The 47,919-nt window shown below is 74.4% G+C and carries 46 protein-coding genes and 1 pseudogene (1 of these 47 cut by a window edge); 25 read left to right on the forward strand and 22 right to left on the reverse strand.

Annotated elements, in window-relative coordinates; all coding sequences use genetic code 11:
- A protein-coding gene (locus tag NQU55_RS07375; RefSeq protein ID WP_168093176.1) for an amino acid permease crosses the window boundary here: on the reverse strand, window positions 1–1,013 show its 5' portion. 430 nt of this gene lie to the left of the window's left edge; only the first 1,013 of its 1,443 coding nucleotides appear in the window; it begins with the start codon at window positions 1,011–1,013; its stop codon lies beyond the left edge, outside the window.
- Window positions 1,014–1,112: 99 nt separating this feature from the next.
- The gene (locus NQU55_RS07380; protein ID WP_168093175.1) at window positions 1,113–3,440 is read right to left on the reverse strand and encodes a GH92 family glycosyl hydrolase; all 2,328 of its coding nucleotides are present in this window, start codon (window positions 3,438–3,440) and stop codon (window positions 1,113–1,115) included.
- 216 nt (window positions 3,441–3,656) lie between these two features.
- Here NQU55_RS07380 and NQU55_RS36425 point away from each other — a divergent pair, with 216 nt between their 5' ends.
- Entirely contained in the window at window positions 3,657–4,379 is a 723-nt protein-coding gene (locus tag NQU55_RS36425) for a (2Fe-2S)-binding protein (RefSeq protein WP_168093174.1), read from the forward strand.
- Here the strand turns inward: NQU55_RS36425 and NQU55_RS07390 are convergent.
- The gene (locus NQU55_RS07390; RefSeq protein ID WP_505017569.1) at window positions 4,310–5,290 is read right to left on the reverse strand and encodes a PAS domain-containing protein; all 981 of its coding nucleotides are present in this window, start codon (window positions 5,288–5,290) and stop codon (window positions 4,310–4,312) included. The genes NQU55_RS36425 and NQU55_RS07390 overlap by 70 nt on opposite strands.
- A 19-nt stretch (window positions 5,291–5,309) precedes the next feature.
- On the opposite strand from NQU55_RS07390, the gene NQU55_RS07395 reads away from it, so the two are divergent.
- Window positions 5,310–6,635, forward strand: a complete 1,326-nt coding sequence (locus NQU55_RS07395) for an NAD(P)/FAD-dependent oxidoreductase (protein ID WP_256790087.1) — start codon at window positions 5,310–5,312, stop codon at window positions 6,633–6,635.
- A gap of 171 nt (window positions 6,636–6,806) precedes the next feature.
- Here the strand turns inward: NQU55_RS07395 and NQU55_RS07400 are convergent, their stop codons facing one another.
- Window positions 6,807–7,613, reverse strand: coding sequence for a PaaX family transcriptional regulator C-terminal domain-containing protein (locus NQU55_RS07400; RefSeq protein ID WP_168093171.1), 807 nt, complete (start codon window positions 7,611–7,613; stop codon window positions 6,807–6,809).
- Window positions 7,614–7,716: 103 nt separating this feature from the next.
- Between NQU55_RS07400 and NQU55_RS07405 the strand changes: the two genes are divergently transcribed.
- The 4 genes from NQU55_RS07405 (at window position 7,717) to NQU55_RS07420 (ending at window position 11,987) form a co-directional block, all read left to right on the forward strand.
- Complete coding sequence (locus NQU55_RS07405) at window positions 7,717–9,363, forward strand: acyl-CoA dehydrogenase family protein (RefSeq protein WP_168093170.1); 1,647 nt, start codon at window positions 7,717–7,719, stop codon at window positions 9,361–9,363.
- Between the two features lie 11 nt (window positions 9,364–9,374).
- Window positions 9,375–10,169, forward strand: a complete 795-nt coding sequence (locus NQU55_RS07410; RefSeq protein WP_168093181.1) for a crotonase/enoyl-CoA hydratase family protein — start codon at window positions 9,375–9,377, stop codon at window positions 10,167–10,169.
- 178 nt (window positions 10,170–10,347) lie between these two features.
- The gene (locus tag NQU55_RS07415) at window positions 10,348–11,139 is read left to right on the forward strand and encodes a hypothetical protein (RefSeq protein WP_168091175.1); all 792 of its coding nucleotides are present in this window, start codon (window positions 10,348–10,350) and stop codon (window positions 11,137–11,139) included.
- A gap of 92 nt (window positions 11,140–11,231) precedes the next feature.
- Window positions 11,232–11,987: a bestrophin-like domain gene (locus NQU55_RS07420; protein ID WP_168091205.1), complete on the forward strand. Its 756-nt coding sequence runs from the start codon at window positions 11,232–11,234 to the stop codon at window positions 11,985–11,987.
- Here the strand turns inward: NQU55_RS07420 and NQU55_RS07425 are convergent.
- Window positions 11,965–13,266: a cytochrome P450 gene (locus NQU55_RS07425; protein WP_256790099.1), complete on the reverse strand. Its 1,302-nt coding sequence runs from the start codon at window positions 13,264–13,266 to the stop codon at window positions 11,965–11,967. The two genes, NQU55_RS07420 and NQU55_RS07425, sit on opposite strands and share 23 nt — an antisense overlap.
- 95 nt (window positions 13,267–13,361) lie before the next feature.
- Here NQU55_RS07425 and egtA point away from each other — a divergent pair, with 95 nt between their 5' ends.
- From egtA to NQU55_RS07475, 10 genes and pseudogenes are all read left to right on the forward strand, one after another.
- Entirely contained in the window at window positions 13,362–14,732 is a 1,371-nt protein-coding gene (gene egtA, locus NQU55_RS07430; protein ID WP_168091204.1) for an ergothioneine biosynthesis glutamate--cysteine ligase EgtA, read from the forward strand.
- Complete coding sequence (egtB, locus tag NQU55_RS07435; RefSeq protein WP_168091203.1) at window positions 14,729–16,054, forward strand: ergothioneine biosynthesis protein EgtB; 1,326 nt, start codon at window positions 14,729–14,731, stop codon at window positions 16,052–16,054. Before egtA ends, egtB begins: the two co-directional genes overlap by 4 nt.
- Window positions 16,054–16,809, forward strand: a complete 756-nt coding sequence (egtC, locus tag NQU55_RS07440; RefSeq protein WP_168091202.1) for an ergothioneine biosynthesis protein EgtC — start codon at window positions 16,054–16,056, stop codon at window positions 16,807–16,809. Before egtB ends, egtC begins: the two co-directional genes overlap by 1 nt.
- Window positions 16,806–17,774: an L-histidine N(alpha)-methyltransferase gene (gene egtD / locus NQU55_RS07445; protein WP_168091201.1), complete on the forward strand. Its 969-nt coding sequence runs from the start codon at window positions 16,806–16,808 to the stop codon at window positions 17,772–17,774. The genes egtC and egtD overlap by 4 nt, the downstream gene beginning before the upstream one ends.
- Window positions 17,775–17,826: 52 nt before the next feature.
- Window positions 17,827–17,931, forward strand: a pseudogene (locus NQU55_RS07450) (universal stress protein); the annotation flags it as partial.
- Between the two features lie 72 nt (window positions 17,932–18,003).
- On the forward strand, window positions 18,004–18,255 hold the full coding sequence (locus NQU55_RS07455; protein ID WP_168091200.1) for a hypothetical protein: 252 nt from the start codon (window positions 18,004–18,006) through the stop codon (window positions 18,253–18,255).
- Window positions 18,256–18,344: 89 nt separating this feature from the next.
- Complete coding sequence (locus NQU55_RS07460; RefSeq protein WP_168091199.1) at window positions 18,345–18,560, forward strand: dodecin; 216 nt, start codon at window positions 18,345–18,347, stop codon at window positions 18,558–18,560.
- Between the two features lie 185 nt (window positions 18,561–18,745).
- Window positions 18,746–19,444 (forward strand): response regulator, encoded by a 699-nt coding sequence (locus NQU55_RS07465; RefSeq protein WP_168091198.1) that lies wholly within the window; start codon window positions 18,746–18,748, stop codon window positions 19,442–19,444.
- A 32-nt stretch (window positions 19,445–19,476) separates the two neighbouring features.
- Window positions 19,477–20,940, forward strand: a complete 1,464-nt coding sequence (locus tag NQU55_RS07470; protein ID WP_168091208.1) for an ATP-binding protein — start codon at window positions 19,477–19,479, stop codon at window positions 20,938–20,940.
- Window positions 20,937–21,494: a hypothetical protein gene (locus NQU55_RS07475; RefSeq protein WP_168091197.1), complete on the forward strand. Its 558-nt coding sequence runs from the start codon at window positions 20,937–20,939 to the stop codon at window positions 21,492–21,494. The genes NQU55_RS07470 and NQU55_RS07475 overlap by 4 nt, the downstream gene beginning before the upstream one ends.
- Window positions 21,495–21,512: 18 nt before the next feature.
- On the opposite strand, the gene NQU55_RS07480 is transcribed toward NQU55_RS07475, so the two are convergent.
- The 7 genes from NQU55_RS07480 to NQU55_RS07510 all read right to left on the reverse strand — a co-directional run bounded on the left by NQU55_RS07480 (window position 21,513) and on the right by NQU55_RS07510 (window position 30,187).
- On the reverse strand, window positions 21,513–22,262 hold the full coding sequence (locus NQU55_RS07480; protein ID WP_168091196.1) for a polysaccharide deacetylase family protein: 750 nt from the start codon (window positions 22,260–22,262) through the stop codon (window positions 21,513–21,515).
- A 133-nt stretch (window positions 22,263–22,395) separates the two neighbouring features.
- Entirely contained in the window at window positions 22,396–24,663 is a 2,268-nt protein-coding gene (locus tag NQU55_RS07485; protein WP_168091195.1) for a heavy metal translocating P-type ATPase, read from the reverse strand.
- A gap of 156 nt (window positions 24,664–24,819) precedes the next feature.
- Window positions 24,820–25,326 (reverse strand): MarR family winged helix-turn-helix transcriptional regulator, encoded by a 507-nt coding sequence (locus NQU55_RS07490; RefSeq protein ID WP_058042761.1) that lies wholly within the window; start codon window positions 25,324–25,326, stop codon window positions 24,820–24,822.
- Window positions 25,327–25,398: 72 nt separating this feature from the next.
- Window positions 25,399–27,024 (reverse strand): FUSC family protein, encoded by a 1,626-nt coding sequence (locus NQU55_RS07495; RefSeq protein WP_168091194.1) that lies wholly within the window; start codon window positions 27,022–27,024, stop codon window positions 25,399–25,401.
- A 22-nt stretch (window positions 27,025–27,046) separates the two neighbouring features.
- Window positions 27,047–28,069, reverse strand: a complete 1,023-nt coding sequence (locus NQU55_RS07500) for an acyl-CoA dehydrogenase family protein (RefSeq protein WP_168091193.1) — start codon at window positions 28,067–28,069, stop codon at window positions 27,047–27,049.
- Between the two features lie 64 nt (window positions 28,070–28,133).
- A complete protein-coding gene (locus tag NQU55_RS07505) occupies window positions 28,134–29,294 on the reverse strand; it encodes an acyl-CoA dehydrogenase family protein (RefSeq protein ID WP_168091192.1) in 1,161 nt (386 codons plus the stop codon).
- Window positions 29,294–30,187 carry an enoyl-CoA hydratase gene (locus NQU55_RS07510; RefSeq protein ID WP_168091191.1) on the reverse strand — a complete coding sequence of 298 codons (894 nt, stop codon included), beginning with the start codon at window positions 30,185–30,187 and terminating at the stop codon, window positions 29,294–29,296. Before NQU55_RS07510 ends, NQU55_RS07505 begins: the two co-directional genes overlap by 1 nt.
- A gap of 45 nt (window positions 30,188–30,232) precedes the next feature.
- On the opposite strand from NQU55_RS07510, the gene NQU55_RS07515 reads away from it, so the two are divergent.
- Genes NQU55_RS07515 through NQU55_RS07525 form a run of 3 tightly spaced genes read left to right on the forward strand, consistent with a single transcriptional unit; the run spans window position 30,233 to window position 32,856 of the window.
- Window positions 30,233–31,048, forward strand: coding sequence for an SDR family oxidoreductase (locus tag NQU55_RS07515; RefSeq protein ID WP_168091190.1), 816 nt, complete (start codon window positions 30,233–30,235; stop codon window positions 31,046–31,048).
- Between the two features lie 14 nt (window positions 31,049–31,062).
- Complete coding sequence (locus NQU55_RS07520) at window positions 31,063–31,677, forward strand: TetR/AcrR family transcriptional regulator (protein WP_168091189.1); 615 nt, start codon at window positions 31,063–31,065, stop codon at window positions 31,675–31,677.
- 21 nt (window positions 31,678–31,698) lie between these two features.
- Window positions 31,699–32,856, forward strand: coding sequence for an acetyl-CoA C-acetyltransferase (locus NQU55_RS07525; protein WP_168091188.1), 1,158 nt, complete (start codon window positions 31,699–31,701; stop codon window positions 32,854–32,856).
- Between the two features lie 143 nt (window positions 32,857–32,999).
- On the opposite strand, the gene NQU55_RS07530 is transcribed toward NQU55_RS07525, so the two are convergent.
- From NQU55_RS07530 to NQU55_RS07545, 4 genes are read right to left on the reverse strand one after another with little or no spacing between them, the layout of a single operon-like run.
- Window positions 33,000–34,058: an NAD(P)H-dependent flavin oxidoreductase gene (locus tag NQU55_RS07530; protein ID WP_168091187.1), complete on the reverse strand. Its 1,059-nt coding sequence runs from the start codon at window positions 34,056–34,058 to the stop codon at window positions 33,000–33,002.
- Window positions 34,055–34,837, reverse strand: coding sequence for a CoA-transferase subunit beta (locus NQU55_RS07535; protein ID WP_168091186.1), 783 nt, complete (start codon window positions 34,835–34,837; stop codon window positions 34,055–34,057). The genes NQU55_RS07530 and NQU55_RS07535 overlap by 4 nt, the downstream gene beginning before the upstream one ends.
- Complete coding sequence (locus NQU55_RS07540; RefSeq protein WP_168091207.1) at window positions 34,834–35,682, reverse strand: CoA transferase subunit A; 849 nt, start codon at window positions 35,680–35,682, stop codon at window positions 34,834–34,836. Before NQU55_RS07540 ends, NQU55_RS07535 begins: the two co-directional genes overlap by 4 nt.
- A gap of 14 nt (window positions 35,683–35,696) precedes the next feature.
- Window positions 35,697–36,536, reverse strand: a complete 840-nt coding sequence (locus NQU55_RS07545) for an enoyl-CoA hydratase family protein (RefSeq protein WP_168091185.1) — start codon at window positions 36,534–36,536, stop codon at window positions 35,697–35,699.
- A gap of 91 nt (window positions 36,537–36,627) precedes the next feature.
- On the opposite strand from NQU55_RS07545, the gene NQU55_RS07550 reads away from it, so the two are divergent.
- Together NQU55_RS07550 and NQU55_RS07555 are read left to right on the forward strand one after the other, a co-directional pair.
- A complete protein-coding gene (locus NQU55_RS07550; protein WP_168091184.1) occupies window positions 36,628–37,488 on the forward strand; it encodes an SDR family oxidoreductase in 861 nt (286 codons plus the stop codon).
- Complete coding sequence (locus NQU55_RS07555) at window positions 37,485–38,387, forward strand: SDR family oxidoreductase (RefSeq protein WP_168091183.1); 903 nt, start codon at window positions 37,485–37,487, stop codon at window positions 38,385–38,387. The genes NQU55_RS07550 and NQU55_RS07555 overlap by 4 nt, the downstream gene beginning before the upstream one ends.
- A 29-nt stretch (window positions 38,388–38,416) precedes the next feature.
- On the opposite strand, the gene NQU55_RS07560 is transcribed toward NQU55_RS07555, so the two are convergent.
- Window positions 38,417–39,778: a tetratricopeptide repeat protein gene (locus NQU55_RS07560; protein WP_168091182.1), complete on the reverse strand. Its 1,362-nt coding sequence runs from the start codon at window positions 39,776–39,778 to the stop codon at window positions 38,417–38,419.
- Window positions 39,779–40,003: 225 nt separating this feature from the next.
- On the opposite strand from NQU55_RS07560, the gene NQU55_RS07565 reads away from it, so the two are divergent.
- From NQU55_RS07565 to NQU55_RS07575, 3 genes are all read left to right on the forward strand, one after another.
- A complete protein-coding gene (locus tag NQU55_RS07565; RefSeq protein WP_168091181.1) occupies window positions 40,004–40,237 on the forward strand; it encodes a hypothetical protein in 234 nt (77 codons plus the stop codon).
- 330 nt (window positions 40,238–40,567) lie between these two features.
- Window positions 40,568–40,702 (forward strand): hypothetical protein, encoded by a 135-nt coding sequence (locus NQU55_RS07570; protein ID WP_256790105.1) that lies wholly within the window; start codon window positions 40,568–40,570, stop codon window positions 40,700–40,702.
- Window positions 40,703–40,705: 3 nt separating this feature from the next.
- The gene (locus tag NQU55_RS07575; RefSeq protein WP_168091180.1) at window positions 40,706–40,894 is read left to right on the forward strand and encodes a hypothetical protein; all 189 of its coding nucleotides are present in this window, start codon (window positions 40,706–40,708) and stop codon (window positions 40,892–40,894) included.
- A gap of 592 nt (window positions 40,895–41,486) precedes the next feature.
- On the opposite strand, the gene NQU55_RS07580 is transcribed toward NQU55_RS07575, so the two are convergent.
- The 4 genes from NQU55_RS07580 to NQU55_RS07595 form a co-directional block, all read right to left on the reverse strand.
- Entirely contained in the window at window positions 41,487–41,837 is a 351-nt protein-coding gene (locus NQU55_RS07580) for a hypothetical protein (RefSeq protein ID WP_168091179.1), read from the reverse strand.
- A gap of 208 nt (window positions 41,838–42,045) precedes the next feature.
- A complete protein-coding gene (locus NQU55_RS07585) occupies window positions 42,046–42,909 on the reverse strand; it encodes an ABC transporter permease (RefSeq protein ID WP_372504649.1) in 864 nt (287 codons plus the stop codon).
- 5 nt (window positions 42,910–42,914) lie between these two features.
- Window positions 42,915–45,653: an alpha/beta fold hydrolase gene (locus tag NQU55_RS07590; protein WP_168091178.1), complete on the reverse strand. Its 2,739-nt coding sequence runs from the start codon at window positions 45,651–45,653 to the stop codon at window positions 42,915–42,917.
- Between the two features lie 83 nt (window positions 45,654–45,736).
- Window positions 45,737–46,297, reverse strand: coding sequence for a DUF1697 domain-containing protein (locus tag NQU55_RS07595; protein WP_168091177.1), 561 nt, complete (start codon window positions 46,295–46,297; stop codon window positions 45,737–45,739).
- Between the two features lie 49 nt (window positions 46,298–46,346).
- Between NQU55_RS07595 and NQU55_RS07600 the strand changes: the two genes are divergently transcribed.
- Entirely contained in the window at window positions 46,347–47,495 is a 1,149-nt protein-coding gene (locus NQU55_RS07600) for an alpha/beta hydrolase (protein WP_256790111.1), read from the forward strand.
- Here NQU55_RS07600 and NQU55_RS07605 read toward each other — a convergent pair.
- Window positions 47,492–47,919: glycosyl hydrolase-related protein (locus tag NQU55_RS07605; protein ID WP_256790113.1), on the reverse strand; the 428-nt coding region annotated here is incomplete at its 5' end. The two genes, NQU55_RS07600 and NQU55_RS07605, sit on opposite strands and share 4 nt — an antisense overlap.

Here is a 47,919-nt window from a genome sequence, read left to right on the forward strand (position 1 = left end):
CACACCCGGGTCACGCCGAGCATGAAGGTGAACATGACGGTGAGGATGCCGATGATCGCGCCGACCGCGATGACGTCCGCGAGGCCTTCGAGCCCGACGGACTTGAAGGCGGTGGAGAAGCCGCTGGCCTTGTCGATGTCCTCGTAGTGCTGCATGCCGGTGAGGACCAGGCAGGCCAGCACGTACAGCACCATCGAGATCGCCAGCGAGTACAGGATCGCCTTCGGCATGTGCCGCTGGGCGTCCTTGGACTCCTCGGCCGCCGTGGACATCGCGTCGTAGCCGAAGACGGCGAAGAAGACCGTGGCCGCGCCGGTGAAGGCCCCGCTGACCCCGAACGGGAAGAAGGGCGTGTAGTTGCTGCTCTTGACGTGGAAGAAGCCCACGACGACCACCAGCAGCACGACCAGGATCTTCAGGCCGACGACCACGGTCTCGAACCGGGCCGCGTTCTTGATGCCCATGGTCAGCAGCCAGGCGATCAGCAGGCACAGCACCGCGGCGAACAGGTCCACCCGGTGCCCCTCGCCCGTCCCGGGCGCGCCCAGCATCCAGGCGGGCAGCTCGGCGTTCATCTCCCCGAGCAGGAAGTTGATGTAGCCGGAGATGCCGATGGCGACCACCGCGACGATCGCCGTGTACTCCAGCAGCAGGTCCCAGCCGATGAACCAGCCGCCGATCTCGCCGAGCACCGCGTATCCGTAGGTGTAGGCGGAGCCGGCCCGCGGGATCAGGCCCGCGAACTCGGCGTACGAGAAGGCCGCGGCCGCGCTCGCCACGCCCGCGATGAGGAAGGAGACGAGCACGGCCGGCCCGGCGACGCCGTTGGCGATGGTGCCCGCGAGGCTGAAGATGCCCGCGCCGATGATGCCGCCGACGCCGATCGCCGTGAGCTGCCACAGCCCCAGGGTCCTGGTCAGGTGTTCGCCGTGCGCCTCCGTCTCCTCCGCCTCCTCGATCGTCTCGATCGGTTTGCGGCGCAGCACGCCGTGTCCCCTCCGGAGCCCGGCCATGTCGTGTCCTCTCGTCGGCGCTGACGGCGGATCATCGCCGACATCATGGCCCGGCGGGGACGGCGACGGAAGGCGCCGCCCCGCGCCGGCGGGTGGGGTTCAGCCGATGGCGGGCGCCACAGCCCGGGCCTCGGTGCCCCAGCCCGAGGGGGACGAGCCGACCGTGAAGTCCAGCTTCCCGCCCCCGGTGATCTGCCGCGACGTCAGGTACGTGCGCCCGTAGTGGTCGCCGTCGAGGCGCACCGACTGCACGTAGCGCTCCCGGTCGGAGGTCCCCGGGGCGGTCACGGTGAACCGCTCCCCGCCGAGGTTCAGGTCCACCCGGTCGAACACCGGGGTGCTGAGCCCCCACACGTCCGCGCCCGGCTGGACGGGGAAGACGCCGATGGCGGAGAGCACCATCCAGGCCGACATCGTGCCCAGGTCGTCGTTGCCGGTCATCCCCGTCGGCGCGTCCGTGAAGAGGGTGAGCGCGGCGTGCACCACGTCCGTCGTCTTCCAGGGCTGGCCGGTGGACAGGTACGTGTACGGGGCGATGAGGTCGGGCTCGTTCTGCGGGTTGTACTTGTCGGCGTTGTAGTAGTCGTACGGGCCGTGGACCCACACCTCGCGGGCCGTGCGCGCGGGGTCCTTCAGCAGCCGGTCGTAGGCGAAGAAGGAGTCGAGCCGGGAGTTCGCCGCCGCCTTGCCGCCGATCAGGCCGATCATCCCCGGCAGGTCCTGCGGCACCAGCCACTGGTACTGCCACGCGGTGCCCTCGTGGAAGCAGACGCTCTTCGCCGGGTCGGCCGGTCCCATGAAGGCGCCGTCGGCGCCCCGGGCCCGGAAGAAGCCCGTGGCGGGGTCGTGGACGTTGCGGTAGTTCCGGGAGCGGGCCGCGTAGCGGTCGGCGTCCGCGTGGTGGCCCAGGGAGCGGGCCATCTTCGCGAGCATCCCGTCGGCCAGCGCGTACTCCAGCGTCGCCGAGCCGCCCTGGTGGACGTCGGAGTCGCCGGGCTTCTCCTTGGGCTTGCCGGGCACGCAGGGCACGTAACCGTCGCGGATGTAGCGGTCGTTGCCGTCCCGGCCCACGTACGGGGAGTCCTTGGGCGGCACCCCGTCGGCGTTCCTCTTCAGCACCCGGTAGGCCTCCTCCTCGTGGCCCCTGAGCAGCCCGTGCTGATAGGCGTTGGTGAGGAAGGGGGTGACCGGGTCACCGGTCATGATGTTCGTCTCGACCGTGCCGTAGCCCCACTTGGGCAGCCAGCCGCCGTCCGCCTCGACCTGCAGCACCGACAGCGCCATGTCCCGCGACTCGTCCGGCGCCAGCAGCGCGAGCAGCTGCGCCTGGGTGCGGTAGGTGTCCCACAGGGACCAGTTCTGGTAGTAGGTGAAGCCGCGGGCGCGGTGGATCCTGCCGTCCCAGCCGGTGTAGCGGCCGTCGGCGTCGCTGCCGATGGTGGGGGCGAGGAAGGCGCGGTAGAGCGAGGAGTAGAAGGTGCGGCGCAGCGCCGCCGCGCCGCCCTGGACGCGAATGTCGTCCAGGCGCCGCTCCCACGCCTCGCGGGCGGCCCGGGCCGCGCGGTCGAAGCCGTCGTCCTCCGCGCGCAGGTTGCCGGCGGCGCCGGCGGCGTCGACGTAGCTGATGGCGGTGGTGGCCTCCACCGTGCGGTCGCGGGTGGTGTCGAAGCGCACCCAGGCGCCGTTGCGGCCGGCGGAGGTGGAGCTGCGGGTGCCTTCGGTGACCTTGTCGCCGTTCCAGGTGCCGAAGGCGGTGAAGGGCCGGTCGAAGCGGGTGATCGTGTACACCGTGTACGGGCGCGTGTCCTGGCAGAAGCCGCGGCCGGTGACGGCCGAGCGGACGGTGCGGGAGTCGAGGACCTCGACGGTGGTGGAGACCGTGCGGTGCAGCGACTGGCCGGTGTTGAGCAGCACGTTGGCCTTGCCGGTGGCCGGGAAGGTGTAGCGCTGGTGGCCGGTGCGGCGGCCCGCGGTCAGCTCGGCGGTGATGCCGCCGTAGGAGGACATCCCGACCCGGTAGTAGCCGGGGCGGGCGGTCTCGTCGCGGTGGCTGAAGGCGGCGGCGTAGCGGGCGTTGTCGGTGCGGGTGACGTCACCCGTGGTGGGCAGCACGGGCAGGTCGCCGCCGAGGCGGCAGCCCACCCCCGACAGGTGCACGGTGCTGAAGCCGCGGATGTGGTCGTGCTTGTAGTCGTAGCCCGTGCTGTGGCCGGTGTCGGGGGAGAGCTGCACCATGCCGAACGGCACGGCCGCTCCGGGGAAGGTGTTGCCCTCGTTCTGGGAGCCGATGAAGGTGTTGACCAGGCCGGTCAGGCCGTCGGCCGCGGCGGCCGGCCGCGGGGTGGTGAGCGAGACCCCGCCCAGTACCGCCGCGAGTGCGAGTGCGGCCGCGCAGGTGCGCGAGCGCAGGTGTCCGGTCCATCTCATCGTCCACGCCCCTCGGGTGACGCCACGTAGGATGCCGACATCGTTGTCAGCGCCGAGGGTAGCGAGTGCATGACGTGCTGTCATGGTGCCCCGCGCGCCAGATGTGGCGACCCCCACCCCCGGCGGCACCCAGGCCGCCCCGGCACCGTGGCCCCCTTGTCATGCCCCGTGTACGGTGGGCGGCGCCTCAGCCGACCGAACGGAACCGCCCCGCCCATGCGCCTGACCGGGCTCGCATCCGTAGGACCGTTCTTCGCCCTGCGGACCGAAGAGGCGCCCGAGGCGCTCGGAGGAGCCCGCGGGGAGTACCTGCCGCTGGGCGAGGAGGTCGTGCGCGCCCGCGTGGAGACCGTCGCCGGGCGTCTGGGGACGGAGGACCGGCGCGTGGCCGCGTCCGTCGCCTACCAGGGCGTCGCCGGGCGGCTGCTGTCCGTCGCCCTGGGCTCGGCCGTGCTCGACGGCGAGGTCCCCGACCTCGGCCGGCTGCGCTGGCACCCGGCCCGCACCGCGCCGGACGACCTGTGGCTGCCCGGCCCGACCGCCCTGCCGGGCACCGCCGGGGACCCGGCTGCGGCGATCCGCGAGCACGTCCTGCGCGGCCCGCTCCAGGACCTGCACGCCCTCACCCGCACGGTCGTCCCGGTCTCCGGGCGCCTGCTGTGGGGCAACGCGGCGTCATCGCTCGCGGGCTCCCTGCGCGTGCTGCACGCCTGGTGCCGCGACCGGGGCCGCCCGCAGGACGCGGCCCGCGCCCTGGACCTGGCCCGCGCCGTGCTCGCCGACCCGCTCCTGTACGGCACCGGCACCCTCGTCCCGGGCCCCGCGCCGCGCTCCGCGCCGTCCTTCGTGCGCAGCACCTGCTGTCTGTACTACCGGGTGCTGCCCGGCGGGATGTGCGGTGACTGCGTGCTGCGGCACGCGCCGCCGCGGGTGCGCTGAGGCGAGGGCGCGGGCGGCCACTCGCGCGTCGAGAGCACGCCGAGGACGTACGCCTTGGCCACCAGCGCCGTGCGGTTGGGCACGCGCCAGCGGCGCGTGAGCCGGGTCAGGTGGTAGTTGACGCCGTCCACGGTCAGCCCGACCGCCTTGCCGATGGCGGCGGTCGTCGCCCCCGCGGCGGCCAGCGCCAGGATGTGCCCCTCCACCACGCTCACCTCGGCGGCCGGCTCCGCCGGACGCGGAATGGTGTCTCCCGCCCGCACCCGGAGCACCGCCAGCAGCATCGGGCTCGGCGGGAAGCCGTCCCCGACCGGGTCCACGAGCAGCTCCCCCTCCCGTTCGACGCCCCCCGCGCCCGCCAGCCAGCGCACCTCGATCGGGTGACGGGGCCGGCGGCCGAGCCGCAGGGCCTCGATGTGCCGGTCGAGCCGGCCCGGCAGCCGCGGCCGGAACATCTCGTGCAGGTTCCGGCCGCGCAGGCGGACCGGCGACGTGCCCCACTCGGCGGCCATGGCCGGGTTCGCGACCGTGACCTCGCCGTCCGGCCGGCAGACCGCGATCGGCGTCGGGATGCGGTCGAGGAGCAGCAGGAAATGATTGCGCCAACTGATGTATTCGTCGCTCACCACGGTGTTCCCGGCCCCTCGCTCGTCCCGTGCCCGTCCAAGGGCCTGTCCAGTGCTTGCCCGGCGGGCCGCGCCCGGGAGCGTCACGCCACGAACCACTGCACAATCGTGCAGTTCTGTATACGACCGGAATAAGCGACTTGCAGATGTGTCCGGTTCCCGGCCCCGGCCGCTTGTTTGGGCCTCGGCCGGGCCGGTTACGCGGAGGAGTGCCGCGTTCCGCACCCCGCGTTCCGCACCCCGCACCTCCTGCCCCCGCCCCCTCGCCCGTCCTTCCCGGCACACCGGACCACAGGAGCCGTCAGTGAGCAGCAGCCGCGCCCGGATCGTCGTCGTCGGAGCCGGATTCGCCGGCTATCAGGCCGCCCGCGAGCTGTCCCGCACGGCGCGCGGCGCCGCCGAGATCGTGCTCGTCAACCCCCACGACTACTTCCTCTACCTGCCCCTCCTCCCCGAGGTCGCGGCCGGCGTCCTCGAGCCGCGCCGTGTCTCGGTGTCGCTGACCGGGACCCTGCCGCGGGTCCGGCTCGTCCTCGGCCAGGTCGACACGGTCGACCTCGGCGGCCGGCGCATCGGGTACGCCGACCCCGAGGGCAACCGCGGCACCCTGGCCTACGACCGGCTGCTGCTGACCGTGGGCAGCGTCAACAAGCTGCTGCCCGTGCCCGGCGTCGCCGAGCGCGCCCACGGCTTCCGCGGCCTGCCCGAGGCCCTCTACCTGCGCGACCACGTCGTGCGCCAGACCGAGCTGGCCGCCGCCGCGGCCGATGCGGAGGAGCGGACCGCCCGGCTGACCTTCGTGGTCGTCGGAGCGGGGTACACCGGCACCGAAGTGGCCGCCCACGGCGTGCTGTTCACCGACTCGCTGGTGCGCCGCAACAGCGCCCTGCGCGAGGCCGGCGCCCGCCCCCGCTGGGTGCTCCTGGACCTCGCCCCGCGGGTCCTGCCCGAGCTGGACCGGCGCCTGTCGCGCACCGCGGACCGGGTGCTGCGCCGCCGCGGCGTCGAGGTCCGTACGGGCACGTCCGTCAAGGAGGCCACCCGGGACGGAGCGCACCTGGACGACGGGGAGTTCATTCCGACGCGCTCCCTCGTCTGGTGCGTGGGGGTGCGCCCGGACCCGCTGGTCGCCGGGCTCGGCCTGCCCACCGAGCGGGGGCGGCTGTGCGTGGACGAGTACCTGGCCGTCCCCGGGCATCCGGAGGTCTTCGCCTGCGGCGACGCCGCGGCCGTGCCCGACCTCACCCGGCCCGGCGAGTACACCCCGATGACCGCCCAGCACGCCCAGCGCCAGGGCCGGACCGCCGGCCGCAACATCGCCGCCTCCTTCGGGCGCGGCGAGCGCCGCCCCTACCGCCACCGCGACCTGGGCTTCACGGTCGACCTCGGCGGCGTCCAGGCCGCGGCCGACCCGCTGCACATCCCGCTCTCCGGGCCCCTGGCCAGTGCCGTCACCCGCGGCTACCACCTGGCGGCCATGCCCGGCAACCGCATCCGCGTCGCCGCCGACTGGCTCCTCGACGCGCTCCTGCCGCGCCAGGGCGTCCAGCTCGGACTCGTCCGCTCCGGGTCCGTCCCGCTCGACACGGAGACGCCGGAGGTGGCCCGCACGCCGTACGACGGGCCGTGACCCCGGCGGCCGCCCCTGACCGCCTTTCCCCCCGTCCACGGTGCTGCCCCGGGGCCGACCGGAGACCACGGGCCGGGCGGTACGCCTCGGGCGCCGGCCCGGCACAGGCCTCGACCCGGCACAGGCCTCGACCCGGTACAGGCCTCGATCCGACTCGGGCACCGACCCGCCTCAGATGCCGATGTGGCGCCGCAGCAGGGCCCGGAAGTCGCGGTCGAACGCCTCGTAGCGGCGCCGCAGTTCCGCCCCGGGCCAGTCGGCCGGCAGCAGCTCCCGCGGCAGGACCGGGTCCGACAGCAGGTGCCGCAGGACCGCGGCCGAGACCGTGAAGCGTTCCGCGAGGGCCGCCGTGCGGTCGTCGCGGAGGGCGGACTCCAGGAAGCGGGCGCGCGAGGCCCAGCCGTCCAGGTCCCACAAGGCCGCCGCGAGCCGCGCGGGGTCGCCCTCCGGCGCGCCCGTCAGCAGCGTGCACTGGGCGGTGACGACCGGCGGCCGGTCCCGCAGGAGGTTGGCGGGGCGCATCCAGCAGCCCTCGCGGAGTTCGCCGAGGCGGAGCGCCGCCATGGCCTGGCGCAGGGCGGCGCGGTCGGCCGCGCTGCGGCGCTCGGGGGTGACGACGGCGATCTCCCAGCCGCCGTCCCACGGCCGGGTGCGGGGCGCGCGGCTGTCGTCCTGCCGGGCCTGGCGGGCGAGGAGCCGGTCGGTCAGCCGGTAGGCGCCCTCGTGCTGCTCCAGGTCGCCCGCGGCGACCATCCGGGTCAGGGCCGTCCGCACCGTGCCCTCCGCGGTCCCGAACAGTTCCCCCACGCGGACGAGGGCGCGCGCGGGGAGCGCGGGCGGGTGGTGCCCGAGGAGGGTGGAGAGCACGACCGAGCGCGCGGTCAGGGGCCGCAGCGCCGGAGCGGCGGGCTCGGCAGAACCGGCGGGACCGTCAGAAGCGGCGGGAGCGGCGGGGGAAACGGCAACGGTGTCGTCCATGGCTGGGCCAACCCTATCCATTACAGTCTTTCATCACGCATCATGAAACTGTAATACCGATCGACGTCCCACGCCCTGCCGAACGGCCCGCCCGGAGGTCGCCATGAGCGCCACGCACGACGTGTTCAACCAGGCCCCGCCCCTGACCGGCTTCACCACCGCCGACGACCCCGCCCTGCTGGAGGCGCTGCGCCGCGACGGCGGAGCGTGGGGCGAGGCCGAGGTCCGCGAGCTCGGCGCCCGGGCCGGCACGGAGGAGGTGCAGGACTGGGCCCGCACGGCCGAGGCGCACCCCCCGGTGCTGCGCACGCACGACCGCTACGGCCACCGCGTCGACGAGGTCGAGTTCCACCCCTCCTGGCACCGGCTGATGGCCGCCGCCGTGGAGAGCGGCCAGCACGCCGCCCCCTGGGCCGAGGCCCGCCCCGGCGCCCACCTGGTGCGCGCGGCGAAGTTCTACGTGTGGGCCCAGGCCGAGCCCGGCCACGGCTGCCCGGTCTCGATGACGTACGCCGCCGTCCCCGCACTCCGCGCCCAGCCCGCACTGGCCGCCGCCTACGAGCCGCTGCTGGCCTCCCGCACGTACGACTACGGGCTGCGCCCGCCGCTCGGCAAGCAGGGCCTGATCGCGGGCATGTCGATGACGGAGAAGCAGGGCGGCTCGGACGTCCGCGCCAACACCACCACGGCCGTGCCCGCGGGCGACGGCTCGTACGTGATCACCGGCCACAAGTGGTTCACCTCCGCGCCGATGAGCGACGTCTTCCTCGTCCTCGCCCAGGCCCCGGAGGGGCTGACCTGCTTCCTCATGCCGCGCGTCCTGCCCGACGGCACCCGCAACGCCATGCGCCTGCAGCGGCTCAAGGACAAGCTCGGCAACCGCTCCAACGCCTCGGCGGAGATCGAGTACGAGCAGGCCGTGGCCTGGCCGGTCGGCGAGCCCGGGCGCGGGGTGCGCACGATCGTCGAGATGGTGAACATGACCCGGCTCGACTGCGTCATCGGCTCCGCGGCCGGCATGCGGGCCGGGCTGCGGCAGGCCCTGCACCACGCCGCGCACCGCAAGGCGTTCGGCGCCGAGCTGATCGACCAGCCCCTGATGCGCAACGTCCTGGCCGACCTCGCCGTGGAGTCCGAGGCCGCGACCGTGCTGGCGATGCGGCTCGCGGCGGCCCTGGACCGCTCCGAGGCCGGGGACGCCGCCGAGTCGGCGCTGCGCCGGCTGGGTCTGGCGGCCGGCAAGTACTGGGTCTGCAAGCGCGGAGCCGCCCACGCCGCCGAGGCCCTCGAATGCCTGGGCGGCAACGGCTACGTCGAGGAGTCCGGCATGCCGCGGCTCTACCGGGAGGCCCCGCTGCTGTCCATCTGGGAGGGCTCGGGCAACGTCGCCGCCCTCGACGTCCTGCGAGCCCTGACGAAGGAACCGGCCGCCCTGGACGCCTACTTCGCGGAGGTCGGCGAGGCGGCGGGCGCGGACCCCCGGCTCGACGCGGCCGCCGCGCGCCTGCGGGACCTGCTCGGGGAGCTCACCGACCCCGGCCGCGCCCAGCTCCTGGCCCGCCGCCTGGCCGAGCAGCTGACGCTCGTCCTGCAGGGCAGCCTGCTCGTGCGGCACAGCACACCGGCCGTCGCGGACGCCTTCTGCGCCTCCCGGCTGGGCGGGGACTGGGGCAACGCCTTCGGCACCCTGCCGCCGGGCACGGACCTCGGGCCGGTCCTGGACCGCGCGCTGCTGAAGGAGGCGCTGTGACCGCGCCCGCGATGCCGGCCGCGACTGTGCGCACGGAGCGCCGCGGGCCGGTCACCACCGTCATCCTCTCCCGCCCTGAGGTCCGCAACGCCGTGGACGGGCGGACCGCCACCGCACTGGCCGACGCCTTCCGGGCGTTCGAGGCGGACGAGAGCGCCCTGGTCGCGGTGCTGTGGGGCGAGGGCGGCACCTTCTGCGCCGGGTTCGACCTGAAGGCGTTCAGCAGCGGCGAGCCGGGCAGCCGGATCGAGGCCGGCAACCGCGTGGAGGCCGGCGGGGACGGCCCGATGGGCCCCACGCGGATGCGGCTGTCGAAGCCCGTCATCGCGGCGGTCGGCGGGTACGCGGTCGCGGGCGGCCTGGAACTGGCGCTCTGGTGCGACCTGCGCGTGGCCGAGGAGGACGCCGTCTTCGGCGTCTTCTGCCGCCGCTGGGGCGTGCCGCTGGTCGACGGCGGCACGGTCCGCCTGCCCCGGCTGATCGGCACGAGCCGCGCGATGGACATGGTGCTGACCGGCCGCCCGGTGCCGGCCGCCGAGGCGTACGCGATCGGGCTCGCCAACCGCGTGGTCCCCACGGGCACGGCCCGCGCCGCCGCGGAGCAACTGGCCGCGGAGATCGCCCGGTTCCCGCAGGGCTGCCTGCGTGGTGACCGCGCCTCCGTGCTCGATCAGGAGGGCCTCGCCGAAGAGCAGGCGATGGCGGCCGAGTTCACGCACGGCCGGGCCTCGCTGACCGGGGCCGTCGAGGGCGCCGCGCGCTTCGCCGCGGGCGCGGGCCGGCACGGGGACTTCACGGAGCTCTGACCGGGCCCGGCTCGGACGGCAAGGTGGACACAGGGCGTACGGCAGACTCGCCGTGCGCCCTGTTCGTCCGTCTTGCGGGGTGAACCCCCGCACATAAACCACACAGTTCTTCACCCCTTCGATGGGATTGGCTCCCTCGCAGGGCAGTTGAGGGATGGACGACCGCGAGGATCTCCCCGTGAGCGGATGGGTGCGCGCCGGGCGCGCGGGGATCGTGGCCTTCGCGGCCGTAGTGGCGACGGCCGGGGCGGCCGGGCCCGCTCCGCGGGACGATCCCGGTCCCGGCGGGCCCGTTAGGGCCGGCGGGGAGCGTCCCCTGCCCGGTCCGGCGGCCGAGGCACTGCGCGGCGTCCCCCGCATCCGCCCGGGCTCCGCCACCGTCACGTACGACCCCGGCTCCGGCGGCGTTCCGGGGCACGGCGGCGTTCGCGGGCGGCACGGCCTTCCCGTTCCGGGCGGCGTCCCCGGTCACGGCCGCGTCCGTGCCGGGACCGGTGGCCCCGGCGGCGACGCGGCCGCCGCGGAGATCGACCACCGGCCCGGCTGCCTGAGGGTCGGTGCGGTTGCCGGCACCGCCTCCGCGGTGATCGTCATCGGATGCGGCCGGGTGCCGCGCCCGGTCACCCCGGCCGCCCCGCGGCCGCCCGTCCCCGCGCCGCCCACGTCCGCACCACCGCCCCCGCCCCGCCCGGCACCGGTGCGGCTGCGCGCTCCGGCGCCCCGGCCCGTGCCTCCGCCGCCCCCGGCGCCGCGGCCGCTCGCCGCACCGCGCAGCGCGCCGCCGCCCGCGCCCGAAGTCCCGCCCCCGCCCGCGCACATCGTGCCGCGGGCCTACCACGCGTCCGCCTCGCCCCCGCCCGACGGCGGGGCGTCCCTGGTCACCCTCACCCTGCTGCTGACCACGCCGGCCGTGCTCGCCGCGGCGATGCTGCGGCCGCGGGGCGGCGGTGGCGGCGGCCGCCGCGGCTGACGTCCGTACGCCCCGGCGGCGCGGTCCTCCGTACCGCCCGCCGTCCCGTTCCCGGTTCCCCCCGCTCTCGTCTTCTCTTCCGGAGGTTTCCCTTGTCCGAGTGGCTGGTCCTGGTCCTCGCCATGGCCGCGGCGTGCGCGGTCGTGCTGACCATCACCGTGCTCCGGGAGCGCAGGCGCGGCGAGGACGACGACCCGACCGAGACGCCCGACGTCATCGAGTACATGACGATGATGATCGGCGTTGTCTACGCCATCGTGCTGGGCCTGGCCATCGCCGGCGTCTGGGAGGCCCGCAACAGCGCCCAGGACCAGGTCCGTGCCGAGGCCCAGGCGCTGCACGAGGTCACCGAGCGGGTGCAGGCGTACGCGCCGGCGGCCCGGGACCAGGCGCGCGAGGACGTCAACACCTACGTGAGCTACGTGGTGCACAAGGAGTGGCCGGTGATGCTCAAGCGCGGCGAGCTCACCGACCGCGGCGCCATGCTGCTGGACAAGGTGCGCGAGGACCTCACCTCGTACGAGCCGCGCAACGACCACGAGGGCCAGTCCTACCAGCCGCTGCTCGACCAGATCGGGGCCGCGGACGCCGCGCGCAACGCCCGGGCGCAGAGCGCGGGCGACACCATGCCGGGCGTGGTGTGGTTCGGCCTGGTCGCGGGCGCGCTGATCGCCGTGGGCCTGATCTTCACGCTGCAGATCCGCCGCTCGCCGCGCGAACTGCTCCTCGCCGGTCTCTACAGCGCCCTGATCGCCTTCCTGCTCTTCCTGATCTGGGACTTCAACTCGCCCTTCGGCCACTCCGTCGGCGATTCCACCGCGCCGTTCACCGATCTGTTCGCCACCTGACGGGCAGGTGCTTGAGGCCGTTCTGGAAGTTCGACGTCAGGCGCACCGGCTCGCCCGCCCGCTCCAGACCCGGCCGCCGGTCCAGGACGGCCCGCAGCACCGCGCGCATCTGGGCGCGGGCGAGGTGGGCGCCGGGGCAGAAGTGCGGTCCGTACCCGAAGCTGACGTGGTCGTTGGGGGTGCGGGTGACGTCGAAGCGGTCCGGGTCGGGGAAGACGCGCTCGTCGCGGTTGGCGGACGGGTGGAAGACGGCCACCTTCTCGCCGCGCCGGATGAGCCGCCCGCCCAGCTCGGTGTCGTGGGCGGCGGTGCGCCGGAAGTGCATGACCGGCGGCCAGTAGCGCAGCATCTCCTCCACGGCCGAGGGGACCAGCTCCGGCCTGCTGCGAAGGAGCGCGAACTGGTCCGGGTGGTCGAGGAGCGCCAGCAGGCCGCCGGGTAAGGCGTTGCGGGGTGCCTCGCTCCCCGCGACCGCGAAGAGGAAGAACATCATCTCGAACTCGTCCCGGGTGAGGCCGCCTTCGCGCATCAGCGCCAGCACGCTGCCGGGCGCCGGTCGCTCGGCCAGGGCGTGGGCGTAGTGGAACATGTCGGCCAGCGCCTCGCGCGAGCGGGGGTTGACCGGGCGTCCGTCGGGGCGGGTCCGCGGGGCGGGGCGGCGGGCGAGGGCCGCGCGCCCCATGGGGGTGAGTTTCTCCCGGGCGGCGGTGTCCGACAGCGCGTAGTCCGCGTCCTGGTAGCCGACGATCCGGTTCGCCCAGTCGTGGATCAGCGCCCCGTCCTCCTGCGGCACGCCCAGGACGTGCGCCAGGGTGCGTACGGGCAGCTCCGCGGAGAGCTCCACGAAGTCCGCCTCGCCGCGTTCCGCGATGCGGCCGACGAGCGCCCGGGCCCGCGCCTCGATCACCGCCTCCAGCTCGCGGACGGCGCGCGGGGTGAGGGCCGAGGCGGTGATCCGGCGCAGCCGGCCGTGGCCGGGCGGGTCCTGGTTGAGCATCGTGGTCCGGACGAACCGCAGGTCCGCCTCGGTGTCCGGGTCGCGCAGCTGGGTGGCGCCCAGGTGCGAGGAGAACGTCTCCGGGCTGCGCAGGACGTGCTGGACGTCGGCGTGCCGGAAGACCGCCCAGAAGCCCCGGCCCGGCGGCCAGGGGCCGACGGCCGGCTCGCCGATCCGGCACACGGGGCTCTTCTCCCGCAGCTCGCGGAAGCGGGCGTACGGCACGCCGCGGGCGTAGGTGCCGGGCAGGAAGACGTCGGCGGTCACCTGTTCTACGGTCACGCGGGGACCGTAGACCCTCCTCTGGCGGGCGAGTCAAGGGCTCGCCACAATGTGGGGGTGACCATCGGCCGGTACGGCGGACGGAGGTACGGACAGTGACGGAAACCAGGTTCGACGGGGCGGGTCCGCCCCGCGTCGTCGACGAGGCCGAGGCGGACGCCCTGGTCCGCGGGATCTGTTTCAAGACGGGCCCGCCGCGGTTCCTCGGCGTGGAGCTGGAATGGCTCGTCCACGACCTGCAGGATCCCTCCCGGCCCGTCTCCCCCCGCGTTCTGGCGGCCGCCGCCGACCGGCTGCGGACGCTGCCCCTGAAATCCCTGATCACCATCGAGCCCGGCGGCCAGCTGGAGTTCAGCTCCCGGCCCGCGGAGTCCCTCACCGCCTGTGCGGAGGAAGTCTCCGCCGATCTGGCCATGGCCCGCCCCGCGCTCCGCTCCCTCGGCCTCTCCCTCGCCGGCTACGGCAAGGACCCCTGGCACCCTCCGCGCCGCGTCCTCGCCACGCCCCGCTACCGGGCCATGGAGGACTTCCACGACCACTGGGGCGCCGCCGGGCGCACCGTGATGACGAAGACCGCCTCGGTGCAGGTCTGCGTGGACGCCGGGCACGAGGAGCCCGGGCCGCTCGGCTTCGGCCGGCGCTGGCGGCTGGCGCACCTGCTGGGCGCCGTCCTCGTCGCCGCGTTCGCCAACTCCCCCCTCGACGGGGGCCGCCCCACCGGCTGGCGCTCCACCCGCCAGGCCTGCTACGAGCGCATGGATCCCGGCCGCACCCTGGCCCCGCCCGAGGACCTCGACCCGCGGGCGGCGTGGGCCGCGTACGCCCTGGACGCCCGGGTCATGTGCGTGCGCTCCGACGAGGGCCCGTGGGAGCCCCCCTGGGGCCTGGACCTGCGCGGCTGGACCCGTACGGGACACCCCCGGCCCGTCACCGACGACGACGTCGGCTACCACCTGACCACGCTGTTCCCCCCGGTGCGGCCCCGGGGCCACCTGGAGCTGCGCATGATCGACGCGCAGCCCGGCGAGGACGGCTGGCTGGTGCCGCTGGCCGTCACGGCCGCCCTCTTCGACGACCCCGTGGCCGCCGAGACCTCCTACCGGGCCGTGAAGGCCCTCGCGGACACGGCGGGCCCGGAGCCCGCGCCCCGCAACGCGCTCTGGCGCAACGCCGCCCGCCACGGCCTGGCCGACCCCGAGCTGCACGCCGCCGCCGTCACCTGCTTCGCCGCCGCCCGCGAGGCCCTGCCCCGGCTCGGCGCCGGCCCCCGCATCCTGGACGCCGTCGACGCCTTCACCGCGCGGTACGTCGACCGCGGCCGCTGCCCCGCCGACGACCTCCTCGACCGGTTCGCCGGCGGGCACCGGGCCGGCGGCAGGGCCCCGGGCACCGGCAGGGCCCCGGGCACCGGCAGGGCCCCGGGCACCGGCGAGGACCACGCCACCGGCAAGGAGAACCCCGCATGACCGCACCCGGCCCGGACCCCGACGTCCTCCGCCGGCGCGCCACGGACGCCCTGCTCCGCGCCCGTGCGCGCACCGGACTCCTCACCGGCTGCGTCGACGACCGCGACCTGACCGCCCAGCACTCGCCCCTGATGTCCCCGCTGGTGTGGGACCTGGCCCACATCGGCAACCAGGAGGAGCAGTGGCTGCTGCGCGCCGTGGGCGGGCACGAGGCGCTGCGCCCCGAACTGGACCGGCTCTACGACGCGTTCGAGCATCCGAGAGCCGCGCGGCCCGCGCTGCCGCTGCTGCCGCCCGCCGAGGCGCGCAGCTACGTCGCCGACGTCCGCGGACGCGTCCTGGACGTGCTGGAGGCGGCCCCGCTCGACGGCCGCCCGCTGACCGCGTCGGGCTTCGCGTTCGGCATGATCGCCCAGCACGAGCAGCAGCACGACGAGACCATGCTGATCACCCACCAGCTGCGCCGCGGCCCGGCCGCGCTCGGCGCGCCCGAGCCGCCGCCCGCCCCGCCGGACGCCGCGCTGCTGCCGCCGGAGGTGCTGGTCGAAGCAGGCCCGTTCACGATGGGGACCTCGGCCGAGCCGTGGGCCCTGGACAACGAACGGCCCGCCCACCACCGCTTCGTGCCGTCGTTCTTCATCGACACGCTGCCTGTGAGTAACGCCGCCTACCTGCGCTTCATCGAGGACGGCGGCTACGGGGACGCGCGCTGGTGGCACCCCGAGGGGTGGCGGCACGTCCGCACCCACGAGCTGACGGCCCCGCTGTTCTGGCGGCGCTCGGGCTCCGGCTGGCTGCGGCGGCACTTCGGCACCGTCGAACCCGTACCGCCCGACGAGCCGGTCCTGCACGTGAGCTGGTACGAGGCCGCGGCCTACGCCGCGTGGGCCGGGCGGCGGCTGCCCACCGAGGCCGAGTGGGAGAAGGCCGCCCGCCACGACCCCGGCCGGGGCCGCTCCCTGCGCTATCCGTGGGGCGACGCGGACCCCACCCCCGACCACGCCAACCTCGGCCAGCGCCACCTGCGCCCGGCGCCCGCCGGGGCGTACCCCGAGGGCGCCTCGCCGCTGGGCGTCCGGCAGTTGATCGGCGACGTGTGGGAGTGGACGTCCAGCGACTTCCTGCCCTACCCGGGCTTCAGGGCCTTCCCCTACCGGGAGTACTCGGAAGTGTTCTTCGGCAGCGCCCACAAGGTGCTGCGCGGCGGGTCCTTCGCCGTGGACCCCGTCGCCTGCCGGGGCACCTTCCGCAACTGGGACCTGCCGGTCCGCCGGCAGATCTTCGCCGGCTTCCGCACCGCACGCGACGCCGAGCTCGCCTGATGTGCCGTCACATCGCCGTCCTGGGCCCGCAGGAGCCCATCGGCGCGAGCCTCGCCGACCCGCCGCACTCCCTGGTGCGCCAGTCCTGGGCGCCGCGGCGGCAGCGCCACGGCACGGTGAACGCGGACGGCTTCGGCGTCGGCTGGTACGCCGAAGGCGACCCCGTGCCCGCCCGCTACCGGCGCGCGGGGCCCGTCTGGGCCGACCTGTCCTTCGCCGACATCGCCCGGGTCGTGCGCACCGGCGCCCTGCTCGCCGCCGTGCGGGACGCCACCGCGGCGGACGCGGACGGCGAGGCCGCCGCCGCGCCCTTCACTGCCGGGCCCTGGCTCTTCAGCCACAACGGCGCGGTGGCCGGCTGGCCGGACACCGCCGCGCCGCTCGCCGCCCTGCTGCCCCCCGAGGCGCTCCTGCGCCTCGCGGCCCGCTGCGACTCCGCGCTCGTGTGGGCCCTCGTCGAGCACCGGCTGCGCGGCGGTGACGCCCCCGGCGGCGCACTGGCCGACACGGTCGCGGAGCTCGCCGAGGCCGCCCCCGGATCCCGGCTCAACCTGCTGCTCACGGACGGCACCTCGATCGCCGCCACCGCCTGGGGGGACACCCTGTGGTACCTGGCGGTCCCCGGCGGCCGCACGGCCGTCGCCTCCGAGCCCTACGACGACGACCCGCGCTGGACCGAGGTCCCCGACCGCACCCTGCTCACCGCGACCCGCACCGGCGTCGCCCTGTCACCGCTCAAGGAGCCCTGCCCGTGAGCCCGTTCGCCCTGACCCGCACCCTCCCCGCCGACGCGACCGCCGCCGCCCTGCGCGCCGACGTCGCCACGGGCCTGACCCGCACGCCCAAGGAGCTCCCGCCGAAGTGGTTCTACGACGCGCGCGGCAGCGAGCTGTTCGACGAGATCACCCGCCTGCCCGAGTACTACCCCACGCGCGCCGAACGGGAGATCATCATCGCCCGCGCGGACGAGATCGCCGCGGCCACCCGCGCCCGTACCCTCGTGGAGCTCGGCTCCGGCTCCTCCGACAAGACCCGCCACCTCATCCGCGCCCTGGCCGCCCTCGACCACTACGTGCCCGTCGACGTCAGCGAGAGCGCCCTGACCGGCGCGGCCGAGGGCCTGCTCGCCGACCACCCCGAGCTGACCGTGCACGCCCTCGTCGCCGACTTCCAGTACGGCCTGCACTTGCCCGCCACGCCCGCGCCGCGCCTGCTCGCCTTCCTCGGCGGCACGATCGGCAACCTGCGCCCGCAGGAACGATCCGCCTTCTTCGCCGCCGTCCGCGCCGAACTCGCCCCCGGCGACGCCCTGCTGCTCGGCGCGGACCTGGTCAAGGACGAGCGCACGCTCGTGCGCGCCTACGACGACGCGGCGGGCGTGACCGCCGCCTTCAACAAGAACGTCCTCACCGTCATCAACCGCGAACTGGAGGCCGACTTCGACCCGGACGACTTCGACCACGTCGCCCTGTGGGACCCCCGGCAGGAGTGGATCGAGATGCGGCTGCGGGCCCGCGGCGCCCTCGTCGCCAAGATCCCCGCGCTCGACCTCGCCGTGAACTTCGCCGCCGGCGAGGAGCTGCGCACGGAGATCTCCGCCAAGTTCCGCGAGGAGGGGATGCGCGGCGAACTGGCGGCGGCCGGCCTGGAGACCACCCACTGGTGGACGGACGAGGAAGGGCGGTTCGCCCTGTCGCTGTCGGTGCCCGCCGCCGGTTAGCCCTCCCGGTGTGAACGCAGATGCGAACGGCGGACCGAACGACGAGGTCGGCGCGGTGGCCGTCGGCGCCTTCGGGCGCGCCGGCCACCGCATCGTCGGCTCCGTCGCGGTACGGCTGGTGAAGGCGGGACGCCGGCCCGTCACCGTGGTGCCGTAGCCGCCTCGCAGGGGTGTTCCCGCGGTACGGCGGGGGTAGGCTGCGGCTGCCCGGCGACAAGGAGGCCCTGCCATGTCCGACCAGGAAGCGGAAGCGACGGAGGCTCCCGAGCCGTCCGGGACGCTGGAGCTCAGCGACCGCGACGGCGTCCTGTCCCTGACCCTGTCCGGCGGCGAGGCCATCCCCAGGAACATCCCCGTCCTGGACGAGTCCGGCAAGCTCCTCGCGGTCTACACCGCGGGCCCGCCCGCCCCGCCCGCCCCGCCCGTGGCGGAGGCCGTTCCGGACGTCCTGACCGAGCGCACGGTGGTCGACCTGCCGTGAGCCGGGTGCGGGCGCTCGCCGCGCGCTCGGGCGCGCGGTGAGCCACGGTGGTGGGGACCGTACCGGCCCGCACCCCTGGAGCAGCGCCCATGACGCACCACACCTACCGCGTGACCGAGATCGTCGGCTCCTCCCCGAAGGGCGTGGACGACGCCGTCCGCAACGGCCTCGACCGGGCCTCCCAGACCCTGCGCAACCTCGACTGGTTCGAGGTCACGCAGATCAGGGGACACCTCGTGGACGGCGCGATCGGCCACTACCAGGTGGGCCTGAAGGTCGGCTTCCGCCTGGAGGAGGGCGACTGAGCCCGCTGCGGCGGCCCGGCCCGGAGAACCCGGACGGAGCAACGCGCGCGGTACGGGTGAAGCGACGTGCGGCGCGAGTGCCGCGTCCGCGGCCGGCACCGGCGAATATGAGCAATCCGTGACAGTTCTGCCGTTCGGAGGCCCGTGCGGCGCACGAGTGTGCCGAGGGGAACGATACTGTCCGCATGTCACGGGTACTGCTGATCGAGGACGACCGTGCGGTACGGGACGCCGTCACCCTCACTCTGCGCCGTCGCGGCCACGAGGTGGAGGGCGCGCCGACCGGTGAGGCCGGGCTCGCCGCCATGGACACGTTCCGGCCCGACCTCGTCCTGCTCGACCTCATGCTGCCCGACATCAGCGGCTTCGAGGTGTGCCGCCGCATCCGCACCACCCAGCAGATCCCGATCATCATGCTCACCGCGCGCGGCGACGACATAGACGTCGTCCTCGGTCTCGAAGCCGGCGCCGACGACTACATCGTCAAGCCCGCCCGCGGCGAGGTCCTGGAGGCCCGCATCCGCGCCGTGCTCCGCCGCGCCGCCCCCGGCGACGGCGGCCCGGACCCGGCCTCCCTCCAGCCCGTGGAGATCCACGGCGACCTGACCGTCGACCGCAAGGGCCTGCTCGTCGCCAAGCACGGCCAGGACCTGCCGCTCGCCCCCTCCGAGCTGAAGCTCCTGCTGTACCTGTCCGCCACTCCGGGCCGCGTCTTCAGCCGCCAGCAGCTCCTGGAGCACGTGTGGGAGCACAGCTACCACGGGGACGCCCGTCTGGTGGACGCCTGCGTGATGCGCCTGCGCACCAAGATCGAGGACTCCACCCGGTCGCCCAAGTACATCCAGACCGTCCGCGGCTTCGGCTACCGCTTCGGACCCCTGTGAGGCGGCCCGCCCTGCGCATGCCGTCCCTGCGCATGCCGGCTCCGCGCCGGCCGTCCCTGCGTGCCGTCGCGGCCGGCCTGCGCGCCCGCCTCGTCCTGGCGTTCCTGCTGGTCGCCGCGCTCAGCGCGCTCACCACGGCGGCGCTGACCTTCCGCGAGGCCCGTACCGCCATCCTCAAGCGCACCCAGGACACCGCCATCGAGGCCCTGCGCTCCCAGGTGAACTCGCAGGTGCCGGACTACGCCTTCCCGCTCTCCCAGCAGGCCCTGCAGGACCTCCAGCACCGGCTCAACGCCGCCGGCAGCGCCCAGCGCTGGACCGTGTACGTGCGCTACCGCGGCAGCGGGCTCGTGCCCGGCGGCGACCACGGCCGGGTCCTGCCGCGCGGCGTCCAGGAGAAGGTCCGCGCGGGCATCCCCGCCTTCCAGCGCCTGGACAGCGGCGGCGACCCCTGGCTCGCCATCGGGCTCCCGGTCACCTACCGCAACAGCAGCGAGGCCTCCGGCCTGGAGGTGTACGCCCAGATGCCGCTCCGCGAGGACGAGGCGAACGTCCAGGCCCTGGTCAAGGCCGCACAGCGCGGCGCCCTGCCCGCCGTCGCCCTGGCCGCCGTACCGGCCCTCATCGCCGCGCGCGGCGTGCTGCGGCCCGTGCGCGAACTGCGCCGCGCCTCCCGCAAGCTCGCCGCCGGCGAACTGGACACCCGGCTCAAGGTCACCGGCCGCGACGAGCTCGCCGACCTCTCGCGCACCTTCAACGACATGGCCGAGGCCCTGGAGGAGAACGTCGCCGAGCTGCGCCGCATGGAGGCCAACTCGCGGCGCTTCGCCGCCGACGTCTCGCACGAGCTGCGCACGCCGCTGGCCGCCATGACGGCCGTCGTCGACGTCCTCGACGACGACGCGGACTCCCTCGACCCCGACACCGCCTACGCCGTCCGCCTCATCAGCGAGGAGACCGGCAAGCTCGCGCGGATGGTCGAGGACCTGATGGAGATCTCCCGCTTCGACGCGGGCGCCGCGGCCCTCCACCTCGACGAGGTCGACGTCTCCGAGACCGTCCGCAAGACCCTCCAGGCCCGCGGCTGGCAGGACAAGGTCTCCGCCGATCTGCCCGAGGGCGTGCGCGCCCGGCTGGACCCGCGCCGCATCGACGTCGTCGTCGCCAACCTCGTCGGCAACGCCCTCAAGCACGGCGGCGAACCGGTGGACGTCGCCGTCCGGGTGGCCGGGGAGGGCACGGCGCGGAGGCTGCTGATCGAGATCGCGGACCGCGGCCGGGGCATCGACCCCGAGGTGCTGCCGCACGTCTTCGAGCGGTTCTTCAAGGCGGACTCCGCCCGCGCCCGCTCCGAGGGCAGCGGCCTCGGGCTCGCGATCACCCTGGAGAACGTACGGTTGCACGACGGCACCGTGCGGGCCGCCAACCGACCCGGAGGAGGCGCGGTGTTCACCGTGGATCTGCCGCTGCGGCAGGGCGGGGGCGAGACGGCGTGACGGCGCGACGAGTACGCCGCGCCGCGCCGGCCGCCCTGCTGGCCGCGGCGCTCACGGGCTGCGGCGTCACCACCACCGACGTCATCGACGTGGGGCAGCCCGCCACGGGGGCCAAGCGGCAGGGGGAGGTCAACTCGGCGGAGGCCAAGCTCTACTTCATGTCGCCCACCGGGGTGACGCAGGTGACCCGTCAGGCCAAGGCCAAGCTCGGTGCCGAGGACGCCGTCGCCCTGCTGCTGCAGGGGCCGAGCGAGGAGGAGCGGGTGCGCGGCCTGTACTCCGACCTGCCCAAGATGAACGGCGAGGTGCACGTCACGACCGGCACGCTGCGGGTGAGCATCCAGATGCCGTTCAACGTGCTGCGGCTGACACCCGTCTCCAGGAGCCAGTTCGTCTGCACGGCGGCCGCCAACGAGGTGCCCCGGGGGCGGCAGATCCACGACGTGAAGGTCGAGCTCAGCGGCGGCAGTTACGTCATCACCGACCTGGTCTGCGACAGCAACCAGGCCTTCCCCGCGGCCAAGCTGCCCACCCCCACCACCCCCGCCCGCTGACGTCCGCCCGGCCGCCGTTCAGGTCCGCGGGAAGCTGAAGGCGTACCCCTCCTGCTGGAGCTCGGGCAGCAGCCGTCCGAGGGCCTCCACGGTCTGGGTGCGCGGGCCGCCGGCGTCGTGCATGAGGATCGTCGGGCCCTTGCCCAGCTCGCGCCGGACGGTGTCGAGGATCTTCTGGACGCCCGGGCGCTCGAAGTCCTTGGTGTCCACGTTCCAGCCGAGCGGGCGCATCCCGTGCTCGGCGGCGATGCGCCGGCTGTCCGGGGTGAACGCCCCGCCGGGGGCCCGGTAGTAGCGCACGGGCTCGCCGCCGGAGGCCTCCTCGATGAGTTTCCGGGCCTCCAGGATCTCCTTCTCCTGGTACTCCACCGGCTTCTTGTCCATCCTGGTGTCGTGCGACATGGAGTGGTCGCACAGCCGGTGGCCAGCGGCGACGACCTGCTTGACGAGGTCCGGGTGCTTCTGCGCGTTGGGCCCGGTCATGCAGAAGGTGGCCTTGGCGCCGTACTCCTTCAGCACGTTCAGGACCTTGGGCGTCCACGCCGGGTCCGGGCCGTCGTCGATCGTGAGGTTGACCGCCTTGCCGGAGTCCTCCGGCAGGTGCTCGATCTCCTGGCTGACCGTCCTGCCGGCGGCGGGCCGGTCCGCGGCCCGGGAAGTGCTGCCGCTCTCGCGGTCGTTGACGGCCACGGCGAGCGTCCCGCCGGCGATCGCGAGGACCGCTGCCGTCGCCGCGATCCGGTTCCTGTGCTTCTTCGGCAGCGCCATGACGTCGCCCCGCCCTCTCACTCGGTGTCCCTTACACCGAGTGAGAGGGCGGGGGCGGGGAAGAGCGTTGCGCCTGTTACGAATTGCTCATGTATCCGGCATAGGGGGCTCATCCGCGAGGGGCCGGGCGCCGTCAGCTCGTGGGGCGGAAGCCCCGCAGCCGCAGGCTGTTGCCGACGACGAAGACCGAGGAGAAGGCCATCGCGGCCCCGGCGATCATCGGGTTGAGCAGTCCCGCGGCCGCCAGCGGCAGGGCCGCCACGTTGTAGGCGAAGGCCCAGAAGAGGTTGGCCTTGATGGTGCCGAGCGTCCGCCGGGCGAGGCGGATGGCGTCGGCGGCGGTGCGCAGGTCGCCGCGGACGAGGGTCAGGTCGCCGGCCTCGATGGCGGCGTCGGTGCCGGTGCCCATGGCCAGGCCCAGGTCGGCCTGGGCGAGGGCGGCCGCGTCGTTGACGCCGTCGCCGACCATGGCGACCGAACGGCCCTCGGCCTGCAGCCGCTTGACGACGTCGACCTTGTCCTGCGGCAGGACCTCGGCGATGACCTCGTCGATGCCGACCTCGGCGGCGACGGCTTCGGCGACGGCCTTGTTGTCGCCGGTGAGCAGGACGGGCGTGAGGCCGAGGGCGCGCAGCCGCCGGATCGCCTCGGCGCTGGTGTCCTTGACCGCGTCGGCCACCTCCAGCACCGCCCGGGCCTCGCCGTCCCAGGCGACGACGACGGCCGTGCGGCCCGCGGCCTCGGCGGCGTCCTTGGCCTCCCGCAGCCCGGCCGGCAGGTCCACGGCCCACTCCGCGAGCAGCTTCTCCCGGCCGACGAGGACGGCGTGGCCCTCGACGACGCCCTGGACGCCGAGGCCCGGGAGGTCGGCGAAGTCCTCCGGCACGGGCAGCGTGCCGACGCGCTCGGCGGCGCCCGCGGCGACGGCCCGGGCGATGGGGTGCTCCGAGGCGTGCTCCAGCGCGCCCGCCAGCCGCAGGGTCTCGCTCTCGCTCACGCCGCCGGCGGTGCGGACGGCGAGCAGGGTCATGCGGCCGGTGGTCACGGTGCCGGTCTTGTCGAGGAGGACGGTGTCGGCCTTGCGGGTGTTCTCCAGGACCTCGGGGCCCTTGATGAGGATGCCGAGCTGGGCGCCGCGGCCGGTGCCGACCATCAGGGCGGTGGGCGTGGCGAGCCCCAGGGCGCACGGGCAGGCGATGATCAGCACGGCCACGGCCGCGGTGAACGCGGCGGTCGCGCCCGCCCCGGTGGCCAGCCAGTAGCCGAGCGTCGCGAGCGCGAGGACGATCACGACGGGCACGAAGACGGCGGAGATGCGGTCGGCGAGGCGCTGGGCCGCGGCCTTGCCGTTCTGCGCGTCCTCCACGAGCTTCGCCATCCGGGCCAGCTGGGTGTCCGAGCCGACGCGCGCGGTCTCGACCACGAGGCGGCCGCCGGCGTTGAGCGTGGCGCCGGTGACCGCGTCGCCCACGCCGACCTCGACGGGGACGGACTCGCCGGTGAGCATCGAGGCGTCCACGGCGGAGCTGCCCTCGACGACGGTGCCGTCGGTGGCGATCTTCTCGCCGGGCCGGACCAGGAAGCGGTCGCCCACGGCCAGGCCGGAGACGGGGATGCGCTCCTCGCGCCCACCCCGCAGGACGGTGACCTCCTTTGCGCCCAGCTCCATCAGGGCCCGCAGCGCGGCCCCGGCCTTGCGCTTGGAGCGGGCCTCGAAGTAGCGGCCCGCCAGGATGAAGGCGGTGACGCCCGCGGCCGCCTCCAGGTAGATGTTCTCCGCGCCGCCGCCGCGGCTGACCGTCAGGTCGAAGGAGTGCGTCATGCCCGGCATGCCGGCGTCGCCGAGGAAGAGCGCCCACACCGACCACAGGAAGGCCGCAGAGGTGCCGACCGAGATCAGGGTGTCCATGGTGGCCGCGCCGTGCCGGGCGTTGGTGAACGCCGCGCGGTGGAAGGGCCAGGCGGCGTACGTGACGACGGGCGCCGTCAGGGTCAGCGACAGCCACTGCCAGTACTCGAACTGCAGGGCGGGCACCATGGCCAGCAGGACGACGGGGACGGCCAGCGTCACGGCCGTGATGAGCCGCTGCCGCAGCGTGAGCAGCTCGTCGCCCTCCCCGGCGGCCTGCGCTTCCTGCGCACCGGCAGGCGCCGCCTCGGCGGGCGCGGGCGGTTCCGCGGTGTAGCCCGTGGCGACCACCGTGGCGATCAGGTCGTCCACCGAGACGCCCTCGGCGTGGAAGACCCGGGCCTTCTCGGTGGCGTAGTTGACCGAGGCCTCGACGCCCTCCATGCGGTTGAGCTTCTTCTCGATCCGGGCGGCACAGGAGGCGCAGGTCATGCCGCCGATCGTGAGTTCGACCTCGGCCGTGCCGGTGGTACTGCTCGTCGTGGTGCTCATCCGCGCTCCTCGTGCCGTTCCCCTCATACCCCTGGGGGGTATCTCCTACCTCCATGTATACCCCTGGGGTGTATCGCGCGCAAGGGGAAGGAACGACTTCGGGCCGTACCCCTGGGGGGTACGGCCCGAAGCAGGCGGTGCGGAGGGTGCCGGAGGTCAGGGCTGCAGGCCGCCGAGCCGCCCCTCCAGCAGGACGAGCAGCTCGGCCAGCGTCGCGGCGAGATCGGCCCGGCGGTCCTCGCCGAGCCCTTCGAGGAGCGCGCTCTCGTAGCCCAGCTGGTGCGGGATCAGCCGGTCGATGAGCTCCCGGCCCTCGTCCGTCAGCGACAGGTGGGCCACCCGGCGGTCGCGCTCGTCGGCGCGGCGGGCGACCAGGCAGCGCGCTTCGAGCACCCGCAGCCGCTTGGTGACGGCGGCCCCGGAGGCGAAGGTCTCCCGTGCGATCTGGCCCGGAGTGAGCTCCCGGCCCGTGCGCCGCAGGGTGCCGAGGATGTCGAACTCGGCCCGCGTCAGGCCCTCGCGCACCAGCGGGGCGTCCGTGGCCTGCTGGAGCAGCGCCGCGCAGCGGTTGAGCCGGCCGATCACGGCCATCGGCGCGGTGTCGAGTCCGGGGTGGACCTGCTGCCACTGCCGCAGCACGCGCGCGACGATGTCCTCGGTCACGTTGGTGATCCTTTCCAGTCGGTGCTCCGGGTAGATTCTGCCGTCCCGCCGGTGACCGTCCGGAGGGAGCCCTCACATCGGCGCCGCGCCGCCGCCCGGTGCGCGCCCCCGGGCGAGTGAGGCCAGCGCCCGGTGGCCCTCGTGCTCGGCGCGGGCCACCCGCTCCCCGGGGCCGGTCCGCTGCCGCCATTCGCCGGCCGCGGCGTCGGCCGCCTCCCGCAGGTCGACGAGGGCGGCCGCGAGCCGGTCGCGGGCGCGGTCCGCCTCGTGGCCGCCCGCGCCCGCCGACGCGGCGAGGGCCGCGGCGTGCGCCTCGGACACCCGGACCACGGCGGCGTCGACCCGGTCCGCCGCCCGCCGGTTGGTGACCAGCGCGCAGGCGAGCAGGCCCGCCGCCGCGCCGACGAGCGTATCGGTCCACCGGTCGCCGACCAGCTCCCCGGCGGGGCGGCTGCCGCCGAATTCGGTCAGCAGCAGGGCCATCGGGGTGACGCAGACCGTGCCGAGCCAGTAGTTGCGGGAGATGAGCGCCTCGGCGCCGGCGAGCAGGACGAGGACCGCCAGGACCATGGCCGCGTGGCCGGTGTGCATGAGGGGCGCCAGCGCGGCGAAGAGCGCGACGCCGAGGAGGTTGCCCAGCACCCGCTGCAGCGCTCGCTGCCAGGACGGCGCGCCGCCGGCCTGGACCACCGAGGCGGCGCTGACCACGGCCCAGTACGGGTGGCCGACGCCGCAGGCGAGCGAGGCCCAGCCGGCCAGGGCGGAACCGGTGAGCACGCGGGCGCCCGTGGGCAGCAGCAGGGGCAGCGGGAGGGGTCCGGGCGGCACCGCGCCCGGGCCGGGGGCGGCAGGTGCCTCCCCGGGCAGGGGGCGGCCCTTGCGCAGCTCCAGGGCCCAGGCCTGCCAGGGCCCGCCGGCCGGGGCGGGGCCCGCCGCGGGGGACCGGCCCGCGTCCGGGCCGCCGCGGCCGTGGGGGGCCGCCTCCCTGAGGGCGAGCTCGGCGTGGACGTGGGCGCGCACCGTCGCGGGAGCGCGCAGCAGCGCCTGCCAGGCGGCGTGGCGCGCGCGGTCTGCGTCCCCAGGGTTCGCCGGGTCCCCCGCCTCCGCGGTGTGCGCGCGGGCCAGGCGGGCCGCGGCCTCCAGGGCGCGGGCGGCGGCGATGCGCTCGGGGCCGTGCGGGCGGACGAGGGCGGGCGCCATGCAGACCAGCCACGCCCACAGGCCGCAGGCCAGCGTCAGGCCGGTGTGGAGCGGGAGGTCCGCGGCGCGCTGCGGCGCGAAGCACGCCGACGCCGTGACGAAGGTGAGGATGATGTGGCCCGGCGGGCCGGTGCGGGTGGCGTCGCAGGCCGTCTTCTGCGCGGCGGCGAGCACGGCCGCGACCGCCACCAGGACGGCGGGGGAGGGCGCCAGGGCCGCGGTGGCCAGGGCCGTGCCGACGCTCGCGGTCATGCCGAGCACCACCAGGGCGAGGAAACGGGCGCGCGCCGCGTACGGGCGGTCGTGGCCGAAGAGCGCGCACAGGGCTCCGGCCGAGGTGTAGAGCGCGAGATCCAGCCGGTCGGCGGCGAGCAGGGCGGCGTACGGGACGGCCATCGCCACGACACCGCTCAGGGCCGACTTGTACCAGATGTCCGCGGGCCGGCCGATCCGGAGAGCGGCGCGGAGGGGCCCGGGCAGCGGGGAGCGTCTGAGCATGCCAAGAAGATTAGCAAGTATTTTACAAGGAAAATAAATCGAGGGTGCGGGCCCGGCAGTCCGCCGGAGCCCCCCAGGCCGACCGCAGTGCCCGCGCCTTGCCCAGCCACAGCGACAGGTCGTACTCCGCGGTGTAGCCGATCGCGCCGTGCAGCTGCAGGGCGGCGCGGGCCGCGGCGTAGGCGGCGTCGGACGCGGCCGCCTTCGCCGCGGCCACCTCCGCCCCCGCCCCCGGCGCCCCGGCCGCCAGGGCCACGGCCGCGCCGTACACGAGCGGCCCCGCGAACTCCAGGCCCACGCGGACGTCCGCAAGCCGGTGCTTGACCGCCTGGAAGGCGCCGACCGGCACGCCGAACTGCTGGCGCTGCCGTACGTACCCCACCGTCCGCTCCAGCAGGGCCAGTCCCACGCCCAGCACCTGCGCGGCCGCCGCGAACGCCGCCCAGTCGGCGGCGAGCCGCACCGCCTCGCGCACCGCCCGCCCCGCGGCCACCGGCTCCGCGCCGCACCGCGGCAGGGCGAGGCGGCGCGCCGGGTCCAGCGAGGGCTGGACGGGCCCGTGGCCGGTGGCCAGGAAGAGGTCGTCCGGGCCGCCGGGCGCGACGAACACCGCGTCGCACACGTCCGCGTCCAGCGCGTACGGACTGCCGCCCGGTGCGCCCGGCAGGGCCGCCGTCACCCGGGCCCCGCCGTCACACACGCGCGGCAGCCAGGCCTCCGCGAGGACCGGTCGGCCTGCCTCGGCCAGCCGCGTCAGCAGCACCGACACGGCGGCCGTCTCCACGACCGGACCGGGTACCGCGTGCCGGCCCAGCTCCGTGAAGGCCACGGCCGCCTCCACCGGCAGCGGCCCCGCGCCGCCGAACGCCTCGGGCACGGCCAGCCCGAACACCCCGGCCCGCGCCAGCCGCTCCCACACCGCCAGCCCCGGCCCGTGGTCGCCCTGCGCCCAGGCCCGTACGGCCGCCGGGACGTCCGCCGCGCCCAGCATCCGCCCGAGCGTCCGCCCGAACTCCCGCTGCTCGTCGTCGAGTGCGAACCTCATGCCGACCGCCCCCGTACGGCCCGCGCCCGCCCCCGTACGGCCGACGGAACCTTCCGCACGTCCCTCATGCCCGCCGCCCCTTCGGAAGCCCCAGCAGCCGCTCCGCGACGATGTCCCGCTGGATCTCGTTCGTGCCCGCGTACACCGGCCCCGCCAGGGCGAAGACGAAGCCCTCCGCCCAGCCGCCGCGCGCCGGGGCGTCGCCCGCAGGCCCGGCCAGTTCGCCGTACGGGCCGAGCAGGTCGAGCGCCGTCTCGTGCAGCGCCAGGTCCAGCTCCGACCAGAACAGCTTGGTGAGGCTCGGCTCCGCTCCCCGCGGCCCGCCCGCTGCGCACGCGTACCCGTACAGCTGGTAGGCGCGCGCCCGCACCACCGCATCGGCCACCCGGTCGCGCAGCGCCGTGTCCCCGGGGTCGGCGGCCGCCCGCCACAGGGCGACCAGCCGGCGCGCGGCCGCCACGTAGCGGCCAGGGCTGCGCAGCGTGAGGCCGCGCTCGCTGCCCGCGGTGCTCATGGCGACGCGCCAGCCGTCGCCGGGCATGCCGACGACGTCCCGGTCGGGCACGAACACCTCGTCCAGGAAGATCTCCGCGAACGCGGGCCTGCCGTCGAGGCGGCCGACCGGGCGCACCCGCACGCCCTCCGCGTCCAGCCCGAACATCGCGTAGGTCAGGCCCTCGTGGGGCCGGCCGGCGCTCGCGTGGCTGCGGAACAGCCCGAAGGCGCGGTCGGCGAACGCGGCCCGCGAGGACCACGTCTTCTGCCCGCTGAGCAGCCAGCCGCCGGCCGTCCGCACCGCGATCGAGCGCAGGGACGCGAGGTCCGACCCGGCCTCGGGCTCGGACCACGCCTGCGCCCATACGGTCTCCCCGCTCGCCATCGCCGGGAGGATCCGGGCCCGTTGCTCCTGCGTGCCGTGTGCGAGGAGCGTCGGGGCGAGCAGGCCGATGCCGTTCTGGGAGACGCGCGAGGGCGGGCCCGCGGCCCAGTACTCCTCCTCGAAGACCAGCCACTCCAGGAAGGAACGGCCCCGGCCCCCGTACGCGGCCGGCCAGGAGACGGCCGACCAGCGGCCCGCGTGCAGCGTCCGTTCCCACGCGCGGTGTTCGGCGAATCCCTCCTCGGTCTCCAGCGAGGCGAGCGGCGTCCGGGGGACGTGGCCGGCGAGCCAGGCGCGGGCCTCCGCGCGGAAGTCCTCCTGCCCGGGCGTGAGGTCCAGGTCCATCAGGCGCCGTCCGTCCCGGCCGCCCTCGCCTTCATCGTGCGCACGTCCATCCCGGCGAGGGGGTCGGCGGAGGTCTCGGCGTTGTGCGCGTGCGCGAGGTGGTGCAGGGCGAACGCCGCGTCGAGACCGCCGTGCAGGCCCTGGAGGTCCTCGGCCTGGTTGACGGCGCGCTTGGCGAGGGCGAGGCCCATGCGGGGCATCGCGGCCACGCGCACGGCGAGTTCGCGGGTGCGGGCGGCGAGCTCCCCGCGCGGCACCACGCGGTTGACCATGCCGAGTTCGCGGGCGCGGTGCGCGCCCATCCGGTCGCCCGTGTAGAGGAGTTCCTTCGCGACGCGCGGCGGGAGCACCCAGGGGTGCGCGAAGTACTCCACGCCGGGGATGCCCATGCGGACCACCGGGTCGGCGAAGAAGGCGTCCTCGCTCGCGACGATCAGATCGCAGACCCAGGCCAGCATCAGGCCGCCCGCCACGCAGGCGCCCTGCACCGATGCGATCAGCGGCTTGGGGATCTCGCGCCAGCGGCGGCACATGCCCAGGTACACCTCGGACTCGCGCGCGAAGCGGCTCTCCGCGCCGGCCTTGTCCGAGTGGTCCCACCACAGGCCCGCCCGGCGGGGGTGCGGCAGGTGGGCGTCGCGGCCGGGCGTGCCGATGTCGTGGCCGGAGGAGAAGTGATCGCCCGCGCCCGCGAGGACGATCACCTTGACCCCGTCGTCGGCCGCCGCCTCGTAGAAGGCCCCGTCCAGGGCGTACGTCATCGCGGAGTTCTGGGCGTTGCGGTACGCGGGCCGGTTCATGGTGACGGTCGCGACGGGGCCGCTGCGCTCGTAGCGCACCACGGGGCCCGCGGGGGCCTGCCGGCCGCCGGCCGGCACAGGGTCAGTGGTCATCAACCATCCTTCCCTAACAAGTGTTTGGTAGGTTAACGTACGGCCATGAGCAGCGTCGAGGAGTCCACCGCTGTCCGGCCCGGCCCGCCGCCCTATCTCCCCGCCCACGAGCTGCTGTCGGGCCGCACGGCCGTCATCACCGCCGCGGCCGGCGCCGGGATCGGCTCCGCCACCGCCCGCCGGTTCCTCGAAGAGGGCGCCCGCGTCGTGCTCGGAGACCGGCACACACGCCGGCTGCGCGTCGCCGTCGCCGACCTGAGCGAGGAGTTCGGCGCCCGCCAGGTCGCCGGACGGCCCTGCGACGTCACCGACGAAGCGCAGGTCGCGGCCCTGTTCGAGCTGGCCGAGGAGCGGCACGGCGGCCTCGACGTCGTCGTCAACAACGCGGGCCTCGGCGGCACCGCCGATCTCGCCGACATGACCGACGAGCAGTGGGACGCCGTCGTCGGCACCACCCTCGGCGGCACCTTCCGCTGCACCCGCGCCGCCCTGCGCCGGATGCGCGCCCGGGGGACCGGCGGCGTCGTCGTCAACAACGCCTCCGTCGTGGGCTGGCGCGCCCAGCAGGGCCAGGCCCACTACGCCGCGGCCAAGGCCGGCGTCATGGCGCTGACCCGCTGCGCGGCGGTGGAGGCCGCCCCCTACGGCGTGCGCGTCAACGCCGTCGCGCCGAGCCTCGCCCTGCACCCCCACCTGGCGAAGGTCACCACGCCGGAGCTGCTGGAGGAGCTGGCCCGGCGCGAGGCGTTCGGCCGGGCCGCCGAGCCCTGGGAGATCGCCAACGTCATCGTCTTCCTCGCCAGCGGCTACTCCTCGTACATGACCGGCGAGACCGTCTCCGTCAGCAGCCAGCGCGCGTGACCGACAATGGCACCGTGCCGAACAGCAAGAAGACCACCGCCGAGCGTCCCGCGCCCGAGCGGCGCGGAGAGCTCCTCGCGACCGCCGCCGAGGTGTTCGCCGCGCAGGGCTACAACGCCACCACCGTGCGCCGGATCGCCGAGGAGGCGGGGCTGCTCGCGGGCAGCCTCTACTACCACTTCGACTCCAAGGAGTCGATGCTGGACGAGATCCTCTCCGCCTTCCTCGACGAGCTGTGGGCCGGCTACGACGCCGTGCTCGCCGCCGGGCTCGGGCCCCGCGCGACCCTGGAGGCCCTGGTGGCCGAGTCCTTCCGGGAGATCGACCGGCACCGCCCCGCCGTCGCCATCTACCAGAAGGAGTCGCGGCACCTCGCGGGCCTGCCGCGCTTCGGCTACCTCGCCGCGTCGCAGCGCCGGTTCGAGGAGGTGTGGCTCGGCACGATCGAGCGCGGCGCCGCCGAGGGAGCCTTCCGCGCCGACCTGGACGCCCGCCTCGCCTACCGGTTCCTGCGCGACACCGTGTGGGTCGCCGCGTCCTGGTACCGGCCGGGCGGACGGCTCCCGGCCGAGGAGATCGCCCGCCAGTATCTGTCGATGGTCCTGGACGGCATCGCCGTGCGGGAGTGACCGGTTGGAGGAGCAGCAGCCATGGCCGAGGCCTATATCGTCGCAGCGGTCCGCACCCCCGTCGGCCGGCGCGGGGGCGGGCTCTCCGCCGTCCACCCCGCCGACCTCGGCGCGCACGTCCTGCGCGCCCTGATGGCGCGCACGGGCGTCGACCCGGCCGCCGTCGACGACGTCATCCTCGGGTGCCTCGACGCCGTCGGCCCGCAGGCCGGGGACATCGCCCGGACGAGCTGGCTGGCCGCCGGGCTGCCCGAGGAGGTCCCCGGCGTCACCGTCGACCGGCAGTGCGGCTCCGGCCAGCAGGCCCTCCACTTCGCCGCCCAGGCCGTCCTCTCCGGCACCCAGGACCTCGTCGTCGCGGGCGGCGTGCAGAACATGTCGCAGATCCCGATCGCCTACGCCGTCCACCGCGCGGCCGTCCCGCTCGGCCTCACCGAGGGCCCCTTCGCCGGCTCGGAGGGCTGGCGGGCGCGCTACGGCGACCGGCCCGTCAGCCAGTTCCACGGGGCCGAGGTCATCGCCCGGCAGTGGGGCATCACGCGCGCCGCCATGGAGGAGTACGCGCTGCTCTCGCACCAAAGGGCCGTGCGCGCCGCCGACGAGGGCCGCTTCGACCGCGAACTCGCCCCCTGCGGCGGACTGACGGCCGACGAAGGGCCCCGCCGGGACACCTCCCCGGAGAAGATGGCCGCGCTGAAGCCGGTGGTGGACGGCGGCCGGCTGACGGCCGCCCTCTCCTCCCAGATATCCGACGGGGCGGCGGCCCTGCTGCTCGCGAGCGAACGCGCCGTGCGCGACCACGGGCTGACCCCGCGCGCCCGCGTCCACCACCTGTCCGTACGCGGCGAGGACCCGATCCGCATGCTGACGGCGCCCATTCCGGCGACCGCCCACGCGCTGAAGAAGGCCGGGCTGACGATGGCGGACATCGACCTCGTCGAGATCAACGAGGCCTTCGCCTCCGTCGTCCTGGCCTGGCTGCAGGAGACCGGCGCCGACCCGGAGAAGGTCAACGTCAACGGCGGAGCCATCGCCCTGGGCCACCCCCTGGGCGCGACCGGCGCGAAGCTGATGACCACGCTCCTGCACGAGCTGGAGCGCACGGGCGGCCGCTACGGCCTGCAGACGATGTGCGAGGGCGGCGGCCAGGCCAATGTGACGGTCATCGAGCGGTTGTGAGGGCGGGGCGCGTCGAGCGGTTGTGAGGGGTTACGGGGTGCCGAGCGGCTGTGAGGGCTACGGGGCGCCGAGCGGCTGTGAGGGGGGTTACGGGGCGCCGAGCGGCTGGTGAGGGGGGCGGGGCGCCGAGCGGTCGTTGAGGCCTACGGGGTGACTCCGGGCGCCGTGAGCGCCGCGAGCACCTCCTCCGCCTCCGCCATCACACGCCCGACCAGCTCGGCGCACGTCGGCAGGTCGTCGATGACACCGGCGACCTGCCCCGAGGCCATCACCCCCACGTCCGTACGTCCGTCCACCATCGCGGCCCGCAGCAGCACCGGCGTGTTCGCCGCCATCAGCACCTGACCCCACGTCAGCTCGCGTCCGTGGCGCATCGCCAGGCCGTCGCGCACCATCGCCGCCCAGCCGGTCCCCGACAGCGCCCGGAAGGCGGCCGCGTGCCGCAGCGACCGGACGAGCCCGCCGAGCCGCCCCGAGCGCTCCAGCCCCGCGACGAAGGGCGTGCGCAGCATCCGGTGGGGGAGTCCGTCGACCTTCGTCGTGACCGTGACGTCCCGCACCGTCGCCGCGAGGTACGCCGCCTTCACCGCGGCGGGCACCGTGCTGTCCGCGGTCAGCAGGAAGCGCGTGCCCATGGCGACCCCCGCCGCGCCGAAGGCCAGGGCCGCCACCAGCCCGCGCCCGTCGCGGAAGCCGCCCGCCGCGACGACCGGGATGCCCACCGCGTCGACCACCTGCGGCAGCAGGACCGACGTCGCGACCTCGCCCGTGTGGCCGCCGCCCTCCGCGCCCTGCACCACGACCGCGTCCGCGCCCCAGGCCGCCACCTTCTCGGCGTGCCGCCGCGCCCCCACCGACGGGACGACGACCACCCCGGCGTCCTTCAGGCGGGCGATCAGCTCCCGGGAGGGGGCGAGCGCGAACGACGCGACCCGCACGCCCTCCTCGATCAGGATGTCCACGCGCTCCCGGGCATCGCCCGCGTCCGCCCGCAGATTGACCCCGAACGGCTGCCCGGTGCGGGAGCGGACCTTCCTGACGGCGGCCCTGAGCTCCTCGGGCGTCATCGTGGCCGAGCCCAGGACGCCCAGCGCGCCCGCCTCCGCCACCGCCGACACCAGGCGCGGGCCCGCCACCCAGCCCATGCCCGTCTGGACGAGCGGGTGCCGTACGCCCACCAGGTCGGTCAGGGCCGTCCTCACCCCCGTACCTCCCGCCGTACCTCCCGCGCGCGCAGCCCGTCAGGGTCGATGACCTCACGGATCAGCCGCAGCTCCTCCGCGGAGGGCAGGCGGGTGCGCGGCACGTCCCGGGGGACCTCCAGGGGGAACCCGGTGGCCGCCCGCAGCTCGGCGGCCGTCACGCCGGGGTGCAGGGAGCGGACCCGCATCGTGCGCTCCGGCGTCTCGAAGTCGAGGACGGCCAGGTCGGTGACCACGCGCCGGATGCGGTGGAAGCGCGCCGCCGACGGCCCGGCGGCCGCCGCCCGGTCGTAGCCGACGCCGCTGACCATGTCGGCCTTCTCGACCAGGACGCGCGGGGAGTGCCGCGGGATCCAGTAACTGGTGGGGTTGTTCACGGTGTTGGACGGTGCCCCGCGCACGCCGAGCAGCTGCCGCTCGGGCCGGTGCCAGTCGCCGACGCAGGAGATGTTCTGATTGCCGTACCGGTCGAGCTGGGCCGCCCCCATCATCACGTGCCGCCGCCCGCCCGCCACCACGGCCAGGTGCCGCCGGAACGGCAGCCACCCCTCGACCGCTTGCGGCCTCGCGCCCAGCGCGGGCACGTCGGCCATCAGCAGCGCCTCCCCGTCCGTGAGCAGCAGGTCCGGGGCGAAGGTGAGCCGCGCGAGCCGCGCCCCGATCGAGGGGACCACGCCCATGGGACTGGCCAGGATCTCCCCGTCGCCGCGCCACGCCTCCGCGCACGCCACGACGCACACCTCGGCGCGCCCGGCGCTCGCTCCCCGCCCGGCGCTCACGCCGCGCCCTCGGTGAAGTCGTCGACCGCGGCGCGGTAGGCGTCCTCGTCCCCCGACAGGAAGCGGTCGGCGAACTCCCGCCAGGCCCCCTGGTCGGTCGCCGCGGCGGCGTACGCGGCCTGGAACGCCTCGTCCCGGTCGTAGTCCGGCACGCAGGAGGTGAAGTGAGCCCCGCCCGGCGCCTCGACGACGCCGTTGACGCAGCTCCGCTGTACGAGCAGGGTCTGCGGGCCGCCGCCCTCGGCGAACCCGGCGCTGTCGACCACCCGTTCGCAGGAGACGTACGCCTCGCGCGCCGCCTCGCAGAACAGGTCGTCGAAGTACGGGTCCGGGCCCAGGTACTGGGCGTTGCCGCGCGCGTCCGCCCGGTTGAGGTGCACGAGCGCCGCGTCCAGGGTGAGCGCCGGGACGGCGACGAGCTCCTCCCCGTCCTCGTACGGTGACGTCACCGTGCGCAGGGAGGGGTTTACGGTCATGACGTCCGAGCCGAGGCCCGCGCGCACGGGCAGGAACGGCAGCCGGTGCGCCGCGGCCGTCAGCCCCCACATGAACATCGCCTCGTCCAGTTCGACGAGTTCGACGTCGCCGCGCTGCCGGGCGGCGCGGAAGTGCGGTTCGAGCGGGATCGAGTCGAGCGTCGCGAAGGCCGCCACGAGCTTGCGGACCCGGCCCGCGGCCACCAGCAGGCCGACGTCCGGGCCGCCGTAGGAGACCACCGTCAGGTCGCGGACGTCCGAGCGCAGCAGGGCCCGGACGAGGGCCATCGGCTTGCGCCGGGAGCCCCAGCCGCCGATGCCGACGGTCATCCCGCTCTCCAGGTGCGCCACCGCCTCGTCGGCGGTCATGGTCTTGTCGCCGTTCACGGTTCCTCCCGCCCCTCCGGTCCCTCTTGCCTCTCTTGCCCCTCTTGCTCCTCTTGCTCCTCCCGGCTTTTCCGGTCGCGCCGGTCGCCGCGGTCGCCGCCGGAGCCGAACGCTTCGCGGAGGCGGTTGCCGACGCCGCACAGGCCCGCCTCGAAGGTGAAGCCCTGCTCGTAGCGGTAGCTGCGGCGCACGTCCACCGGGTCGATGCCGTTGAGCGCGGCCTTCGCCAGGCGCAGCAACGACCCGTCCTTGGCGGCGATCTCCCCGGCCAGCTCCAGGGCGGCCGCGCGCAGCGCCTCGCGCGGCACGACGCGCCAGACGGATCCGTGCCGGTGCAGCTCCTGCGCGGTGACCGTGCGCGAGGTGAAATAGAGCGTGCGCATCAGGTGCTGCGGGACGAGCCGGGACAGGTGCGTGGCGGCGCCGAGCGCACCACGGTCCAGCTCGGGCAGGCCGAACGCGGCGTCCTCGGAGGCGACGACGGCGTCGGCGTTGCCGGCCAGGCCGACGCCCCCGCCCAGGCAGAAGCCGTGCACGGCGGCGATCACCGGCACCGGGCAGTCGTAGACCGCGGAGAAGGCCGCCGCGCAGGCGTGGTTGGCGCCGATCAGGGCCTCGTGGCCGGGGGAGTCCCGGATCTCCTTGAGGTCCACGCCGGCGTTGAAGCCGCGGCCGGCGGCGGCCAGCACGACGCAGCGGACCGCGGGGTCGGCGCCGGCCGCGCCGACCGCTCCCGCCAGGTCGTACCAGCCCCGCACGGGCAGGGCGTTGACGGGCGGGAAGTCCACGGTGACGACGGCGACGGCCGGTTCGGGGCGTGAGGTGGAGACACTCATCGGAGGATCCGCTACCTTTCCACCAAACGTTTGTTAGGCGGCAACGCCCGTTCACGGTAGCAGCGGACGACCCGCCGCGGGAGGTGGCGCGATGCCGGGCGATACGGAGACGGGGCCGGGGCCGGGGCCGGAGCCCCCGGGGGCGCGCACCGTCGTCGTCACCGGCGGCACGCGCGGCGTGGGGGCGGGGATCGCCCGGGCCTTCCTGCGCACCGGCGCGCACGTCGTCGTCTGCGCCCGCCGCCCGCCGGACCGGCCCGTCACGGCGGCCGGGCGCACCGCCCGCCACCTGCCCGCGGACCTGCGCGACCCGGCCGCCGTCACCACCCTCTTCGACCGGGTGGCCCGCGAGTACGGGCGCCTGGACGTCCTCGTGAACAACGCGGGCGGCACCCCCTTCCGGCTGCTCGACGCGGCCGGTGCGGAGCGCCACGCGCGCGTCATCGGCCTCAACCTCGTCGCACCGCTGACCGCCTCGCTCGCCGCGTACCCCCTGCTGCGCGCACGGCCGGACGGCGGCTGCATCCTGATGGTCGGCAGCGTGAGCGGCACCCGCCCCTCGCCGGGCACCGCCGCCTACGGCGCCGCCAAGGCCGGCCTGCACAGCCTCGCCCGCACCATGGCCGTCGAATGGGCCCCCGCCGTCCGCGTCAACACCCTCGTCCTGGGCATGGTGCGCACCGAATCCGCCCACCTCCACTACGGGGACGCCGACGGCCTCGCCGCCGTCGCCCGCACCGTGCCCGCGGGGCGGCTCGCCGAGCCCGGCGAGGTCGGCGCCGCAGCCGTCTTCCTCGCCTCCGCCGACGCCGCCCACATCACCGGCGCCGACCTGCTCGTCCACGGCGGCGGCGAACGGCCCGCGTTCCTCGCCGCCGCCACCGTCAACCACGACCACGACCACGACCACGACCACGACCTCGATCTCGACCACGAGGAGCCCCCGACATGACCGGAATCTGCGCCGGACGCGTCGCCGCCGTCACCGGCGCCGGCCGAGGCCTGGGCCGGGCCCACGCCCTCGCCCTCGCGGCCGAAGGCGCGCGGGTCGTCGTGAACGAACTACCGGGGGCCTCTGTGGGCGAGGCACGGCGCGTCGTCGAGGAGATCCGCGAGCGGCGCGGCGAAGCCGTCGTGCACAGCGGCGACGTCTCCACGGACGACGGCGCGGCCACCCTCGTCGCCACCGCCCTCGACGCCTACGGCCGGCTCGACACCCTCGTCAACAACGCGGGCATCCTGCGCGACCGGATGCTCGTCAACCTAGGCGAGGACGACTGGGACGCCGTCGTCGCCGTTCACCTCAAGGGCCACTTCCTGCCGCTGCGGCACGCCGCCGCGCACTGGCGGGCCGAGCACAAGGCCGGACGCACGCCGCAGGCGCGCATCGTCAACACCACGTCGGGGGCCGGGCTGCTCGGCAGCGTCGGCCAGGCCAACTACGCCGCCGCCAAAGCCGGCATCGTCGCCCTGACCCTCGTCGCCGCCGCCGAACTGGCCCGCTACGGCGTCCAGGCCAACGCCGTCGCCCCCGCCGCCCGCACCCGCATGACCGAACACACCTTCGCGGCGACGATGGCCGCCCCGCAACACGGCTTCGACGCCATGGCCCCCGCCAACGTCTCCCCCCTCGTGGTCTGGCTCGCCTCGGCCCACTCGGCCGGCGTCACCGGCCAGATCTTCGCCGCGGAAGCGGGCCGCATCACCATCATGGAGGGCTGGCACCCGGGCCCCGTCACCGACAAGGGCGACCGCTGGACCCCGAAGGAAGCGGGGGAGGCGGTCCGGGGCTTGCTGGCGGGCGCGCGGGCACCGGGGGTGGTGTACGGGGCGGGGGGTTCGGGGGATTGAGGGGGTGGTGCTGCTCCCGCTCATCTTCTTCACGCATGTGTCTTGAGCGTGGCGACTTCGGAGATGCGGGGGGAGAGCTTGCGTACAGCCTGTGCATTCATAAACGGCTTGAGACGGAGCCGCATCGTATCGAAATGCTCGTCTCCCCGGGCTGATGAGATGTGTTCGTAGTCGTCCAGGAATCGGGCCCAGGACTGGCAGGCGGCATCCAGGTGGCCGTACTCCAGTTGCCGTTGCGCGAGCAGCCCGTAGAAGTGAACTCGTCCCTGCCGCTCACCAGAAGGCTGCACCCTCAAGGCTTGCTGCAACGCCTTGATCGAGCCCGGTAGATCCTTGCCCTCATACAGCACGTGGGAGACATGGAAGGCGTAGGCGGACTGGTCGTACCCGCCGATTGACTCCCGCCTGTTATCGGCCTTCATCAGAGCCGTCTCTGTCGCCGCCAACAGGCTGCGCGCCCGGCGCTGGTCACCCACCATCGAAGTGGCGTGTGCTTGCTGACCTGTGAGGAATGCCTGAAGCCGGGGCCCGGCCTTCGGGGCTGCTTCGGCCGCCGCGTCAGCAAGCTTGAGCGCCAGCGGCCCGTACCCGAGATTGGATGCCTGCAGACTCATGCCTCGCAGTGTGCGGCAGTACGTCACGTGGTCCTCAGCGTGGCCGGCCAGCCTCAACGCCCGGGTGTAGTAGGTCTGGGCAGTTCCGTGGTCCCGCTCGTACATGGCCATCCATCCGGTGAGATAGACCAAGTCCGATGCTGCCGCCAGCATGTCCCGCTTTACTGCGGCAGTGGCTTCTGCGCGAAGCCATGGGACGACTGTGTTGACCAGAAATGCCGCTGCCATCGGCCGTGCATGTGCTCCACCGAGGTCGTCGAGAATGTCCGCGATCTTGTCAATCATGGTTCGGACTGTTGTGACCTGGCCCGCACCGATCCTGACGGTTTGTTTACCGGGCGTAACTGGTGCAGGTGCCGCCGCCTGAGCAGAAGTGGCGAACAGGGGAACGGTGAGAGCTGCGGAGAACAAACTGGCCGCGGCGATGACTCCACGGCGCGACGGGTCCATGTCGGCCCTTCCGAGGTCGACGATCTCCTCGATCGTGTCGACGCCGGGTGGAGGCTGGTCGTACGGGGTGAGTGGTAGTCCGGCTTCTGCGTGAGTCACCGTGCGGTGCAACTTGCGCGAGAACGCCTCAACGATCAGGCGCCTGACCGGCGGCTGCGGCGTAGTGCCCCGGACCCAGTGAGACACCGCAGATTGATCGTAGTGGAGCGCCAATCCCGCTTCGGCACCCAGGCGATTGATGATGCGTGCGAACTGGGCGCGAGACCACCGTGCTTGGTTGAGCAGTCGGGCCAGGCCCTCGTTGGGTGTCCGCACTCGGCTGACCATGTCTCGGCTCCAAACGCTGCGTCGCGTTCATGGCTTTCATGCTTCGGCTGCCCCCTCACGGTACCGCTGTGTGGAGCCGTGCGGTTACGTAGGGAAAGGAGAGATCGCCAGGCATGGATTCGACCCGTGTCGGATGCGCCGCACACCCGTAGGTCCACGTGACCAGCGCACGGGTCCAGTGCGCAGCCAACTCACACAGGTCAGGAGCTCGGAGGTTCGAACGCGATGACGAATAAGGCGGGGGCAGCGCTGTGGACCGGCTACCGTCCCGGCGCCCTGGTCGTGGACATGGACACCGGACGCATGGGCGTGATGCAGGCGCTTACGAAGGACGGCTACCCGATCGAACCGGTGGGCGAGAGTGGTGACCGGTGGACGGTCCGCTCTATGAGCCGTTTGCGTCTCGCGACCAACGATGAGCGCCGGGCGATCGGGCTCGCTCCACGGAGCGCGGACTGATGCCGACTCCTGTGGGGCTTTCCCTTCCGCACTGCGGCGGACAGTGGATGACGCCCGGCCCGCCCCGCGTGAGCCCGTGCCGAGACTGCATCGCCCTGGCTGCTGACCTGAGAGAGGCCCAAGAAGGCGGGGACGAAATCGGAGTGATCGTGGGGCGTGCCCGGATTGGAAAGCACGACCGGCGCCTCCTCCCTGGCGCAGAGCCAGGCAACAAACCCCCGCTCGGTGCGTCTATGTGACGGCCGACGGCCGGGCGGGTGCACCACCGCAGGACGGCGCGAGGAAGGCCCCCGTGTCGGCAAGGTGTCGGTCCGGAAGGAGCGCACGAAAATGGGTAAGAAGAGTGACGACGACTGGGACCCGAACGAGAACAGGGACCAGGTGACGGACCCCAATACGGGCGTCGCCCAGAACGGTAGCGTTCATACCAGCATGGCCGATGACGAGGAGCGCGAAGGGAGGTAGCGCATGATCCACGGCGAGGATCTGGTGAGAGATCTGCGGCGCGACCATGGGTTCATCCACATCGGGCGCACCAAGGACGGTAACGCCGTGATCATGCGCAAGGGTGACCGTTGGACGGTCGTGCCCCTTCGGTTGCTGACCAGCGAGGCCGTGGACACCATCAAGGCCCAGGCCGGGATCAGCCTCGTCTGAGTCAGTGCTGGAGCCCCGTCCGCGCCTTTTTCTCCTCCTCCGAGGGGTGCGGGCGGGGCACTCCGCCGCCCCAGCTTGCCGGGTCGGCCCTCCGTTCCGGTCGTGGGAGACCGAGCTCCGCCGACAAGGAATCGGGAGAGGCGGTCCGGGAACTCCTCAGGGGGACACGGCCCCCGGCCCGGTCCACGGCACGAACTGAGCCCACAGGGCACCGCCGACCGTAACCCCTGACGGCACACCGCTGAATGACGCCCCGGCCCCGTGCCTTCCGAAAACTCACGACGGGGCTTCTGCGGAAGGGCTGAAGATGCCCCGTCCGGAGTAGGGCTGGACGGGGCCGGTAGGGCGGTGACCCCCGCGCCCCACGTGCCCCGTATCAGCGGGTCCTTGCTGCGCTCCTGGCGGATATCGAGGCGGGGAAGTACGGCCCTGGTGTTCCCATCCCATCCGACAGCCGAATGGTGAGCGCGATGCGGCGTGAAGGCGCGCTCGGCGATGACGGCAGCGACATCCAGCATCCAACGCAGTGACATGAGAGAAGGAAGGCCCCCACGCCGAGCAGGGGCCTTCCTCGTTCGTCGCATCTGCAGCTCTATGCGGTTGCGGGCTGCGCTCCACGCTGTGCGCGCAACTCCGCCAGCTGCCGTTGGTACATCGGCCCCGCGGCGTGGGCTGCATGATCGGGCGTCGGGGCGGACTGTTCGATGATGTGATGGGCTGCGGCCTTGAGTGCTGCAGCCCAGGTCAGCACATGCTGTTGAGCGCTGCGGCCGCATTTTTGTGGCTCTCCGGGGAGGCATACCGGGAGGGGTGGGCCGATCTTGTTCGCAGCGTGCCGCAGGTACCGGGCGATCTGCGCCCACTCGTCCTCGGTCCGCTGGACAGCAGAGGGGTGGTGGTTCTCCACCGGCCATCCGCCGAAGTCGTCTCCGTGATCATCCATGGGCAGCGCTCCTGGGGCGCTCGGCGGGCTTCAGCCCGTGGGCTGCCGCGATTTCCGCGCGAGCCTCCACGGGATCGGCGGTGCTGAGCCAGCCGCTTGCCCGTGACGGTGCAACCCCCACGACCCACGGCCGACCCCGGCGGCGCCGCCCCGGCCGGGGACCGACCGGACCGGTCGACCGAGGCCCACCGGTCCGGGTATCCGTCCGTTAGGACACCACGTCCTTGCCCCGGAAGTGGCGGAACGCCAGGGCGAACAGCACCAGGGCGTACGCCACCGACACCGCCGTTCCCTTGATCATTCCGCCCCACTCCAGCCGGGGCTGCAGCGCGTCCGCCCACGCGAACTGCCAGTGGGCCGGGAGGAAGTCCCGCCAGTGGCCCAGTGCCGTCACGGCGTCCAGGACGTTGCCGACGATCGTCAGGCCGACCGCGCCGCCCACCGCGCCCAGCGGCGCGTCCGTGACCGTCGACAGCCAGAACGCCAGCCCGGCCGTCACCAGCTGGCCGACGAAGACGAAGGCCACGACGATCGCGAGGCGCCCCACGGCGGTGGTGCCCGGCAGGGAGCCGCCCGTCGGGATCTGCAGCGGCCCCCAGCCGTACGCGGCCGTGCCCGCTGCCAGTGCCACCACCGGCAGCAGCACCATCGCCGCCGCACTGAACGCCAGCGCCACGGTCAGCTTGCTGACCAGCAGCCGGGTGCGCGGCACCGGGGCCGCGAGCAGGTAGCGCAGCGAGGACCAGCCGGCCTCGGAGGCCACCGTGTCGCCGCAGAACAGCGCGACCGGCACCACGAGCAGGAAGCCCGCCGAGACGAACAGGCACGTCGCGGTGAAGTTCACCCCGGACGCCGTGGCGGTGTCGATGAGCGTGACCCGCCCGTTCCGCCCGCTCGGCTGCCCTCCGATCGCGAACGCCGCGATCAGTACGAACGGCAGGACCGCGAGCACCGCCCCGACCACCAGCGTCCGGCGCCGCCGCAGCTGCCGCATCGCCTCGACGCGCAGCGGCAGGGTGTGCCGCGCCCGGTAGCCGGGAGCGGACTCGGCCGCCTCTTCCACGTGCCCCACTGCGCTCACGACGGGCCTCCGATCAGGGTCAGGAACGCGTCCTCCAGGCGGCGGTGCGGACCCACGCTCGCCACCGGGATCTCCAGCCGGACCAGCTCGGCCAGCAGCTGCGGCGCGCTCGCGCCGTCCAGCCGGACCAGCAGGCCCTCCTCGGCCCGTACCGCCGAGGCCACCCCCGGCAGCGCGGCCACCTTGTCCGCCGTCACCTCCGACACCTCGCCCTCGACGCCGACCAGCAGCGTGTCGCCCGAGCCGACGATGTCGCCGACCGGGCCGGCGGTCACCAGCCGGCCGCGGTCCATGACCACCAGGTGCGTGCAGCTCTGTTCGACCTCGGAGAGGAGGTGGCTGGAGACGATGACGGTCCGGCCGGCGGCCGCGTAGCGGATCATCACCTCGCGCATCTCCCGGATCTGGGGCGGGTCCAGCCCGTTGGTCGGCTCGTCCAGGATCAGCAGGTCCGGCAGCCCCAGCATGGCCTGGGCGATGGCGAGCCGCTGCCGCATGCCCTGCGAGTACGTGCGCACGGCGCGCTCCAGCGCCGGGCCCAGCCCCGCGATCTCCAGGGCCTCCTCGATGTGCGCGTCCCCGGCCGGCCGGCCCGTCGCCTGCCAGTACAGGTCGAGGTTGGCGCGGCCGGACAGGTGGGGCAGGAAGCCCGCGCCCTCCACGAACGCCCCGACCCGCGACAGCACGGGCGCACCCGGCCGCACCGCGTGCCCGAAGACCCGCACCTCGCCCGCGTCGGGGCGGATGAGGCCCATGAGCATCCGCAGCGTCGTGGTCTTGCCCGCGCCGTTCGGCCCCAGCAGGCCGAGGACCTGGCCGCGTTCGACCCGGAAGGACAGCTCCCGCACGGCGTACCGGTCGGCGGACTTGGCGTAGCGCTTGCTCAGGCCGGTGATCTGCAGCGGCACTCCGGCGAGGTCCGGGTCCGGCGCCGGCGCGGTCACGCGTCGCCGCCCGGTCAGCAGCACGGCGGCCGCGACGAGCAGGCCGCCCAGCGGCAGGCCCCACGTCCACCACGGCAGCGCGGTCGAAGCGGTCCGCACCTCGGGTGCCGTCGGCACGCTCAGCCCGCCCTCCAGGGAGACGGTGTACGTGGCGGGCGCGGCCGGCGAGGCGTAGCCGAGGTCGGTCGAGGCGATCACGAGCCGCATCCGGTGGCCGGACTCGAAGGTGTGGTCGATCGCCGGGAGCTTCAGTTCCACCGTCCGCCCGCTCTTGGCGTCCTCGACCCGCACCGGCGCGACGAGCTGGGCGGGCAGCACCTGCTGCCCGTTCGGGCCGACGTCGTACACCTTGGCGAACAGCACCGCTTCGCCGGTGTCGGAGGCGACCTTCACCTTGACCGCCGGGGAGCCCGTCACGCGGACGCCCTCGGTGAGGCGCTCCGACTCGAAAAGGGCGTGCTGTCCGGGGAAGTCGAGCGACAGCCCCAGCCCGAACCCGGACAGCTGCGACACGGCACCCCCGACCCCGGGTACGGCGGAGATCGCCGGGGGCGCCGCCCCCGGCGGGTTGGCGAAGGACTGCCTGCGCCCGGACAGCTCGACCGTCTTCGGGTCGTGGCGCAGCCCCGGGTAGCTGCTGCCGCTCGCACCGCGCAGCTGCGCCTTGCCGTCGGTGGTGTCGATGCCGCCGGTCCTGCTGACGCGGAAGGCGGGTCCGGTGGACGCGCTGTCGTCGTCCTTGAGGTAACGGTCGAACCACGCGCGCGTGCGCAGCGCCGTCCGGTCGGCCTCGCCGAAGCCGGAGTCGTGGCCTCCTGCGACCCAGTCGACCGCGACGGGCGCGCCGTTGCGGCCGATCGCCTCGGCCGCCGCGTCGGACTGGTCCAGCGGGAAGAGCGAGTCGGTCTGGCCCTGGACGAGGAGCGCGGGCACCTTGATGCGGTCGGCGACCGCGGCGGGGCTGCGGCGCTCCAGCAGTTCCCGGGCCTGCGCGTCGGGCTTGCCGGCGACGGCCACCCGCTCGTACATCTCGCACAGCTGCTTGTCGAACCGCCCGCAGCCGAGCGGCGCGGAGGGGGCCGCGGGTGCGCTGCGCGGGGCCGCGCCGGCCTTGCCCGCGGTGCGCCCCGGTGCGGCGGTCCCCGGCGTCGCGGCTGAGCCGGAGGTGAAGAAGATCCCGGCCCAGAGCTTCTTGAACACGCCCTCGGGGAAGAGGGCGTCGGCGAGGTTCCAGTACGTGACCTGCGGGGCGATCGCGTCGACGCGCTTGTCGTGGCCGGCCGCCAGCAGCGCGACCGCGCCGCCGTACGACCCGCCCGCTATGCCCACCCGGGGATCCTTGTCCCTGTCCAGCTCGACCTCGGGGCGCCCGGCGAGCCAGTCGATCAGCCGGCTCACGTCGGCGACCTCGCGGTCCGGGTCGTTGAGCCCGATCCGCCCCGTGGAGCGCCCGAAGCCGCGCGCGGACCACGTGAGCACCGCGTAGCCGGAGCGCGCCAGGTCCTCGGCCTGGTCGCGCAGGTCGTCCTTGCTGCCGCCGAAGCCGTGCGCGAGCAGGACGGCCGGCCTGCGGCCCTCCCCGCCCGCGGTGAAGAACGACGTGTCGATGCGCACGGAACCGCTCGTTCCCGGCGCCTCCGGCACCGTCATGAAGCGGTCCTCGCGGTGCACGGGCGGATCGCCCCCGGCCCCGGAGGCCACGGCCCAGGTGCCGCCGCCGGCGAGCACGACGGCCGCGGTGGCGGTGGCGACGAGCCGTCGTCCGCGCAGGCGGGGAATACGCAGCTTCATGCCCGCATGCTAAGCGGAGACCTCGTCCGGCTGGGCCGCGGGCCGGATTCACTGCCGGCGGCCGGGTCAGGGGCGTGCCGGAGTCACTCCCTGACCGCCGCCTCCGTCTCCTGCGCCATGGCGGCCAGCTTGGTGACCGTGTTCCAGTTGCGCCCGGTGCCCGCCGTGCCCAGGCGCCGCTCCGTCAGCACCTTCGCGAGCTTCGCGTCCCGGATCCCCTCGGCGTAGTACACGTACAGCTCGCGCCCGGCCAGGACGAACTCCTCCGGCGCGTACGCCGCCGGGTCCAGGTCCGCGACGGTCGCCGGGTCGGCGGGGGCGGCCAGGAACGTCACCACGAACCGCGCGGGGTCGACCTCCCGTCCGGCGAACGGATCGGCGTCAACGACGCGGCGCATGTCATCCGCGTCCCGCACCATGCAGGCCACCGGGAAGCCCAGCTCGCGCTCGATCGCCTGCTCGATCCCGCGGGCCAGCTCCTCCGCGTCCGCGCCCGGGTGCGTGAACACGGCGTTGCCGCTGTTGAGGTGCGTACGGACGGAGCCGCAGCCCATGCCGGACAGCAGCTCCCGCAGGGTCTGCATGGGAACCCGCTTCTTGCCGCCCACATTGATACCGCGCAGCAGCGCCACATACGTTGTCACACCCTCACCGTAGTGTGGACGGACATCACCGAGGGTGAGGGGGCGTCACATGGTGCGCAAGGCCCGCATGCGCGGGGTGCTGGCGGTGCTCGCGCTGATCCTGACTCTGCTGGGGATGCAGGTCCCCGGCCCCGGCGGCGCGAGCACGGCCCGCGCCGCGGACAATCCGGCGCAAGTCGTGCAGGAAGTACGGATCGACGACCGGACGCTCGACGTGGCCGTCCGGTCGCCCGAGATCGACGGGCTGACGCACACCAGATGGGTGCGGCTGCTGCTCCCCGCAGGCTGGGACCGGAACGCGCAGCGCACGTGGCCCACCCTGTGGCTGCTGCACGGCGGCGGCGGAAACCACAAGGACTGGACCGCCAACACGCACGTCGAGGAGCTCGCCGCCGGGCGGGACGTCATCGTCGTCATGCCGGAGACCAGCGGCTGCAGCGGCTACAGCGACTGGTGGAACTACGGCAGGGGCGGCGCTCCCGCCTGGGAGGCCTATCTGCTCGGCGAGCTCAGGCCGCTCCTGGAGCGCACCTACCGCGCCGGTACGGAACGGGCGGCCGTCGCGGGCCTGTCCATGGGCGGCCAGGGCGCGCTGAAGTTCGCCGCCGCGCACCCGGGCATGTTCAAGGCGGCCGCCTCCTACAGCGGCGGCGTGAACATGCTGTACAAGTCGCCCGACGGCGGCTTCAGCGGGCCCGACGCGGTCAAGGCCGGCGCCGTCTCCTGCCTCGCCGACTGGAAGCGCGTGTGGGGTGAGCCCGGCTATCCCTTCGACACCGACGACCCCGCCGACGTGCGCCAGCGGAGCGTCTGGGAGCGCCACAGCCCCCTCCACCAGGCCGCCTCCCTCGCCGGGACGCCCCTCTACGTTTCCTACGGAAACGGCACCGACAGCGGGACGGGCTGGCAGTGGGGCGGGCCACCGCCCTCCCCGGCCCGCTGCACCGACCCGGCGGCACACGGCGGCGAGGCCGTCGAACGCGCGATCTTCGGCATGAACGGGCAGCTCCGGGCCCGCCTCGCCGAACTCCGCATCCCGGCCACGGTGTGCGCCTCCGAAGGCACCCACACGTGGCCGTACTGGGAGCGGGAGCTCGTCGCCTCCTTCCCGATGCTGATGGGCGCCCTCGGCATCGAGCCGCATCCGGATCCGGCCGTCATCCAGCCGCATCCACCAGCCGCATCCAGCCGTATCTAGATGCGCCGCTCCAGCCGCAGCGTGAGGACCTGGAACGGCCGCAGCGACAGCGGGACGACGTCGCCGTCCGTCGCCGCCGTGGCCTGCGGCCGCTCCAGGAGGTCGCACACGGAGGCCGAGGCGAGAGGGAAGCCCGCCTTCAGGAGGGTGCGGGCCCGGCCGCCCAGGGACTCGTACAGGCGGACGACGACGTCGCCGCTCCCGTCGTCCGCGAGCTTGACCGCGGAGACGACGACCGCCTCGTCGTCGACGTGCACCAGAGGCCGTACGTCCGCGCTTCCCGGCACCCGCCGCTCCGGAAGGTTGATGCGGTGACCCTCGCGGACGGCGTCGCCGATCGACGCGTTCGGCACCAGCGCGTACCGGAAGCGGTGCACCCCCTGGTCGGTGCGCGGGTCCGGGAACTCGGGCGGCAGGGCCATCG

It is taken from the genome of Streptomyces telluris (genome assembly GCF_024519335.1).
Classification (GTDB): domain Bacteria; phylum Actinomycetota; class Actinomycetes; order Streptomycetales; family Streptomycetaceae; genus Streptomyces; species Streptomyces telluris.

Excerpts from the sequence above, each read along its gene's own strand:
- NQU55_RS07410 (WP_168093181.1), top strand. The coding sequence starts at position 9,375 with ATGCCGGCCGCGACTGTGCGCACGGAGCGCCGCGGGCCGGTCACCACC.
- egtC (WP_168091202.1), top strand. The coding sequence starts at position 16,054 with ATGTGCCGTCACATCGCCGTCCTGGGCCCGCAGGAGCCCATCGGCGCG.
- NQU55_RS07540 (WP_168091207.1), bottom strand. The coding sequence starts at position 35,682 with ATGACCGCCGACGAGGCGGTGGCGCACCTGGAGAGCGGGATGACCGTC.
- NQU55_RS07500 (WP_168091193.1), bottom strand. The coding sequence starts at position 28,069 with ATGAGGTTCGCACTCGACGACGAGCAGCGGGAGTTCGGGCGGACGCTC.
- NQU55_RS07470 (WP_168091208.1), top strand. The coding sequence starts at position 19,477 with ATGCCGGCTCCGCGCCGGCCGTCCCTGCGTGCCGTCGCGGCCGGCCTG.
- NQU55_RS07515 (WP_168091190.1), top strand. The coding sequence starts at position 30,233 with ATGAGCAGCGTCGAGGAGTCCACCGCTGTCCGGCCCGGCCCGCCGCCC.
- NQU55_RS07505 (WP_168091192.1), bottom strand. The coding sequence starts at position 29,294 with ATGGACCTGGACCTCACGCCCGGGCAGGAGGACTTCCGCGCGGAGGCC.
- NQU55_RS07580 (WP_168091179.1), bottom strand. The coding sequence starts at position 41,837 with ATGGATGATCACGGAGACGACTTCGGCGGATGGCCGGTGGAGAACCAC.
- NQU55_RS07550 (WP_168091184.1), top strand. The coding sequence starts at position 36,628 with ATGCCGGGCGATACGGAGACGGGGCCGGGGCCGGGGCCGGAGCCCCCG.
- NQU55_RS07460 (WP_168091199.1), top strand. The coding sequence starts at position 18,345 with ATGACGCACCACACCTACCGCGTGACCGAGATCGTCGGCTCCTCCCCG.
- NQU55_RS07495 (WP_168091194.1), bottom strand. The coding sequence starts at position 27,024 with ATGCTCAGACGCTCCCCGCTGCCCGGGCCCCTCCGCGCCGCTCTCCGG.
- NQU55_RS07590 (WP_168091178.1), bottom strand. The coding sequence starts at position 45,653 with ATGAAGCTGCGTATTCCCCGCCTGCGCGGACGACGGCTCGTCGCCACC.
- NQU55_RS07485 (WP_168091195.1), bottom strand. The coding sequence starts at position 24,663 with ATGAGCACCACGACGAGCAGTACCACCGGCACGGCCGAGGTCGAACTC.
- NQU55_RS07600 (WP_256790111.1), top strand. The coding sequence starts at position 46,347 with ATGGTGCGCAAGGCCCGCATGCGCGGGGTGCTGGCGGTGCTCGCGCTG.
- NQU55_RS07525 (WP_168091188.1), top strand. The coding sequence starts at position 31,699 with ATGGCCGAGGCCTATATCGTCGCAGCGGTCCGCACCCCCGTCGGCCGG.
- NQU55_RS07465 (WP_168091198.1), top strand. The coding sequence starts at position 18,746 with ATGTCACGGGTACTGCTGATCGAGGACGACCGTGCGGTACGGGACGCC.
- NQU55_RS07570 (WP_256790105.1), top strand. The coding sequence starts at position 40,568 with ATGGGTAAGAAGAGTGACGACGACTGGGACCCGAACGAGAACAGGGAC.
- NQU55_RS07560 (WP_168091182.1), bottom strand. The coding sequence starts at position 39,778 with ATGGTCAGCCGAGTGCGGACACCCAACGAGGGCCTGGCCCGACTGCTC.
- NQU55_RS07575 (WP_168091180.1), top strand. The coding sequence starts at position 40,706 with ATGATCCACGGCGAGGATCTGGTGAGAGATCTGCGGCGCGACCATGGG.
- NQU55_RS07380 (WP_168093175.1), bottom strand. The coding sequence starts at position 3,440 with ATGAGATGGACCGGACACCTGCGCTCGCGCACCTGCGCGGCCGCACTC.
- egtB (WP_168091203.1), top strand. The coding sequence starts at position 14,729 with ATGACCGCACCCGGCCCGGACCCCGACGTCCTCCGCCGGCGCGCCACG.
- NQU55_RS07405 (WP_168093170.1), top strand. The coding sequence starts at position 7,717 with ATGAGCGCCACGCACGACGTGTTCAACCAGGCCCCGCCCCTGACCGGC.
- NQU55_RS07400 (WP_168093171.1), bottom strand. The coding sequence starts at position 7,613 with ATGGACGACACCGTTGCCGTTTCCCCCGCCGCTCCCGCCGCTTCTGAC.
- NQU55_RS07565 (WP_168091181.1), top strand. The coding sequence starts at position 40,004 with ATGACGAATAAGGCGGGGGCAGCGCTGTGGACCGGCTACCGTCCCGGC.
- NQU55_RS36425 (WP_168093174.1), top strand. The coding sequence starts at position 3,657 with ATGCGCCTGACCGGGCTCGCATCCGTAGGACCGTTCTTCGCCCTGCGG.
- NQU55_RS07545 (WP_168091185.1), bottom strand. The coding sequence starts at position 36,536 with ATGAGTGTCTCCACCTCACGCCCCGAACCGGCCGTCGCCGTCGTCACC.
- NQU55_RS07555 (WP_168091183.1), top strand. The coding sequence starts at position 37,485 with ATGACCGGAATCTGCGCCGGACGCGTCGCCGCCGTCACCGGCGCCGGC.
- NQU55_RS07510 (WP_168091191.1), bottom strand. The coding sequence starts at position 30,187 with ATGACCACTGACCCTGTGCCGGCCGGCGGCCGGCAGGCCCCCGCGGGC.
- NQU55_RS07455 (WP_168091200.1), top strand. The coding sequence starts at position 18,004 with ATGTCCGACCAGGAAGCGGAAGCGACGGAGGCTCCCGAGCCGTCCGGG.
- NQU55_RS07480 (WP_168091196.1), bottom strand. The coding sequence starts at position 22,262 with ATGGCGCTGCCGAAGAAGCACAGGAACCGGATCGCGGCGACGGCAGCG.